47 protein-coding genes and 5 pseudogenes (2 of these 52 running past the window's edge) are annotated in these 57,671 nt (G+C 61.5%); 23 read left to right on the top strand and 29 right to left on the bottom strand.

The features are described 5' to 3' along the window. Positions 1-1,138: the 3' portion of a hypothetical protein gene (locus R5O87_RS23940; protein WP_410554678.1), read on the top strand. The gene continues 20 nt to the left of window position 1, outside the view; only the last 1,138 of its 1,158 coding nucleotides appear in the window; its start codon lies beyond the left edge, outside the window; it ends in the stop codon at positions 1,136-1,138. Between the two features lie 77 nt (positions 1,139-1,215). Here the strand turns inward: R5O87_RS23940 and R5O87_RS23935 are convergent, their stop codons facing one another. Continuing rightward, on the bottom strand, positions 1,216-1,554 hold the full coding sequence (locus tag R5O87_RS23935) for a YegP family protein (protein WP_410554677.1): 339 nt from the start codon (positions 1,552-1,554) through the stop codon (positions 1,216-1,218). 314 nt (positions 1,555-1,868) lie between these two features. Between R5O87_RS23935 and R5O87_RS23930 the strand changes: the two genes are divergently transcribed. Beyond that, positions 1,869-2,069 (top strand): AsnC family protein, encoded by a 201-nt coding sequence (locus R5O87_RS23930; protein ID WP_410554676.1) that lies wholly within the window; start codon positions 1,869-1,871, stop codon positions 2,067-2,069. A gap of 113 nt (positions 2,070-2,182) precedes the next feature. Here the strand turns inward: R5O87_RS23930 and R5O87_RS23925 are convergent, their stop codons facing one another. After that, the gene (locus R5O87_RS23925; RefSeq protein WP_410554675.1) at positions 2,183-2,485 is read right to left on the bottom strand and encodes a DUF4193 domain-containing protein; all 303 of its coding nucleotides are present in this window, start codon (positions 2,483-2,485) and stop codon (positions 2,183-2,185) included. 209 nt (positions 2,486-2,694) lie between these two features. Between R5O87_RS23925 and R5O87_RS23920 the strand changes: the two genes are divergently transcribed. The 4 genes from R5O87_RS23920 (at position 2,695) to R5O87_RS23905 (ending at position 6,601) form a co-directional block, all read left to right on the top strand. Further along, positions 2,695-3,261, top strand: a complete 567-nt coding sequence (locus R5O87_RS23920; RefSeq protein ID WP_410554674.1) for a recombinase family protein — start codon at positions 2,695-2,697, stop codon at positions 3,259-3,261. A 682-nt stretch (positions 3,262-3,943) separates the two neighbouring features. After that, the gene (locus R5O87_RS23915; RefSeq protein WP_410554673.1) at positions 3,944-5,002 is read left to right on the top strand and encodes a nucleoid-associated protein; all 1,059 of its coding nucleotides are present in this window, start codon (positions 3,944-3,946) and stop codon (positions 5,000-5,002) included. A 13-nt stretch (positions 5,003-5,015) separates the two neighbouring features. Continuing rightward, the gene (locus R5O87_RS23910) at positions 5,016-6,035 is read left to right on the top strand and encodes a GTP pyrophosphokinase (protein WP_410554672.1); all 1,020 of its coding nucleotides are present in this window, start codon (positions 5,016-5,018) and stop codon (positions 6,033-6,035) included. A 335-nt stretch (positions 6,036-6,370) separates the two neighbouring features. Then, positions 6,371-6,601 carry a hypothetical protein gene (locus tag R5O87_RS23905; RefSeq protein ID WP_410554671.1) on the top strand — a complete coding sequence of 77 codons (231 nt, stop codon included), beginning with the start codon at positions 6,371-6,373 and terminating at the stop codon, positions 6,599-6,601. Positions 6,602-6,605: 4 nt separating this feature from the next. Here the strand turns inward: R5O87_RS23905 and R5O87_RS23900 are convergent, their stop codons facing one another. The 7 genes and pseudogenes from R5O87_RS23900 to R5O87_RS23870 all read right to left on the bottom strand — a co-directional run bounded on the left by R5O87_RS23900 (position 6,606) and on the right by R5O87_RS23870 (position 14,633). Beyond that, on the bottom strand, positions 6,606-6,941 hold the full coding sequence (locus R5O87_RS23900) for an IS1096 element passenger TnpR family protein (RefSeq protein ID WP_410554670.1): 336 nt from the start codon (positions 6,939-6,941) through the stop codon (positions 6,606-6,608). Positions 6,942-6,989: 48 nt separating this feature from the next. Further along, positions 6,990-7,850: pseudogene (locus tag R5O87_RS23895) on the bottom strand (COX15/CtaA family protein). A gap of 484 nt (positions 7,851-8,334) precedes the next feature. Further along, positions 8,335-9,783, bottom strand: coding sequence for an MFS transporter (locus R5O87_RS23890; protein WP_410554668.1), 1,449 nt, complete (start codon positions 9,781-9,783; stop codon positions 8,335-8,337). Between the two features lie 94 nt (positions 9,784-9,877). Then, positions 9,878-10,171 (bottom strand): annotated as a pseudogene (locus R5O87_RS23885) (hypothetical protein); the annotation flags it as partial. Positions 10,172-10,819: 648 nt separating this feature from the next. Further along, positions 10,820-11,038, bottom strand: a pseudogene (locus tag R5O87_RS23880) (IS256 family transposase); the annotation flags it as partial. A 263-nt stretch (positions 11,039-11,301) separates the two neighbouring features. Continuing rightward, positions 11,302-12,561, bottom strand: a complete 1,260-nt coding sequence (locus R5O87_RS23875; protein ID WP_410554666.1) for an MFS transporter — start codon at positions 12,559-12,561, stop codon at positions 11,302-11,304. Positions 12,562-12,668: 107 nt separating this feature from the next. Further along, the gene (locus R5O87_RS23870; RefSeq protein ID WP_410554761.1) at positions 12,669-14,633 is read right to left on the bottom strand and encodes a glycoside hydrolase family 3 protein; all 1,965 of its coding nucleotides are present in this window, start codon (positions 14,631-14,633) and stop codon (positions 12,669-12,671) included. A gap of 365 nt (positions 14,634-14,998) precedes the next feature. Between R5O87_RS23870 and R5O87_RS23865 the strand changes: the two genes are divergently transcribed. Beyond that, on the top strand, positions 14,999-16,009 hold the full coding sequence (locus R5O87_RS23865; protein WP_410554665.1) for a LacI family DNA-binding transcriptional regulator: 1,011 nt from the start codon (positions 14,999-15,001) through the stop codon (positions 16,007-16,009). An 806-nt stretch (positions 16,010-16,815) separates the two neighbouring features. Here R5O87_RS23865 and R5O87_RS23860 read toward each other — a convergent pair. The 3 genes from R5O87_RS23860 to R5O87_RS23850 all read right to left on the bottom strand — a co-directional run bounded on the left by R5O87_RS23860 (position 16,816) and on the right by R5O87_RS23850 (position 21,124). After that, a complete protein-coding gene (locus R5O87_RS23860; RefSeq protein WP_410554664.1) occupies positions 16,816-18,555 on the bottom strand; it encodes a tetratricopeptide repeat protein in 1,740 nt (579 codons plus the stop codon). A 300-nt stretch (positions 18,556-18,855) separates the two neighbouring features. Next, positions 18,856-19,884: an AraC-like ligand-binding domain-containing protein gene (locus tag R5O87_RS23855; protein WP_410554663.1), complete on the bottom strand. Its 1,029-nt coding sequence runs from the start codon at positions 19,882-19,884 to the stop codon at positions 18,856-18,858. Between the two features lie 169 nt (positions 19,885-20,053). Beyond that, positions 20,054-21,124 (bottom strand): YeiH family protein, encoded by a 1,071-nt coding sequence (locus R5O87_RS23850; protein WP_410554662.1) that lies wholly within the window; start codon positions 21,122-21,124, stop codon positions 20,054-20,056. A gap of 160 nt (positions 21,125-21,284) precedes the next feature. On the opposite strand from R5O87_RS23850, the pseudogene R5O87_RS23845 reads away from it, so the two are divergent. From R5O87_RS23845 to R5O87_RS23835, 3 genes and pseudogenes are all read left to right on the top strand, one after another. Beyond that, positions 21,285-21,470: pseudogene (locus R5O87_RS23845) on the top strand (helix-turn-helix domain-containing protein); the annotation flags it as partial. Positions 21,471-21,518: 48 nt separating this feature from the next. Then, positions 21,519-22,184, top strand: a complete 666-nt coding sequence (locus R5O87_RS23840) for a LysR substrate-binding domain-containing protein (protein ID WP_410554760.1) — start codon at positions 21,519-21,521, stop codon at positions 22,182-22,184. 487 nt (positions 22,185-22,671) lie between these two features. Continuing rightward, complete coding sequence (locus R5O87_RS23835) at positions 22,672-22,839, top strand: hypothetical protein (RefSeq protein WP_410554661.1); 168 nt, start codon at positions 22,672-22,674, stop codon at positions 22,837-22,839. A gap of 53 nt (positions 22,840-22,892) precedes the next feature. Here the strand turns inward: R5O87_RS23835 and R5O87_RS23830 are convergent, their stop codons facing one another. The 3 genes from R5O87_RS23830 to R5O87_RS23820 form a co-directional block, all read right to left on the bottom strand. After that, complete coding sequence (locus R5O87_RS23830; RefSeq protein WP_410554660.1) at positions 22,893-23,186, bottom strand: MOSC N-terminal beta barrel domain-containing protein; 294 nt, start codon at positions 23,184-23,186, stop codon at positions 22,893-22,895. 29 nt (positions 23,187-23,215) lie between these two features. Next, complete coding sequence (locus tag R5O87_RS23825) at positions 23,216-23,998, bottom strand: serine hydrolase domain-containing protein (protein ID WP_410554659.1); 783 nt, start codon at positions 23,996-23,998, stop codon at positions 23,216-23,218. A gap of 90 nt (positions 23,999-24,088) precedes the next feature. Continuing rightward, a complete protein-coding gene (locus R5O87_RS23820) occupies positions 24,089-25,375 on the bottom strand; it encodes an MFS transporter (RefSeq protein ID WP_410554658.1) in 1,287 nt (428 codons plus the stop codon). 244 nt (positions 25,376-25,619) lie between these two features. On the opposite strand from R5O87_RS23820, the gene R5O87_RS23815 reads away from it, so the two are divergent. The 7 genes and pseudogenes from R5O87_RS23815 (at position 25,620) to tyrS (ending at position 33,269) form a co-directional block, all read left to right on the top strand. After that, complete coding sequence (locus R5O87_RS23815; protein WP_410554657.1) at positions 25,620-28,103, top strand: glycoside hydrolase family 3 C-terminal domain-containing protein; 2,484 nt, start codon at positions 25,620-25,622, stop codon at positions 28,101-28,103. A 3-nt stretch (positions 28,104-28,106) separates the two neighbouring features. Beyond that, complete coding sequence (locus R5O87_RS23810; protein ID WP_410554656.1) at positions 28,107-28,748, top strand: TetR/AcrR family transcriptional regulator; 642 nt, start codon at positions 28,107-28,109, stop codon at positions 28,746-28,748. A gap of 96 nt (positions 28,749-28,844) precedes the next feature. Beyond that, positions 28,845-29,288, top strand: a complete 444-nt coding sequence (locus R5O87_RS23805; RefSeq protein WP_410554655.1) for a pyridoxamine 5'-phosphate oxidase family protein — start codon at positions 28,845-28,847, stop codon at positions 29,286-29,288. Next, a complete protein-coding gene (locus R5O87_RS23800; protein ID WP_410554654.1) occupies positions 29,281-29,646 on the top strand; it encodes a YidH family protein in 366 nt (121 codons plus the stop codon). The genes R5O87_RS23805 and R5O87_RS23800 overlap by 8 nt, the downstream gene beginning before the upstream one ends. Continuing rightward, complete coding sequence (locus R5O87_RS23795; RefSeq protein ID WP_410554653.1) at positions 29,643-29,981, top strand: DUF202 domain-containing protein; 339 nt, start codon at positions 29,643-29,645, stop codon at positions 29,979-29,981. Before R5O87_RS23800 ends, R5O87_RS23795 begins: the two co-directional genes overlap by 4 nt. An 802-nt stretch (positions 29,982-30,783) precedes the next feature. Beyond that, positions 30,784-30,939: pseudogene (locus R5O87_RS23790) on the top strand (recombinase family protein); the annotation flags it as partial. Positions 30,940-31,949: 1,010 nt separating this feature from the next. Further along, the gene (gene tyrS / locus R5O87_RS23785; protein WP_410554652.1) at positions 31,950-33,269 is read left to right on the top strand and encodes a tyrosine--tRNA ligase; all 1,320 of its coding nucleotides are present in this window, start codon (positions 31,950-31,952) and stop codon (positions 33,267-33,269) included. Between the two features lie 419 nt (positions 33,270-33,688). On the opposite strand, the gene R5O87_RS23780 is transcribed toward tyrS, so the two are convergent. The 3 genes from R5O87_RS23780 to R5O87_RS23770 all read right to left on the bottom strand — a co-directional run bounded on the left by R5O87_RS23780 (position 33,689) and on the right by R5O87_RS23770 (position 38,393). Continuing rightward, positions 33,689-35,146: an aldehyde dehydrogenase family protein gene (locus tag R5O87_RS23780; protein WP_410554651.1), complete on the bottom strand. Its 1,458-nt coding sequence runs from the start codon at positions 35,144-35,146 to the stop codon at positions 33,689-33,691. 265 nt (positions 35,147-35,411) lie between these two features. After that, positions 35,412-36,887 (bottom strand): aldehyde dehydrogenase family protein, encoded by a 1,476-nt coding sequence (locus R5O87_RS23775; RefSeq protein WP_410554650.1) that lies wholly within the window; start codon positions 36,885-36,887, stop codon positions 35,412-35,414. Between the two features lie 9 nt (positions 36,888-36,896). Continuing rightward, on the bottom strand, positions 36,897-38,393 hold the full coding sequence (locus R5O87_RS23770) for an APC family permease (protein WP_410554649.1): 1,497 nt from the start codon (positions 38,391-38,393) through the stop codon (positions 36,897-36,899). Between the two features lie 279 nt (positions 38,394-38,672). Between R5O87_RS23770 and R5O87_RS23765 the strand changes: the two genes are divergently transcribed. Continuing rightward, positions 38,673-39,707: a LysR family transcriptional regulator gene (locus R5O87_RS23765; protein ID WP_410554647.1), complete on the top strand. Its 1,035-nt coding sequence runs from the start codon at positions 38,673-38,675 to the stop codon at positions 39,705-39,707. 243 nt (positions 39,708-39,950) lie between these two features. Here R5O87_RS23765 and R5O87_RS23760 read toward each other — a convergent pair whose 3' ends face one another. Further along, the gene (locus tag R5O87_RS23760; RefSeq protein WP_410554645.1) at positions 39,951-41,186 is read right to left on the bottom strand and encodes an MFS transporter; all 1,236 of its coding nucleotides are present in this window, start codon (positions 41,184-41,186) and stop codon (positions 39,951-39,953) included. Positions 41,187-41,392: 206 nt separating this feature from the next. Continuing rightward, entirely contained in the window at positions 41,393-43,042 is a 1,650-nt protein-coding gene (locus R5O87_RS23755; protein WP_410554644.1) for an amidohydrolase, read from the bottom strand. Between the two features lie 641 nt (positions 43,043-43,683). Here R5O87_RS23755 and R5O87_RS23750 point away from each other — a divergent pair. From R5O87_RS23750 to R5O87_RS23735, 4 genes are all read left to right on the top strand, one after another. After that, on the top strand, positions 43,684-45,027 hold the full coding sequence (locus R5O87_RS23750; RefSeq protein WP_410554643.1) for an aspartate aminotransferase family protein: 1,344 nt from the start codon (positions 43,684-43,686) through the stop codon (positions 45,025-45,027). Between the two features lie 330 nt (positions 45,028-45,357). Next, the gene (locus R5O87_RS23745; protein ID WP_410554642.1) at positions 45,358-46,134 is read left to right on the top strand and encodes an SDR family oxidoreductase; all 777 of its coding nucleotides are present in this window, start codon (positions 45,358-45,360) and stop codon (positions 46,132-46,134) included. Position 46,135: 1 nt separating this feature from the next. After that, positions 46,136-47,191, top strand: a complete 1,056-nt coding sequence (locus R5O87_RS23740) for an L-idonate 5-dehydrogenase (RefSeq protein ID WP_410554641.1) — start codon at positions 46,136-46,138, stop codon at positions 47,189-47,191. 237 nt (positions 47,192-47,428) lie between these two features. Further along, entirely contained in the window at positions 47,429-47,935 is a 507-nt protein-coding gene (locus R5O87_RS23735) for a hypothetical protein (protein ID WP_410554640.1), read from the top strand. A gap of 40 nt (positions 47,936-47,975) precedes the next feature. Here R5O87_RS23735 and R5O87_RS23730 read toward each other — a convergent pair whose 3' ends face one another. From R5O87_RS23730 to R5O87_RS23690, 9 genes are all read right to left on the bottom strand, one after another. After that, positions 47,976-48,575, bottom strand: a complete 600-nt coding sequence (locus R5O87_RS23730; protein ID WP_410554639.1) for a TetR/AcrR family transcriptional regulator — start codon at positions 48,573-48,575, stop codon at positions 47,976-47,978. Positions 48,576-48,604: 29 nt separating this feature from the next. Continuing rightward, positions 48,605-49,219, bottom strand: a complete 615-nt coding sequence (locus R5O87_RS23725) for a TetR/AcrR family transcriptional regulator (RefSeq protein WP_410554638.1) — start codon at positions 49,217-49,219, stop codon at positions 48,605-48,607. A 6-nt stretch (positions 49,220-49,225) separates the two neighbouring features. Next, positions 49,226-50,395 carry a pyridoxal phosphate-dependent aminotransferase gene (locus R5O87_RS23720; RefSeq protein WP_410554637.1) on the bottom strand — a complete coding sequence of 390 codons (1,170 nt, stop codon included), beginning with the start codon at positions 50,393-50,395 and terminating at the stop codon, positions 49,226-49,228. A 50-nt stretch (positions 50,396-50,445) separates the two neighbouring features. Further along, entirely contained in the window at positions 50,446-51,264 is an 819-nt protein-coding gene (locus R5O87_RS23715) for an SDR family oxidoreductase (protein ID WP_410554636.1), read from the bottom strand. 127 nt (positions 51,265-51,391) lie between these two features. Continuing rightward, on the bottom strand, positions 51,392-52,432 hold the full coding sequence (locus R5O87_RS23710) for a 5-oxoprolinase subunit C family protein (RefSeq protein WP_410554635.1): 1,041 nt from the start codon (positions 52,430-52,432) through the stop codon (positions 51,392-51,394). Continuing rightward, positions 52,416-53,192, bottom strand: a complete 777-nt coding sequence (locus tag R5O87_RS23705) for a carboxyltransferase domain-containing protein (protein ID WP_410554634.1) — start codon at positions 53,190-53,192, stop codon at positions 52,416-52,418. Before R5O87_RS23705 ends, R5O87_RS23710 begins: the two co-directional genes overlap by 17 nt. 40 nt (positions 53,193-53,232) lie before the next feature. Beyond that, positions 53,233-54,039, bottom strand: a complete 807-nt coding sequence (locus R5O87_RS23700; RefSeq protein WP_410554633.1) for a LamB/YcsF family protein — start codon at positions 54,037-54,039, stop codon at positions 53,233-53,235. Between the two features lie 95 nt (positions 54,040-54,134). Beyond that, positions 54,135-55,484, bottom strand: a complete 1,350-nt coding sequence (locus R5O87_RS23695; RefSeq protein WP_410554632.1) for an MFS transporter — start codon at positions 55,482-55,484, stop codon at positions 54,135-54,137. A gap of 48 nt (positions 55,485-55,532) precedes the next feature. Further along, positions 55,533-56,165 carry an RraA family protein gene (locus tag R5O87_RS23690; protein WP_410554631.1) on the bottom strand — a complete coding sequence of 211 codons (633 nt, stop codon included), beginning with the start codon at positions 56,163-56,165 and terminating at the stop codon, positions 55,533-55,535. A 273-nt stretch (positions 56,166-56,438) separates the two neighbouring features. Here R5O87_RS23690 and R5O87_RS23685 point away from each other — a divergent pair, with 273 nt between their 5' ends. Continuing rightward, positions 56,439-57,671 carry the 5' portion of an ABC transporter substrate-binding protein gene (locus R5O87_RS23685; protein ID WP_410554630.1) on the top strand. Its footprint extends 345 nt past the window's final position, so the window shows 1,233 of its 1,578 coding nt (coding positions 1-1,233); it begins with the start codon at positions 56,439-56,441; the stop codon falls past the right edge of the window.

Raw genomic sequence — 57,671 nt, 5'->3', positions numbered from 1 at the left:
TTTCCGTCTGCGCCGGCTGATCGGCCTCCTCACCGAAACCGGCAGGCCCGAGAGCATCTACACCTACATGCGCCGCGGCACCAAGGCCCGGGAACTACTCGAAGCAATCGGGGACCGAAGACTCCCGCTCACTCACGAGGCCTTCGATGCCCTTCCCCGGTCCACTGCCGCCGAACACCTGCGCGCCCTGCTGGTCCACCACCGCATGATGCCAGGGCGCGGCAATGAAAATCTCACCCGCTTCGAACATTGGCTGGCCACAAGGATCAGCAACCTCCCCGACGACGGCACGAGCCAGGCGATCGAACGCTACGCGGCATGGCACCACCTCAAACGCATCCGGGACAAAGCAACAGACCCGGTCGTGAATCTCGAGACCGTTACCCACGCAGCGAAACAGGACATCACCGAAGCAGGCAAGCTCCTCATCTGGCTCCGTGACTCTCACGGCATCGCAGCGGGCGAACTAAGACAAGCCCACATCGACGAATATCTCAGTACCGGGCCCAGCACCCGCAAGCACATCCGTAATTTTGTCCGGTGGCTCAACCGCGACAGCACACGACAAGGGCACCTCGACGCGCCGTTCCGTCCCGCTCAATCCACGCCAATGATCACTCACGCGGAACGTATTGAACTCGTGCGCAGCTGTCTGGAACACGGCGACGTCATAAGGTCCACACGCCTCGCTGGGCTGATCTTGCTGCTCTGGGCACATCCACTGAACAAGATCGTCATGCTCCGCCACGAACACATCAGCATCACTCCCGAGGGCATGCTTCTCAAGCTTGGGACCACGCCGGCCACTATCCCCGCAGCAATAACCGAGATGTTCTGGAGCCAGCGTGAGGGGTCTGAGAACCAGAACACGACGAACTCAAATACCTCGTGGCTTTTCCCCGGCACCCGCGCGGGCCAGCACCTTCATCCGGAGACCCTTTCCGAGCGGCTCAAAGTCCTTGGAATCGACGCACAACGGGCCCGAAACGCCACACTCCGCGACCTCACCCAGGAAGTCGACGCCCGAACACTCATTGATCTACTCGACTACAGCCCCGCGGTCATCACACAGCACGCAGCCCGCGCAGCCACGCGAATGTCTGACTACATCGTCTTCAAGAAGAATCAGCGTCCCTAACGCCCGCGCATGGCAAGAAAACGGATAACGTACTTCGCCATCAAGGGCCGGAAGGGGTTGAAAAGTCTCCCTGATCTTTACGAGAGGTTGTGGAGTGCGCCTGCCCGGCGCGGGCCGGAGACGGTCCTGCGGACTGCCCGGGCGCGCCCGTGGAAGTCGACGTTTGCAACCCTCTGCGGCTCCGCGGCTTGAACCGGAGGATCTTCGGAGATCTGCGGCTTTGTAGCGCTGGTACCTGCACACGCGTCGGCGATCAGTCCCATGCCGGCGTACTCGCGGACGGCCGCGATCCCTGCCACGGCGTCGGTCTTGGTGGCGAAAGGTCTGGATACGGCCATCTCCGTGCCGTCCGGTGCTGTCAGGCGGAACCTGAAGGCTGATTCTGCGTCGATAAACAGTTCGAAGATTCCTGCCATTGCGATCCTTTCGGTCCGCGGGATCCTTGACGCTGCGTCATTGCCGCCCGTGCGCCTGGCATCGTTGCCTGCGCTTTTCGTTGGTTGCCCGCTCCAATTGTCTTCAATCCAGCACGTGTTTCCCGAGTCTTCCGCAGGGGCGGTTGCCGGCGCAAGGCTTTGCCCTGCACCTGGCGGAAGTGATGCCGCACTCTCCGTCCGGCCCGGGCACGCCCCGAAGGCCTGCCTGCCGTCCTCAGCAGCCCTCGGCTCGTCAACAAACGTTGACTATCCCCCCGTTGTCAACTAATGTTGACAGTGTGGAGGTGGAACGGATGAAAACACTGGTTGCGTCCATGGACGGTAAAGGTCCGGCTGAGGCCTTGCAGGCGGTCGCGCAGCTGCAGAAGGAAGTCGGGCGCACCGCAGCGTCCCTGGTCCGGAAGGCCCGGCAGGCCGGACTTTCCTGGGAAGCCATTGCCCTGTGCCTGGGCGTGAGCAAACAAGCCGTTCACCGCAAATACGGAAAGCGGTAGATCCTGCTTCCGGCTTGAGTTCCGCCCGCCCACGCTGCGGGCGGCCGCTCCCCTGCCTCAGCTGCAAGAACTTCACGGGTCACTTGTTCTGGCTGTACTTCGCCGCTTGATGGTCAGCGTTCACACTCGATGCAGTAGGACTGTCCGTTGGTCTCGCGGGCGAGCTGGGACCTGTGCCGGACCAGGAAACAGGACGAGCAGGTGAACTCGTCCTTGCCCTGGGGGACAACCTGGACGATGAGTTCCTCGGAGACGATTTCTCCACCGGGAGTCAGCCCTTCGTCGAGGGCGTCGGCTTCGTCCAGCTCGGTGATGACGCTGCGGGCGTCAGGAGCGCTGGCGGACTTCAGTGCCTCCAGGGAGCGGTCCTGGGATTCCTTGACGTCGGAACGGACTTCGTCATAATCGGTAGCCACGGTAGGCAGTTCTCATTTCGGTCGTTGGCCGGGTCTTTCCCGACCAGAGAGCAACGTACACCAGGGCGGGGTTGTTCCCCCTGCCGGAGGTGAGTGCCTTGGCAGACCCGGTCCTCCCGCTTCGTGGACAGGCCTCTGTTTCGGGTGTCTTGACCTCGGCAGTGGTGGGGTCGACACTCGTTCTCACACAGCGAGGATTGGAGGCCACTGTGAATGGTCAGCGCATTGGCTACGTGCGGGTAAGCACCGTGGATCAAAACGAGATGCGCCAGCTCGAGGGTCAGATCCTGGACCGGGCTTTCACGGACAAGGCCTCAGGCCGGGACACCGCAAGGCCGCAGCTGACAGAGCTGCTGCGGTTTGTCCGTGACGGGGATACCGTTGTCGTGCACAGTATGGACCGTCTCGCCCGCAACCTCGATGACCTTCGAGCCCTGGTCCAAGGGCTCACTAGACGCGGGGTGCGGGTGGAGTTTCTCAAAGAGCAGCTTGTCTTCACCGGCGAGGACTCCCCCATGGCCAACCTCATGCTCTCCGTCATGGGTGCCTTCGCCGAATTCGAACGTTCCCTGATCAGGGAACGCCAGCGCGAGGGTATCGCCCTGGCCAAACAACGCGGCGCTTACAAAGGACGGAAGAAGACCCTGACGCCGGAGCGGGCAACAGAACTGGTCCAACGCGCCGGCAGCGGCATCCCGAAGGTCGTCCTTGCCCGCGATTACGGAATCAGCAGGGAGACGGTCTACCAGTACCTCCGACACGCGGCGTTGAAGTAATCCTTCTCCGCTCCCCCGCGTTCCCAGACAACCCCAAGGTTCACCTTGCAAGGTTGATCATGGAACTTCGGCCAACCGCTATTTGGCCGGAGTTTCGCCACTTTAAGGGCCCTCGATCGGCCACGGCATCGCCTGCCCGGTGTCAGTGACGAGGTCAGAGTGCGAACGGCGGGACGGAGGGGCCGTTAAACCGTCCCCGCCGAAAAGTGAGCTCCAGCGTTCCCCACTCCCCCAGCCTTACAGAACGTCGGTTATCGGCGCTAAACTAACGGAAGTAGAAGTAGCTGCGAGAACTCCCGTCTTGCGACGTATTCAACGTGTCCTCAGGTCAGATCAGGCTTTTGATTCGCAGCCAGGCATCTTGAAGCTGCGCCGATTTGGCGCGCTGACCGACTTGCGCCGTTTACTCCGCGACGTGGAAGCCGTCGTCGTGCACAGCACGGACAGGTTCGCCCGAACCCTCGATGCCCGTCGGCAACGGGATACCGAAGGTCGTCCTCGGCTGCGATTGCGGCATCAGCAGGGCAGTCGTCTACCAGTACTTCTGCCAAGCCAAACTACGGTGAATCAAGTCTGAAATCGCGCTGTAAGATCTCCTCAAGGAGACGCCACTTATGGCCGCCGACGCTAAAAATCGTATGGGTGACTTGTAGTCGCCGATCAAAATAATTCGGGGGAGATTTTGCCGGACTACAGCACGCTCGAGCTGAGCTCAATTTACATGCATCAAATTGCGCTAGCCCAGAACGGTGAGAAGAGCTTCGAAGCTTTCGTCACGGATGTTCCGGTAGAACTCGATAGCAAGGACACCGGATACCTGACGGATAGGTTTTGCGACGCGCTGGATAAGCGCGCTCTAGGAATCGTTCCCAATCCAGACGTGGATAGCCCGACACCCTCAGTGCTGCGACAGCATTTTTCGGCTCCTGATCTGAAGAGTACGAGCCAGCAGCTTGCCGTAAGGCTCTCAGCTTCACAAAGACTCACTGCAAAAACAGGATTGCTGGTAGTTGCAGACGCGACCTTGGACGACATGGCCTGCGTATTGGTGGCCAAAGTTGAGCACCAGGAAGCGATGCAGGCTGAACTCCAAATACTAGAGAATGGGGATCGTGCGTTGGCCATTAAACGCATCCCTGACTTGGTATTCGGCGAACAAAATCGCATCTACAAGGTGTCGGTCCTCTTTTCGCCTCTTACTGATGCCGACCCGGTCGAGGGCGTCTTGGCCGACATTCAAAACGGCGGTGGCTTCGCAAATTACTATCTAGGAGAGTTCCTGGGAATGAAGCTCGCAGACGAGCCCGAAGTTATGACGGAGCGCTATCTCAATCAGATGACCTCCGCGATTCAGCAGAGCACGTTGGATGCCGATGAAAAGGTCCAAGCGCAGGCGGCTTTGGCTATTGCGATCAAAAGTAATTCGCAAACAATCGACGCCAAGGACTTCATTGCTGACTTCATCCCCCACAGCCACCAGATGGATGTACTGAGGGCCGCAGAGAACCGCGGCGTACCCATGGTGGCCTTCACCAAAGATAGTCGCCGAATTAAACCTAAACTAGACAACCTTAAGATTAACTTAGGCAACGAAATCTCACTTGTGGCACCACCGCACCTAGTGGGAGGAGACGGCCAAGTTAAGGTCGCAAAGCGGATGAACTCCGGGAGTGAAGAACTCTACGACGTCACCATAGAAGGCGTACCTCTTGGCACGGTGACCAACACACGATCGCGTTAGTGGGGAGGTCGTCATGCCTTCTTGGTCCGCCCAGCGGACCCACGACGAGTACGTTGTTCACCGTGAAGACTACCGGCGGGTTCTGCGTGAGATCACCACGCATGTTTCCGCCACATTGCGTTCCGCTGGTATTAAGCCGCATAAGGTAGAGGTTCGTGACAAAGAACCTCTAAGTCTTTTCGCGAAACAAGGAAAACCTGCTAAAGATTCACATCTGCCGACACGGTATGAAAACCCGTGGGAAGAATGCTCGGATCTTTTAGGTGTTCGAATCATTGTTCAGTTGGCATCCGAGAAGTGGCCCGTAGCCGATGCTTTCGAATCATCAGACGAGTTCCAAGTCTTAGGCATCGATGACAAGGAAGCCAGCCGAGAGGTGAAGGCCCTGACTTACGCTGGCCTACATTTAGACCTGCTTTGCAAATGGGCAGAGACTCCGCTTAGCAAGCGGATTAGATGCGAAGTTCAGATTCGCACTCTTGCAGAGCACACTTGGGCGGAGACTGAGCATGAATTCATATACAAAGGCCCAGAAGAGATTCCGAAGAAGACGCAGAGGCAGTTTGCCCGCGTCTTGGCTCTTGTCGAGCTGCTGGATCTAGAACTGGATAGAGGCGTCAGATCCGTGTCGGAACTTCCTTCTTTTGCCATTCTCAGACTATCGAAGTCCCTAGCTGAGGACGCCAGGGATCTCGGATGGACGCACGGGAGTCGGTCTTTGTCACTTGAGAATCTCGACGAAATTCGCCAAAGGACAGATCGATCCCCCGACGAACTGACGGAGCTGGCGCGGAACTTTGCGGCCGGCAGCCGGCAGAAGCTGGACGATCTTCAGACAGCGATCGGCCCCGCATCGCAGCGCTTTGACGTTAATGTGCATGCCCTGGCTGCGCAACCGGAATGCATTTTGGTCGCTGCCTTGATCGTCGAGAACCCATTTCAGGTGGCGAGGCAGTTCGAGTTCAGCGACCTGTATGACCAAATTCAGTCGATTGCTAGGGCTATGAAGCTGGGGCGATATTTCTCCCAATGACGCGGATTTGGTCGCAGATCGCTGACTCGGGGGAATCTACCGACGACATTCTGTCGTAGCGGCCGTGCTCCAAAGCGGCTTCCTACTCGTTTTTGAGCACGGGCTGGCTTACCCTCGAGGACCTGTCACACGAATACGTATGAAATCCGCCCGTACCTGATCTGCCGACCTACGACCTCCGCGAAGCCGTCAACATCAGCGCCATGGCGATGCCCTTCGAGGAAAATGAGTTCGACCGCGCCGGCATTACCAAGCGCTATGCTGAGCTCTCCCATACCCCAATGGTGGCCGAGAGCCCAGTCCACTTCGAATGCAAATACCTCTCAACCCACCGAATGACAGGCAATTCGAACGTCGGAACCATCGACATCGTCTTCGCCCAGGTCGAGCGCATCCACATCGATGACCACATCCTCACCGTCGACGGCCGACTCGACATCCAGAAGATCCGACCCCTGGCGCGGATGGGCTACCACGACTACACCTCGATCACTGAAACCTTCGAGATGAAGATCCCCCAGGCGTCAGACGACGAAGCTTATGGACTTGCCGGGCAGCCCGCCTAGCACCTCAAACCCCGCAGCCCCTGCTCACCCCCTTGAGCAGGGGTTGCGGCAGGAGTTCCAGAACCATGGTTTCCGCCACAAAACACCAAGCCCTACGGCCGCCGCGACGGGCACCGTCAACCAGCCGGGCCGGCGCAGGGCCTTCGCTCACGGGGCTTGACGCAACCAGCTCAAGCCTGTGCAGCCAACTGTCGCCGAAATCGTATTCATAGAAGGCTGCGCCCCCGCCAAGTGCTAGCAGTTCGCCCAGGAGTACTGCGGGTTCGAGCGCTGCGACGTTCAGGTCATCCTCGGCAAAGACCTGCGTGGTCCCGTCCTGGGCCGCGCTCTTGGGCCTCACGCAGGGCCTGCGCCGGCGCCATTGGCACCGGGGTCCTGTGGCCCGGGGTCAGGAGGCCACGGGGCTCGAGCGGCTCAGGTCTGCGGCGTTCACCGCTGCTGCCATCAGCAGGGCAGCCGTGAGCATGTGCAGGGCGACCAGCAGCACGGGGGCCGAGGTGGAACTGCGTAATGCCGATGCCGGCCTGGAGCACGATCAGCCAGAGTAGGACGGCCACAGAGCTATGGACGGGCCCGGTGATCCGCCGGGCCCTAATGAGTGCGAAGGCGAAGATCGTGCCGAAGGCCACGAGGTAAGCCGGAACGGGGTGGATATGGGAAAACAGATCCCCGTCCAGGCCATTGCGCGGAGCCTGCGCGTCTCCGGCATGGGGTCCTGCGCCGGTGAGCACGACGCCGAGGACAACAGCGGCGCCCGCGGCAGTGGCGACCGCTGCATCACCCGGCGCAGGGTTCGGGGCACTGCAGGCAGCGCGAGCGTGGCGAAGCTCCCGGTCCGGCCCCAGGCGCGATTGACCAAAAGCATGGCGAAAATGACGAGGGTCATGGAGACCAGGAAGTGCAGGCCCACAACCCAGGGGTTTAGCCGGGTCAGCACCGTGACTCCCCCGATGATGGCCTGTGTCGGCACGCTTGCCAGCAGCCCCAGGGCCAAGCGGAACAGGTCACGGCGCTCTTTGGGCACGTTCCAGAGCATTACGAGCATGCCCAGCGCCACTGCCGCCAGTGCGAAAGTCAGCATACGGTTGCCGAACTCAACGAGGCCGTGAATCCCCATTTCCTGAGTGGCGGCCAAGGACTCCGCTGTGCATCGGGGCCAGGTCGGACAGCCCAAGCCGGAAGACGTGAGGCGCACTGCGCCGCCGGTGACGATCAGTAGGATCTGTCCTGCCAGGGAGGCTAAGGCCATTCGCCGGACGCGGACATCGACTTCGGTGGGGAGCCGGTCGGTGAAGTGGCGGACGGCGGCTTCGATCAAGGGTCAGCTCCAGGGATTGGACGAGGAAGTCCGCGATCAGCGGAGCGATTCTCACAGGCGCGGTTCGAGGGCAAGGCGGTCGGTGTCATAGAGGTTGAGATCGCCCCAGCATCTCATCGAAGCAGGCTCGGGTCGGATCGGTAACGGACTCGCGGTAAAGGTGCGGACCCGTGGACCTCCAGGCATCTATAGACGGAAGAAGCGGCGGAAACCATCACGAGGTCACAACGTCGAAATTACTGCGTCAAATTGGGCTGTGCCGATAATCAGGAGACACTGGCGCTTCCTAACGCCAGCGTCTCCTGAAGGGGCCAGGCGACCCTTCATCAGTCGAGCTTGTGCGCCCGGTCGCCGCCGCAGAGATTTTCTACGCTCCTCGACAGTCATGGTGGTATTTGTTTGAGGTGATTTGATTTCAGGTTGTCACTTCGTCCGCTTCAGCCTTCGTGCCAAGCTTTTGGACTTCGGCCGTCGGCTGCCCATCGAGGGTCGATATTGCCAGTACCGCCGCCGCGATGAGAATGCCGGCTGCGACCAGCAGTGCGGAACCGTATCCCGCGGTTAGGGCGGCCCCGGTGCTGGTGCCTGCGTACCCCGGCGTGGCAGAAACGGTGGCCGCAATAGCGGCCAGCACGGCCAAGCCGAGTGCGACGCCAATCTGCTGGGCCGAGTTGAGCAGTGCCGAGGCGATTCCGGCCTTGTCTTGGTCAACGTGGTAAACGGCGGCCTGTGTCAGCGCGATGACGCCCAGGCCAAATCCTAGGGCGAGCACGAACATCGCTGGCGCCAGGTGCAGCCAGTAGCTGGTGTCCACGGTGATGGCGGACAACCAGAGTGCCGCAAGGGCGCTCAGGAGCGCCCCGGTTGCAGCGACAAGGCGCGGCGCGATCTTCAGCAGAAGTTTCGGGGCGCCGCCGGCGCCCAGTATGAGTCCGGCGGCGAACGGCAACCATGCAGCGCCGGTTTGGAGCGGGCTGTATTGCTGAACCTGCTGGAGGTAGAGGGTGATGACGTAGAAGGTGCCCATCGGGCCGATGGCCAGCAGCAGCATTGAGGCGTAGGCGCCGGCACGGTTGCGGCCCCTGAAGAGGCTTAGGGGCACCAGGGGGGTTTTGCTGCGCGCCTGGGTGAGCGTGAATACCAGGAGCAGGACGGCGGAAGCGCCGAAGAGGACCAATGCGACAGGGTCAGTGAATCTGGCCTCACCGAAACGTGTGATCGCGTACACGAGCGCGACCATTCCGCCGGTGCCCAGAACCGCGCCAAGAATGCCGAGCTGCCCCTGATTGCCGCCCGTGGCCGGGAGGGCACGGCTGCCCAGGAGAACCAACAGACCGATGGGGATGTTGATGAAGAACACCGACCGCCAGCCCGAAGTGTCCGTGAGAACCCCACCAAGAAGCAGCCCTACGACGATGCCGAGGGCGGACATCGCCCCATAGAGGGACAGGGCCGTGTCGCGCATCTTACGGTCAGGGAACGTCGTCGAAATCAGCGCCAAGGCGTTGGGAGCTGCCATGGCTGCGCCCAAACCCTGGGCGGCCCTGGCGATTATTAGCATTTCTGTGCTCTGCCCGAGTCCCCCGGCCAAGGAGGCCAGTACGAAGACTGCGACGCCGAGCTGCACGGTCCGACGCCGACCCCATAAGTCACCGATACGCCCGCCCAGCAGGAGGAGAGCGCCGAAGGCCAGGATGTAGGCATTGACAACCCACGGCAGGTGAAGGGCTTCCACACCCAGCTCCCGCTGGATGCTGGGTAGCGCGATATTCACGATCGAGTCATCCAGCACCAGCATCAGCTGCGTGGTTGCGATTACCAGCAGGGGTATCAAACCGCCGCGCTGTCCAGTCGTGGGGGCCAACAGTGTCTCCTTCATCATCCCCAGAGGGGAAGTTGCCCGAGTTGCCGGACCCGCCGCTGGCGAGTCCGCTGATACCCCGACGGGGTATCGCTGCTCATAAATTTATACCCCCCAGGGGTATGCATGTCAACTGTGGCACAGCGTCAGCAAGTGGTCGTGAGATGCGAAGGGCCGGGGATCCGGCAGGCCCGGCACAGGCCCACTGTGCCCCGTTGAGCCCCTCCAAGTCCCCGGCCAGAGGCTCTTTCCCGCGGAGAAGATGGCTGAGAATGCGCGTGGTGTACTCGCGAACGGCGTGGACGGCAGTGACGTCCTTGCCCGTATTCTCTTGCGGCACCTCAAGTCTCAGCGCCTCCGCCTCGAGCGCCAACCATGCTTTCAGCGCATCGGGCGTCGTGAAGTTCCGTCTCCGCCAATTGCGGACCTAAGGCTGCGAAAGGCTGGCATTACTGTTTCGGGCGAGCTCAACCAGCGCCGGCATCATCCGCGCCGACGAGGCCTGTCTGGTGGTGCAGTGTTACTGAAGGCTGGTCGTGCCGGGTGCACTTATGGTCGAAAAATGGCTCAGCTTTGATTCGCACCCGCAGAGGTATCCCTGTCGAAAGTACGTAGAGGGGAGGCCGCTTGGCTGGCGGAGTCCCTGCCTGCCCTTCACGGGCGAGTCGGCACTCCCGGTCGTACGGACGTCGAGCGTGCAGGGCGCCGTTCCTGCTCTCGCTATCTGTGATGCGCGTTGAGCAGCGAGCATGCCGGCCTGCAGTGACCCTTCCAGTCTGTACGCTGCCGTCGTTGAACCACCGGCTGAGCCCCAAAGCACTCGTGCTTCATGAAGCTCATGGTGATCCGACGAGTCATCTTTTGGCCCCAGTTCTAGTCCTAGCCCTCCCGGTTGCAGCTCGGCGCTCCAATCCTTCACGATCGTTTCCATTGGGCTGGCCGCTTTCGGGCCAAGGAACCGCAGCGGATAAAGGGCTAACGACACCCGAAGCAGCCGCCAAGTTCGGCGACAATGTGGGGAGTCTGGAGCCGTACGAATCGTGCCGTTGCGCATGTTGGCTACGATCGGCCTCTGGCCATGCTCGCGCCCGAGGTGATCGGTCAACTCGGCTTCCAGCGCCGTCTCGAGCACGTTCCTCGTGATCTGGTTCAGGCCGCCCGGGCCCACCAAGGTCACACCCTGTTCCTTGGCCTGCGCGAGCAACCGCTCCGCAAGCTCCTTCTAATCGATGATCTCTCCCGTCACGGGATCGATCACTGCCCCTGTTATCTCGGTCGTGGACTCTGACACGGCCGTCTCCCTTCGGATCGGGCCGGACCCCCACACCGTTATTCGTACAGTCGCGTAATTCCGGCGAACCACGGCTCTGGCTTCCCTGGAGCACTAATGTTCTTGCCCGGGACCCCGCGTTTCGCGTGTGTGCCAGTGATCGCCCCGATTCACTGGCACACGGGGATCGTTGCGTGCACGTCCTTCGCAGCTCAGATGGCATTCCTGCTGTTCGGTCGTCCGGCTGGTAGTTAGCGTACGCGCTTCACCTTGAGCACCGCGAGTGCGCCTATGATCGTGCATGCACCAGCCACGAGGAACAGTACCGAGTAATTCCCGCCGCCTATGGCGAGGATCGCCGGCGCGATTGCTGGGGCGATTGATTGCGGCAGCGCGCTGGCGATGTTGAACACACCGAGGTCCTTGGCAGCATTGTCGCGGTTGGGCAGCACGTCAGTGACGAGCGCGAGGTCAACTGCGAAGTAGATACCGATGCCGGCACCGGTAATGGCCATCGCGATGAGGAACACATTCATCTCAGATGAGAGCGCGACCACGAATAGTCCGATGCCGTAGACGAGCGCCGATGTAAGCACGAAGATCTTCCGTCGTCCGGTCGAATCCGAGAGCTTGCCTCCGACGAGGCTAAACAGGATCCAGCAGATCGACGAGACCAGGGTGGCGATGAAGATGCTGTCGGGGAGGTGCGCCTCGGAGATCCCGATCTTGTTGAGCAGGTAGAAGGCCTGGTAGGTGAGCAGGAACGACTGCCCCATGACGAACAGGAAGCGACTGATCCAGGCCCAGGCGAAGTCCGGGGCCTTCCGTGGGTCGGTGTAGAAGGTTGAGGCGAACTCCTTGAATGACCATGCCTGCTTGTCGTCGCCCGAGAGCCGGCGGTCCCTGAGGACAAGCATAAAGACGACCACGAACACGGCAGTGATCGTCATGGGAAACAGGAACATGGCCAACTGTCCCAGCGGGGCGACGAGCTGAACGACATAGGCGCCGACTAAGAGCGCGATCGGAGCGCAGATGCCGAGTACCCCGGAAACGATCCCTCGCTGCCTCTCGGGAATCTGGTCTGCCATGATGGCGACGACCGCCGCGAGGAGAGCGTTGAACGAGAGTTGGGTGATGGCCCAACCGACCACGACCGTCCAGACCGCGGGAGCTATCGCGACGATGGTGAGGCCCGCGATTGCGCCGACGAGGCCGACGATCATCCAAGGCCGGCGCATGCCCAGCTTGGCGGTGGTGCGGTCACTCAGTCGCCCGAAGAATGGGTTCCCGAACAGCGCGAGCAGTGCACCGATACCGGTAACCAGTCCGAGCGCTGTCGGAGCCGCGGCTGCGCCGACAAGGCCGTTGATCTTCAACGGCAGTGTCACCAGGATGGGTGCCAGGAGCGCAAGCCAGACTCCCATGTAGGCAAGGACATAGAGCGTTATGAAGCCTCCGCCAACGCGATTGACAATCGCTGTGGCCGAGGTGTTGGGCGCATCGGACATAATCCGATTCCTTTCTGATGAGTGCTGGAGCCTTCGTGCCCAGCAGGTTGCTCCGGAGGAACCACGAGCGCGTGGGACACGGAGGGTGTGAAGGTGAGTGTTTGGCCCTACAGGGAGGACAGCCGCGAGAGCAGGTGCTCGCGCTTCGAATTAGCGACGTTGGCGGCAACCATGGTCACGACGGAGATCACATCCATGCCGAGGGATACATTCAGCATGGGATGGGAGACGAGTTCGGGGAGCTCCTCGGTGAGGATCGCCTTGGCTTCGGGGTCCTTGAGCAGCAGCCCAATGCTGGTCCGGTGCAGTCGGTAGCGGCCGCCATTGCGACGGGCGAGCTTAGTTGACGACTTCGCTTCATCAGTAGGGTGCGGACGCGGCTGCCAGCCTTCGTATCGCAGGCCGAAGCCAAACTCGAACGCCGGGCTTTCGCTGTCGGACGGGACATCGGGTCTGCTCGCTTCGAGGGCGGCCATGGAGGAGGGCAGCTCCAGCGGCAGCTTTCCCAGCGGTTCGGCCTCGCCAAAGATGACGCGGGCGAAAGCCTCGTCGCTAGCTCCGAACTCGGCGATCAAAGAATCGGCGTGCGGGAGCAGCGGCGTGAGAATCGCACCGCGGTCAAGGTAGACGCCTACGACGGTGGGCACGACATCGGAGATGTCCTTTACGTTCTGGATGTCCTCGTCCGGGAAGTCCAGGGACCCGGCGTGGAAAAACGACTCGAGGTCTCCGGGGTGTCCGCGCTGTTCAAAGGGCGCAGCGATACGGACGATTGCGACGTCCGCCTCGTTGACAGTCGCAACGACGTTGGCCCGTCCTGCCAGTGCGAGCGGGTCCATCCCTTCGACATACACCTTGATGCCGCGGTCCAGCGGGAGACGGGCGAGCATCGGGCAGTTCACCAGCAGAGTGTGAGCGGCTGCCTGTGCTTCGAGCCCGGCTTGGCGGACGTCAGCGGCTCCGACGATGAGTTCGGCGCGTTCCGCATCGACCAGTGGGGCATCGAATAAGCCCAGCGCGAACTTCTCCCGCAGCAGGCGACGTGCCGACTCGTCGATACGGGCGTCACTGACCAGACCGGCATGGACCAGATTGATGAGCGTGTCGGGGATAGCCTCGCCCCCAAACTGGTCGATGCCCGCCTCAAGGGCCTTGACCATCCGCTCTTCGAAGCTCAGGTGCTCCACGCCCCACGGGGTCGCCCCGATGATGCCCCAGTCGCTGCACACCACCCCGTCAAAATCAAGGTCTTTGCGCAGCAGGTCGGTGATGATCTCCTTGTTGAAGCTGAACCCGACCTCCTCATACTTGGTGCCCATCGGCACACCGTAGTACGGCATCATCTGGGAGATTCCCGCCGCCAGGACGTCCCTAAACGGCTGCAAGTGCATCTCCCACAAGCCACCCGGGTAGACCTGCTCCTTGCCGTACGCGAAATGGGCATCCTCACCATCGAGCTGGGGGCCGCCGCCAGGGAAATGCTTGCCCATTGCAGCGACCGATGCCGGGCCGAGCCCGTCCTTGCCTTGAAGTCCGCGGACGTATGCCACCGCGAGCCGGGAGGTGATTTCCACGCTCTCCCCGAAGGTGCCCCCGGCGCGGGCCCAGCGCGGATCGGTTGCGAGATCAATCTGGGGGTGCAGGGCAAGCGAGATGCCAACTGCGCGGTATTCGCGGCGGACGATGTCAGCGAAGTGCTCCGTAAGCTCCGGATCGTCCAGGGCGCCGAAACCGAGGGGCTCAGGCCACTGCGAGAACGGCCCGGCGCCGAGGCCGGTGCCAGGGTTGTTCCCGAACGCATGGCGCGGGTCACTGGATATCGTCACCGGGATGCCGAAAGGCTGCTTCTTCACCTCCTCCTGCACCGCGTTCGCCCACTGCGCCAGATCACGAGCCTTCGGAGCCTGCAGGGTGTTGAAGTGGTTGATCCTTCGCTCGAACAGCGTGCGGGTCGAGGGATAACCGATAGGGCCGGGGGCATCGAAGTCCCCGACCCCCGCAAGCGGCTGGAACATGAGCCCCACCCGGTCTTCCAGGGGCAGGCGGCGGAGGAGATCCTCAGCCCTCTGCATCGGGCTCAAAGTCGGATCTTGGTACGGGTAAAGCTCTTCGTGGGACACGAAGGGACCTGCTCTCAAGGAAATAGGCGGCAGTCATAGCTCACTTCGCTTCCACGCGAGGCGAGCCGCGCAACCGACGAGGGGCGAACGTCTGCAACATCAATGGAGGGCGCCAGCGGCATCGCCAAGCCCCCCTTGAAGCGCTACACAGGCCGCAGACCTCGTGAGTCCACACCCCGTAGCGCCAGCATCAACCGGAAGAAGACCGGGAATCACATCACTGAACAGTGTCATTGACACCTGTCAGTGACACCATTCAGTGTTAGGCTGATCACGTCAGTTGTCAAGATCTGAGGAAGCGGGAGGTCAGTGAAGCCGTGTCGGCCAACATCCACAAACGCGTGACCAGCCAAGATGTCGCCCGAGAAGCCGGCGTGGCACGTTCAACGGTCAGCTATGTGCTCAACCGCACTCCCCACCAGTCCATCCCAGACAGCACGCGCAAGAGAGTATTTGAGGCAGCCGAGCGCCTGGAATACACGCCGTCCTCTGCCGCGCGCACGCTCAGGCGCGGCCGATCAGATGTTGTGCTGTGTCTTCTTCCCCCTTGGCCCCTTGGATCGGCTGCGGGTGCCCTGCTTGCCGAGCTGACCACCTCTTTTAGCGAGCGAGGTCTCAGTCTGGTGACCCACATCGAAGGCGATGGCATCCAGGACCCCGGCAAGGTGTGGCAGGAGATCGCGCCTGCTGCTGTCCTGACCTATCATCCTGTCCCACCGAATACCGAACGGGCCATGCGGTCAGCGGGCGTCAGGTCCGTAGTAGTCCTCTTCTCCCCGGAAGACGGCCCGACTGGCGGTCTCATCCGGCCTGACGAGAGGATTGGCCGCATGCAGGCCCAGCACTTGATCGCTGCGGGCCATGGACGGATCGGCTACGCTTACCCCGATCGGCGGGCGCTCGTGGACTTCGCAGGACCACGGCTCAAAGGCGTGGAGACGATGTGCTCCGAAGCTGGACTCCTGCCGCCCGAGGTATGTACCGTGCCGCTCGAAGCGCAATCGGCTGCCGCAGCCATCAAACACTGGCAGTACCTCCCCGAGCCGGTCACCGCCGTCTGCGCCTACAACGATGAAGTGGCACAGGCACTGATCGCTGGTGCCCGACTCTCTCGTGTCGACGTTCCGAGGGAGTTGGCCATCATCGGTGCGGACGACATTCCAACAGCCGCCTTGACCACCCCGCCACTCACAACCATTCGGATCGACCACGTAACTGAGGCGCGACGAATCGTCGAGACTGTAACTGCCATTCTGGCAGGCAAAAAACCACCTGCGGCCTGGGATACTGCCGAGCTCTTCACTACAATCATCCGCCAGTCGGCCTGAGGGCACGATTCGCGAACGCGGAAAGCTTTGTCTCTGCCTCGCCGGCCCTCCCTGAGGACCGGAAACCGGAACTTTCTCACCCTGAACACCAGTCCGCAAGCCGGAAGCAAGCAGGAACGCATCATGATGATGACACCCACACCCCCGTCCAAACTTTCGGCTTCGCCGTTCCAAGAAGGACTGAACGTCCAGTACGTCCTGAACGCCGCGGGGAATCCGCCGCCAACAAGAGAACCTCACCACCGTCCCACACAGGAAGCCGTGGCGAAGGGTGGTCACTGAGCCGGTAACAACTTATGGACTAGGGAAGGCAGCATTGAAAGCGCGAAGCTGAATCCCCGCCGCGCTTCAATTCCTTTGTCCCTGGCTACGACTATTGCTGGTGCACAAAAGGTTATGCCGTCTGGCTGGCTTCCATGGAGAGGCGACAAGCCATATCGCTGCCTGTCATTCTGACCTGCGTCCACGATCGCTGGGAGGGTCTTCCGGGCAACCAGGGCGCAAAGGCGTTGGCTCCGGGACGAAAGCTGTCCATTACGACATAGACACTCGCCGTAAGGACGTTTTCACCCCAGCGCTGGCCGCAAGTTTCACTCCACGCCCTCAGCCCAGCGGACGGGCCCCTGCCGAAAGATGACCAACACCCACGAAAAACAGGCCTTTCGACGATGGGGCCTGGGTCGGTCCTACCCGTCATGCCATGGCGATGCCTTCCAAACTACAACCTCCAGAAGCATCCGTGCGGCTGGCGCCAATGACACGGGAATGGGGTCCCTAGGTTGTGCTCGTGTCACGTTGCGGCAGGCCTAACAACACGACTGTTGCGCGTCGGTTTGGATGTCTTGTGGCCCGTCGGTGCTGCAGCAACCCGGTTCTCCTTGTTGGCTTGCTGGGGACAGTCGGCAGAAACAGGAAACGCTGACATCGATATCAGCAGCGGCCAAGGCGATGTCACGTTGAAGGACGATTTTCTTGGCCTCGTCATCTTTGCCAAGCACGGTGAGGCATTCATATAAGCCTTGTAGGCTCCAGACGTTGTTCGGCCGCACCCGGCGTCGTGCCAGCGTTCCGGCGAGTCCAAGGTCGTCCCGGTAGACGGTTTCTGCCTCTTCATAGCGACCCTGTTCCAGCAGGAGGGCGCCGTAGGCGTGGCGCGCGGGCATGAGCCATGCGGGGGGATCCGCATAGGGCAGGGCGTCCTCGAGTTCGATGGCCCGGCGCAGGCTGGTGAAGGCGTGGTTGAAATTGCCTTTTCTGTATTCGAGCTCCCCATCGAGTACTGCGGCGGCAACTTTGAGGAGGTCGATCTCTTTTACCGGAACGGTATTCAAGCGACTTTCCGGAACAGACACTGAAACCTCGAGGAACCGGTCGCGTGCCTTCTCGGCTTCGGGGATGCGACCCAGGACGGCGTTGGCTATGCTTTGTGCATAGAGGATCATGGCGGTGGTGGAACAGAACAGTTCTTGGTCCCCGGGTAGTTCGAGCTCAAGAATTTCCTGCCAGCGTCCGAAGCGGATTAACACGTGTGGGAGGATTGTTCTGAAGTGTTCGCCGATATCCGCCAGCGGCGGAGTCGTGACCTGAAGCAATTCTGGTGTGATGATCTCCTCCAACCGCTGCGCCGCACTGAGAGCTACCTCGTACCGTCCTGAGATCATTCCTGCGTATGCCAGGTTGTGAAGGTTGTGGGCACGGTACATCCTGTACCAGAGGACGCGGCTTTCACGCCCGAAGAACTTCTCGTCGGCGGCCACTGCGTCCTGGCTCGTGTCTATAACCCGGCGCCAGTCTCCACATGCAGCATCGATATGGGTGACCATATGGGACATGTGTGATCCGTCGGGAACGAGCGTCCGCAACCTGTCTGCTGCGGGAATCGCGATTTCGGGGTAGGGCGACATCTCCATGAGGTGGATGTAAAGGTGTGCTAGAGCGGGATGGCCGTCCCCGCCAGGCTGCGCCATGGCTGCCTCAAGGACGCCGCGTGCTTCATCGGTGCCCGGACTTGTCGGTTCTCCTGAATCCAAGTCCCACAGGCCTCGCGGTCGAACGCACAGGAGCGCGTCAGCGAACAGCGCGGCAACATCCAGGTCGTGGGGGTGTGCGTGGTAGACCGGGCGCATGGCGTCTGCATAGGCGAGGTCGAGTTTGCGGTACTCCGCCGGATCACTGGGGACGCCATCGACCGGGAACCGCGCCGTGAGTGCCTCGATCAGCGCACGTTCAACGGGAGTGGCGTCAGCAGCGGCATTGTGGGCGCTTCGTATTACCGAACGTATATATGGAATGGATTCTTCCAGGTCGACACGGTCAAACAACCGCCAGGCCTTGTTATAGTTGGGTCCCTTGGCGAAGGCGATGCCCCAGTAAGCCAGTGCGCATCCCGGGTCAGAGTCAAGGGCCTTTTCAAAGCATCGGATCGCCTCCTCATGATTGAAAGAGTAGGCCCACAACAGCCCTCGGTCGAACCATAGCTGCGCCTCAGGCGAGGACGTGGTGACTGCGCGGTTATACAGGCCAAGGTCATAGTTGTAATCGGACAACTCAATTCCAATCGATCTAAATTCTTTGCCTGTGAGGCACGAATAACGGCAGCGCTGTATGAAAGTGTTCAACAGCACCCGAAAACTACTGGGCTGGCCCGAATTTGAACTCTGTGTGTCTCGGACAATGGCGGGGCCAGACGAATCCGGACATCCACATCCCTGCCGTTGCGAGCAGAGGAAACACTGGGACCCAAGTTAGGAGGCGAACGTGGTTTAGATGATGATCTTTATCTAAAAGGACTTATCTACCTAGAGTGCTGGGGGGACCGGCGCCATGGTTGACCATCCGTGCCTCGGTTACTGACCGGGCGTGCCTTGACGATTCCGGTATTCGACTGGCGTCATTCCGGTCGCTGCGCGGAATGCACGGTAGAAACCTGACTCGCTCTCAAAGCCGCACGCTGCCGCAATGGCGGAGATGGGCCGGTCCTCCCCCGACTGCAGCAGAAATCGTGCGCGCTCCAGCCGCATTTGTCTCAGCCTGCCGCCTATTCCGATGGGGCCCGTTAACCGATACAGCGTTCGGCGCGAGACATTGCAGGCTTTGGCGATGATGACAGCGTCCAGACGGGAGTCCGCGAGATTCTTGCGAAGAAAATCAAACACTTTTTCCTGTGCCATGGCATCTACGGCCACCGCAGGCGGGGCCGTGCGGCTTGCATAGGATGTCGCGGCGGACAGAAGCCCCAAGGCGTGGCTTTCCAGGACGGACGCCGCGCCAGGGTCCACCATGGCCGTTTCGGAGAATGACAGCAGGAACGATGCGACCGCCGCCCCGGGTGTGCCTCTGCCGAGAGAACGGGCGGTAAAAGCGCGCGAATCGTGGAACACCACGTCTTGTTTAGGCACCCGGACCACCACCTGATGCATTGGCTGCTCAAAGGACAAAGCGTAGGGCCTGGCACTGTCATAGAAGACCATCTCACCTGGGGAGAGCACCGTAGCCCTGCCGTCCTGTTCTACTTTCCCTTCCCCTTGCACTTGAATGCTTGCCAGCAGAAACTCCCCGCTGCCGTGGGCGATCAGACTCCGCGTTCGCCGGACCCGCTGGCCGTCGGCCACTACAGTAGACAACTCCAGTCCCCCGATAGTGGCCTGCCGGAGGTTTCCCCGGAAACCATCTTTCGCGACCGGCTCGGCTGTTAGTGGCACGAACGATTTGCTGATGATTTCCCGCCATAAGGAGAACGCATCACGCTCTGAAACAGAGCTTGTACTCAGACGCGTGTCCGGAGACTGCCCCTGCCGATGGGGCAGATAAGTGGCGCGGCCACCTCCTGGGCGTGCTCCACGATGGAGCGCTGCGAAATCTGTTGAACGGTTCATTGACGCCTTTCCAGAGATATGCTTTCTGGCCGGAGGAACCTGACAGCTGGGCACATCGGATCCCACCCGGTGGCACAATTTATGACCGCAACTGACAGGTGTCAGTAGCGTTTTTTAGTCTCGGCCTGGCGGTTGTTCGTTGTCAAGGTCGACTCGTCCGGGCAGGGCCTCACAGCCACGCCATTAAGTGGACTGCGCCCAAACCAAGTACGGCGATCAGGACCCAGGCACACAGGGCCATCACGAAGGCTGACGCTCCGCTATGCAACAGGTCCCGGACGCGGACTGCTGATCCCAAGCCAAAGAGTGCCGCGCCCAAGGCTACGTCCTGGAGGGTGCCTCCGATTTCAAGGACGGCCGGCGTGGTCCAGCCGAGCGTGCGCACCGCAATCATCGCCAGGAAACCCAGCACGAATAACGGCACGATCGGCGGAAAGGAAGCCGACGACGCCTCTGCCGCGCCCGGCCCCCCTGCTCTAGCAAGCGCAACGCCGCGGATGTGGCGGCGCCGTTCCAGAAGCCCTGCCACACCCACAATGGGGGCCAGCAGTACTACTCGGGTTAGTTTGATGACGACCGCACCGCTAAGGGCCACCGCTCCGGCGGTCTGTGCGGTTGCCACGACCTGCCCGACGTCATGAACGGAGGCGCCAACCCATTGGCCAAACATCAGTGAATTCAGACCCAAGGGGTGCTTCAGCAGCGGGAGGATTCCGATGGCGAGTGTGCCGCACAGAGTCACCAAAGCTACCGGCAACACAGTTTCCTGATGCTTGGACCCCTTCACAGCAGCCATGGCACCGATGGCAGAGGCGCCGCAGATCGAAAACCCGGTAGCAATCAGCAGAGGGGCGTCCCCCGGCAGCCTGAACAGTCTTCCCAAAGCATAGATGCCCGCGAAGGAGAGCAGAACGACAGCGATCACCAGCCCTGCGGCTTGCCAGCCCAGGGCCGCGATATCCCCCAGGCTAAGCTTCAGTCCCAGCAGGACAACTCCAGCCCGCATAAGATTTTTACCGGCGAAACGCAGGCCCGGCTGCCAGCGGCCGTTGCACCATTCAGCCGTCATAGGGACATTCGCCACCAGAATACCCAACGCAACAGCGGCAGTCATCGCCGGCAGCGAGGGCAACGCCGCATGGACGCCGAAAGCAACCGCGACGGCAGCCGCACTGGCGAGCAAGCCGGGAAAAAGTTCCCGCAACCGGTTCACGCGCGGCCCCCGCACGTACCTTCGCATCGTATGGGAGTGCGGAAACCGGGGGCGCGAGCCGGTCCATAGGTCCTAATTCTGGTCATGTTTCAACCATCGCCTGACATCTGCCGCTCGGGTACCCCCCGATCTGGCCTCAACTCATGCGCAGTTGACATGAGCTGTACGGTGCCCATATCGTCCATGCATGAGCAGTCGTCCAGATCTTTCGGCATTGGAAATCCTCGTCCTGGTCGCGGAGACGGGGTCACTAGGTGCTGCGGCACGCCGTCTGGGTATTGCCCAACCCAATGCAAGCCGCGCAGTTGCCCGGCTCGAACGCCAGCTAGGTCTTTCCCTTGTCGTCCGCACCCCCGGAGGCTCACGGGTAACAACTGAGGGCGAGGTTGTCACTGCATGGGCGCGTGAGGCTCTCGGTGCAATGGACCGCATGATCCTCGGTGCCCGGTCACTCGCTGCGGAGCGCGCGGCGCAGCTGACCATTGCAGCAAGCCTGACCATAGCGGAGTATCTCGCCCCACGCTGGCTGGCCCGGTTCCGCCGTGCACACCCCGATTTGCACGTCAGCCTCGCCGTTGGTAACTCCGGGGAGGTCCTTGAGCAGGTTATGGCTGGCCGCGTTCCCGTTGGCTTTGTGGAAACTCCGGCGCCGCCACGAACAGTCGCATCAACTACGGTCGCACACGATGCCTTGGTTGTTGTCGTGGGGTCAACGCACCCCTGGGCGCGCCGACGCACGCCACTGCAGGCCACCGACCTGGTCGCCTCGGAACTGGTGCTGCGGGAAGTAGGTTCAGGGACCCGCGACACCCTGGCACGGGCACTTGAGCGCGCGGGGACGCCACTTGGCAACGCACGGATGGAGCTTGCCAGCACCGTAGCGGTGAAGGCAGCGGCCCTCGAAGGTTCAGCAGTGGCGGTGCTAAGTGAGCTTGCGGTCTCAGCTGAGATTGCTACAGGCCAGCTCATCGCCATGCCTGTTGAGGGACTCGACCTGACACGGTCCCTCCGGGCCATATGGCTGCCCGAACGACGTCCGGACGGAGCAGCCGCTGAACTCGTACGGATAGCAAAGGCAGCCAGGTAGAACTCATTATCGCGCACCAGCTATAAAGTGGACTGTTTTAGCCATGGGTTATCGTCAAACAGCGCGCGGCAGGGTTAGGCCGGCATGACGCTTTCAGTGCCCACCGTGTCGCTTGCGGCAGTCGCGATCGACATGGAACCGCCCACGTGGACCATGCCTTCTCCGATTGGTGCGACATAGACCCCTGCACAGGCCCATTGGCCTGGCAGTTTCCGCAGTTCCAATGTGTTGTTTTTCGCGATTGAGCGGAGCGTGCGGCGATCAACTGGCAGTCCTTGATGGGCCAGGGTCGACATGACGCAACGCGGTGTAGGGAGGAGCACGCGCGTCCCCACGCCATCGATCCATGTCGTCCTGTCTTCCCATTCCTGCTCGACGAAGCCCGCTCCTACCGAGTCGATGACTATGTTGGGCGGTAGCGTCGGTGGTCGAACCTAACACCTGGGGATAGAGTCTCGAGTTTTCGGAGGCTAGAGGTCGTGATGAGATGGATTGGAGCCAGGTCAAGGAAGGAATCCTCGCCATTCACTTTGGGAACTGCACCGGCAAGTTCAAACACGACGAGGTCTTCGCCGCCCTCGACCCGGACTGTTCGCTGGCGCGTCCACTCGTTGGCCTCCTGTCCTTTTACCACTCGCCATCTGACATCGGATGAGGCATTTGGCGGCGCTTTCGTGATAAGTCGTACATCTCGGCCGACTGCACGACTCAGTTGCCCGTCGATGTCCTCCGCGTCGCTCTGGTGGATCGTTCCGTCGGGAAAAGTGAACCGGCTGCTGGCAGAGGCTGGCCCGATACGGGCTCGCTGGAATAACGCGCACTGAACCGGAGAAGCGATCCCCATAGTCTGGGGTTTTTTGCACTGGCGATCTTGCCGCTGCTCACGTCTAAAAGCGCAAAGCGGCGGTCGCCGATGAGACCGTTGCGTTGGACGCGTGCAGTGTCCAACGCCTCGCCACCCATTGACTTAACTGGATAGCGGTAGAGGTGCGTGATCTGCATGGTGCCACCTGCAACGCGTCGGATCCGGCCTACCACGGCAACCCGTCGTAGACTCCGGCCTCGAAGTCCCGGAAGAGACGCATCAGCGCGCTGTCAGCAAAGGGGATCACTTGTGCCACCAGAAGCCCAGCGACGTTTTTAGTGGGGTCGATCCAGAAGTAGGAATTACCCAGTCCTGCCCAGGCGAGACTGCCGGCGCTCCGTCCCGTGGGTGCTGCAGTGATATTGATCATGAAAGCCAGGCTCCAACGCTTCGGGGTTCCGGGCAGGAACTCCGCCTTGTTCGTGTAGGCGGGTACTCCCTGCTCCAAGGGTGTTACTGGCAGGTCTCCTGTCTGATTGCGGATCATTTCCGCCACTGTCTCGGGTCGGAGGATCTGCTGGCCGTCAGGGGTGCGTCCTTGGCGGAGAATCATCTGTTGGAACCGGATATAGTCGGTGCCGGTGCCGTAGAGGCCGCCGCCGCCCATAAAAAAATCGGGCTGTTGCGGTACTTCAAACGGCATCTCGACCAAGGACCCGTCGGGCGTCCTAGCGTGCATCCCCATCAGTTTGTTCCGTTGTGAATCGGTGAGGATGAACCCGGTGTCGTGCATGCCCAGCGGATCCAGGAGTTGTTCTCGAAGGTACTCGTCAAGCGACGAGTGCGTTATCCGCTCAATCAGTTGTCCTACCCAGTCGGTGTTGATGCCGTAGACCCAGCGTTCGCCGGGGTCGGACACCAAGGGAGTCATGAGGGTGGATTTTTTGCACTCGACGACGTTAGGGATTGAATGCAGCTCGTGTAAACGCGCGATGTCACTGTTGAACATGTCATGGGATTTGGTCCCGGCTGGTTGCTGTCCGGAGTTTTCCTGACGTCGGTAGCGTGGGCAGCGCGCGGATGGGTCAAAACGGTTAAGTCACCGCACTTTTTTCACGGGAATGATCGTTAGCGCGCCCAGTAGGGCGGTTCCTGCCGCTACCGCGAGCAGGAGGTCGTAGTGGCCTCCCCCTATGGTCACCAGGGCTGCTGAGACTGCTGGAGCGAGTGTCTGCGGTCCTGTCATGGCGATGTTGAAGACGCCGAGATCCTTCGCTGTGTCTTCAGGGTTCGGTAGGACGTCGATGACGAGGGCGAGGTCAACGGCGATGTAGATACCGAAGCCGACGCCGATGACGAGTTCTGCCCAGTAGAAGGCGCTCGTGGAGTTGGCCAAGGTCAGCATCCACGTGCCGATTCCGAAGATTATTGCCGAGGTCCAGATGAAAACTTTCCGCCGTCCCAGCCGGTCGGATATCCACCCGGCAATTTGGCCGGCTGTAACCAGAGCGAGCGTGTAAATGAGGACGCCGGTCGCCAGCGCTCCGGCCGCATCTTGTTTGGAGAGACCGAGGTCCTGCTGCAGATAAAGAAGTCGGAACGTGACGAACATGAACATTGCCAGGACCACGAGGAAGCGGGAGACCCAGGCGAATGCGAAGTCGGGGTTTTTGCGGGGGTTGACCCAAAAAGTTTTCAGCGCGGTTCGTGTGCCGCCTTCTGAGGCGGGCCTGCGCTGGATCGGCTGGTCCGGCAGCATGAAGGCAAAGACGAGCACCAGCACCAGCGAGAGAAGACCGGGGATCAGAAAGAGCAGAAGCATATTTTGCCCGAAAAAGCTTGCCGAGTACGCTGCGCCGAGGGAGGCTGCCTGGGAAGCAATGCCGATCATGCCGCTGACCTTGCCGCGCTGCCACTGGGGTACCTGGTCTGCCAGGGTTGCGGTATGTGCGGCGACCGCCGCGTTGCCAAGGGCCTGCGCGAAGAACCAGCCGATGCCCAAGATCACAGTGTTCGGGGCCGTCGCAATGATTGCCAGACACGCCAGGAGTCCCAGCGCGCCGGCAACCAGCCAGGGTCGCCGCCGTCCGAAGCGACCAATGGTGCGGTCACTGAGGCGGCCAAAAACCGGATCGAAGAGGAGCGCTGCAAATGCCCCCATTGAAATCACGGTGCCAAGCGTCGCGGGAACGTCTGATGCGGAAACTAGGGACTGAATCTTGAGTGTCATGCCAGCGACGATGGGAACGGAGAGGGCGATCATCAGCCCCAGCCGGGCGAGCACCATCGTGGCGATGACGCGTGCTTTTGCCTTGTGGACGGGGGCTGGGGCAGCGGACCAAGCCTTAGGCGCTTCAGGTGCTGCAGCAGAATCAGACACAACCATGGGTCTCATTGCTTTCTTGAAAAGGGAGGGAATCGAGCCGTGCCGGCCCGTGTGATAGGAACCACAATAGCTCAAGCCGACCGAGTGCACGGTCGGGTTATCAAATCGTTACATCACCGCTCTTCATAGCTCAATTATTGACCGACCGAGTACACGGTCGGTCGTGGTATGCTGTGAGCCAACGCACAAGGACGGGTACATCTCCCGTCTGCTGAACAGCTACTTATGACGAAGGAGTCTTGCGATGACCGTTCATGCAGCTGAGTTTCCCCACATGGTGCCTGCCGGGCGAGTCGAAGGGACGGACGACGAGGTTCTCGTTCTCATCGAGGACGCGATCCGTTCCTTGGATTTGGCGTCCAAAATCCGGCACCTGTCGGGAGCGAAGATGTTTGGTCTGTGGCCGGAATCCTCCATCGGGCTCGATGAGATCGTCATGTCTGACGGTCCCACTGGTGTGCGTGGAGAAGAAGTTGTCGGCGGCCGGGAGAGCTGCCTGCTGCCGAATGCCACACTCCTTGCACAGACCTGGAGCTCTGCCGTACTCGACGAGGTCGGCGCTCTCCTGGCCGATGAAGCTATGGACCAACGCACCCACATAGTTCTGGGCCCAACGATCAATCTTCACCGCACTCCCCTGGGCGGACGGCTTTTTGAGTGCTTCAGCGAGGACCCGTACCTGACGGGAGTTCTCGCGGCGGCGTATGTCAGGTCGCTGCAGAGCAGGGGAATCGGCGCGTCCCCGAAGCATTTCCTCGCCAATGAATCCGAAACGCAGCGCACCACCGTTGACTGCGTCGTCAACGAACGGACCCTCCGCGAGCTTTACCTGCTGCCGTTCGAAATCGTGGAGCAAGACGCCCGTCCGTGGACCATCATGGCCTCCTATAACAGCGTCAATGGCGTCACCGCCACTGAGCACGACGAGCTCATCAATGGCATCCTCAAGCAAGATTGGGGCTTCGACGGGCTTGTCATGTCCGACTGGTTCGCTACAAAGCGAGCATCAGAGAGCGCCAACGCAGGCCTGGACCTGGTGATGCCTGGACCTGACACGGCCTGGAGCTCGACTCTCGAAAAAGCCGTCCGTTTCGGCGATGTCTCTGAAAAAACCATTGACGACCATGTCCGCCGACTCCTGCTTCTTGCCGCGCGGGTCGGCGCCTTCGGGAGGCACCGCACCTGGCCCACAGACATTCCGCACCCGGGCAGCACCGTGCGCCGCGAACAGCTTCGCAGGATCGCCGCCCAAGGCATGACCGTGCTCAAGAACAACGACGCCACGCTCCCGATCACCACAGAAAAAGGGACCGTCGCCATCATCGGGCGCCACGCCACTGACACCGTCGCCCAAGGCGGCGGCTCGGCCCGCGTTCGGCCGCCCCACATTGTGAGCATCGCCGACGGTCTCGCCTCCGCGCTCGGGCCCGGCACCACCATCGTCGACGGGGTCGAAACCCGGACGAGGATGATCGCCGCGCCAGCGTCGATTGTGCGCGACCCCGAAACAGGCACGCCCGGCATGAGGGTCCGCGCCCTGGACGCGCAGGGCGAACTCATCGAGTCCCGACACGTTGACGTCGCCGAACTCGAGGTCGCAGAGGACGGGTGGCTCGCCAATGCCGCCCGAATCGAACTTTCCGCCGACGTCGCCATGCCGTCACCGGAAAGGATGCGGGTGGGGGTCATCGGCCCCGGCCAATGGACCGTGACAGCACCCGGTCACCACGAGGCATTCACCGTAACCCCGCACGATGGTCCCGGCGGAGGCCTTCACCGCCCCAAGAGCCATGTGTCTGTGGTGACGTTGGAATGCGGTGCCAGGATCACCGCCACCACCGGACCCCACTTCGAAATGAGGATCATTGGCCTCGTCGTCACACCGGCCGCCCGTACCGCCGCCGCAGCCATCCGGGAGGCTGTGACAGCAGCAGCATCGGCCGACACCGCCATCGTCGTCGTCGGCAACACCCAGGAACAGGAAACCGAAGGCCAGGACAAGAAGACACTGGCATTGCCTGGCGACCAGGACGCCCTCGTCGCCGCCGTCGCCGCCGTCGCGAAAAGAACCGTCGTCGTTGTAAACGCCGCCACGCCCGTCCTCATGCCTTGGCTCAGTAATGTCGACGCCGTAGTCTTCGTCGGACTTCCCGGACAGGAAGCGGGAGATGCAGTCGCTGCGGCGCTAACAGGCGAGATCGAGCCATCCGGGCGACTCGTAACCACCTTCCCCGCCCGCGACGGAGAAGGGCCCGCCTGGGAAACCACGCCCACCGACGGCCGCCTCGAGTACGTGGAAGGGCCGCGTGTAGGCTACCGCGGCTGGCACCAGCACGGGACACAGCCCCTGTTCTGGTTCGGCCACGGCCTCGGCTACACCACCTGGGACTACACCTCCGCGCACATCACCCACCAGGACAGGACAGGCGTTAAAACCGTCACCGTGGCCCTGACCAACACCGGCCGGCGGGCCAGCATGGAGACTATACAGGTCTACCGCGCTCCCGCCGACGAGAACCAACCTGCACGACTTATTGGGTGGGCGCAGGTTTCCCTCAATCCGGGGCAAAGCACTACTGTTCAGGTTGAGTGCGATCTCCGAACCCAGCGGACTTGGGACGTGGAAGAACACGGATGGCTGCCACTCTCCGGTGGATCAATCGTGATTGCACGTGGCCTCGGCGATCCCCGAATCACGGTTCCGCTCGAAAATGGACAGGAGTCCTAAGACATGTCTTACCCACCCGGCTACCGCATAGAACGCGAGCGGAACCGCACCGAAAAAGCTGGAGACGTCGCAAGGGCCAAGGCCATCCAGGCAGCTATCGAACTGTTCTCCACCAGCGGCTATAACAAGTCCTCAATCGCCGAAGTAGCTCTCCGGACCGGACTGTCCCAGTCAGGTCTTCTCCACCACTTTCCCAACAAAACCGCCCTGCTGACTGCCGTGCTCGAACAGCGCGAAAAGGAAGACAGCGAATTCCTCTTCGGTGAAGGGGCCGCGCCTTTGGGATGGGCCGCATTCGACTCACTCCTAGCCCTCGTCGCCCGTAACTCCACGCGACCCGAATGGATCGGGCTGTTCGTCCGCATCTCGGCAGAAGCAACCGAAGCTAACCACCCGGCAAACCAGTGGATCCTCGATCACTACCGCAGCACCCGCGAATGGCTCACCCAAGCAATCGAAGATGGCAAGAGAACAGGCGAAATCCTTCCGGATGCCCCCGCCGACGCGATCGTCCGCAACACCATCGCCGTGCTTGACGGGCTTCAGCAGCAATGGGTGGCCGAACCTAACAGCATGTCAATGGTCGCAGAGCTCCGGGTGTACCTCGACCAGCTTCGTTCTGCCTGGGCAAGCCCCCAGCAGTAGCCGCCCGACTACAGGGCCAGTCCCCCGGCACGCGCACCAGCCAAGAGCGCCGGGCAGTCTTACGTACCCATTTCTCTCCTCGAAAGGCTCGCCCTGATGCCCGCACTCCCCCAGCACCTGTATGACTTCATCTCCCAACCCAACCCTGCAGTCATGTCCACCGTCACCTACGACGGGCGCCCCGTCAGCGTTCAAATCGTCTATCTCGCTGAAGACGCGGAGCACATCCTGCTAAGCATCGCTTCGGGTAATTCCCGCGGCGGCAGGCTCCAACACCTGCGCGAGGACCCCCGTATGTCCCTGACAGTCCTCAAGAATGATGACTGGACCGAAGCCGTCACCGTTCTGGGAACCGCTGTTGACTTCTTCGACGACAAGGACCTCGAGATCATCGACGGCATGACAACGCACTACTTCGGCGGCCCCTACGCGATCCGCAACCCGCGCACGGCAGTGCGGATTCGAATCGATGAATGGACGGAGCACGCCAACACGATGTTCGGCGCAAATAAAGCTGGCGAAGACGAAACCAATGGCTGAGCTCAAGCGCTTCCCCACAACGGTTTTTAGCCAGGGAGACGAACCGGATGCCCGCTTCAGCCTCGCCAACGAACGCACCTTCCTGGCATGGATCCGCACCGCCCTGGCACTCATCGCCGGCGGCGTCGCCCTCGAAGCACTCGGCCTCGGCATCCATCCCGGGTACCGGCTCGCCGCGTCAACCCTGCTCATCCTCGCCGGCATCATATCCGCGCTCCAGGCCTGGGCCGGATGGGCGAGAACAGAACGCGCGCTCCGCAGGAGTTCACCCCTTCCCCCGGCACCCCTCTCGCTCCCCCTGACAATTCTGCTATCCTCGGTCGCTACCCTGATTCTGATCGGAATCCTGCTGAAATGACCGTTCTCTTCGATCAAGGCCTCCAGCCAGAGCGCACAGGTTTGGCCTGGCAACGGACCTGTCTCGCATTGCTCGCAGGCTCCCTCGCCGCGATGAAGATCCTGCCGCCCATCTTCGGGCCACTGTCACTGCTGCTTGGTGTCGGCGGGGTTCTCGAGGCAACCCTCTTACTGCTCGTCGTCCGGCGCCGATACCTCCGGCACCATCAAACCCTTACAACCAGAGACGGGTCACCTGCCGGCGCTGCGGACGGTCGCCTTCCGGCCGCCCTTGGCGCCTCGACCGTAGCTGCAGGGATCATCTCGCTGACTCTGGTTCTGACAATCCAGCACTAAGGACAACATGCACGCCATCCCCGCTCGCCTCGTCGTGGGCGGGCAGGATGTGGTCCCTTGGCTGACCAGGGACCCTAACCCCCATGTCTACCTTGAGGATATGGAGTTCAATTCCGAGCTTTCTGTCCTGCGCCACTACGTCGAGAACAGACTCGCCGCATTCGCCCTTGCCGTAGCACCAATGACCCAGCCACGCTCACATCCCTGATGCAATCTGTCCGCATGGCATTCACGGACCCCGGACGGACAGCGCACCATCGGAGGCAAATGACATGATCAAACGCTTATCCCCTTGGAACCAGCCAGCCCTCTTGACCACAACCAACCTCACCGTCCAAGACCGCGATGTATCAACTATGGCCAACGGCTACCAGAAGCACCGAGACGGTGTCTTTCGGAATGTTCCGGGGAAACTTCAACAGAGGGCATCAAGTCTGGAGATGGGCCGAACACACAGTCCAGCCTTTGGTTGCCAAAGATTGAACGAAGCATCGACAGAGCCGGTCAGTAGGCCGAGCGGCCATGGAGCCACATACATTCTCATAACTAATGTCCCGCTCCAACCGTGGGGCTCCGCACAGTTGATTAGCGAGCTCTTTGACGAGACGCGTCTCCTGTTTCTTCCCTTCTGGCATTTGAGAAGGGAGCAACTCGTCCCCTCAAAGCCTCGGTCACTTTTCCCCGGTAAGGCTTTAGTCTCCTTGAAGTACACCTGAATCTGACAGCGCCGCAGTGAGGTCTTGACTTGTTTGTAGTACGAGCCTGGAACTCAACCTCACAGGCACTCGGGTTGGAGGTTACGGTGGGCGGACAGCGGATCGGGTACGTACGGATAAGCACGCTGGAGCAGAACGAGAAGCGCCAGCTCGACGGCCTCGTTCTTGACCTTGTCTTCACGGATAAAGCCTCGGGCAGGGACACCTCCAGGCCACACCTCGCCGAGCTGCTTCGCTTCGCAGACTTATGGATTTTTGTACAACTTGCTCATCAGTCAGAGGGTTGGCTGCCGAATGGCGTAAGACGGATGGGCTTCATCAAACCTTCTTGCCGGCCGAAAACGCAGACTACATTCGGGACTGGCAATGTTGTCCCCGACGAGAACAGGTTTTCCTCGTCCAGAATGACACACCTGAACTATCCGGTCGAGTTGATACCGTGACCGAAGACGGTCTAGTCCTTTGGCTCCACCTCGACAGTGGCGGGGGCGGCGACTATTTACACGGACCGACTCAGTACTGGTTTGTCGTGGCTCCGGACCGGCTGTTGCTTCGCACCTCGAGACGTCCTTGGGTCGGGCTGATTTTGGCTGCCAGTCCCGGCGTGAGCTCTTATCGCATACGGCGATTGGGCGATCGCGGAACGGTCATTGCGGGCTGATAGCAACACATTGAGGATGAAAGTACCCCCAATTTGAAAGGTGCAGAGCAGCAGGCTTGTCATCGCGGACGTCGCCTGTTTACACACCTACCGCCCACGACTCCGAGAGAACCTATTATGAAAAGAATCAGCATCGTCGTAAGCAAGAGAACCCGCAATCACGGCGCAAGCTCAGCAATCCAGAAAACCGGTGCTCATTGCCCCGTATCAGGTTACTGGCAGGATCCTCAGGGCCGCATTCGCTATATCTCGGAGGGCGCCGTATTCCCCGCTGCTTCGGGAGACCCCAGCACATGGGCCCTTACCCATCAGAGCCCCGGCATGAGCTAAGAAGCGCCCTGCGCCGTTTAACCTGCCCCTTTGTCGGATTGCCGTCCCGATTTAGCGGCCGACCTGCAACCGAATCCATTGGTGCCATGGAGGCGTGCGTGAGGTGTATGCACGGGTGAACAGCATCAGCCCGTTTACCGCTCGACACGCATCTGTCAGCTCCGGGACCTGAGTCCCCACCTCCCATTCATCGGGAGATGCAAGGGTGCCATAAATGATCGTCAGTGCTTCCGATTCAGCTTTCAATGAAAGGGTCCATCATTGGCCAACTTTGGATACCAAGACAACGACCCCACGTTTGCCAACATCTGGCAGGAACTGAAGTGGCGTGGCCTGGTCCACGTCTCCACTGACGAGGCAGAGCTGGAAAAGCTCCTCGCCGGTGCACCGATCACGTACTATTGCGGCTTTGATCCCACCGCGCCGAGCCTGCACCTGGGCAACCTGGTCCAGCTACTCGTCATGCGGCGGCTTCAGCTTGCAGGACACAGGCCATTGGGACTGGTGGGCGGCTCGACCGGCATGATTGGCGACCCGCGTCCGAACGCGGAACGCACCTTGAACACCAAGGACACGGTAGCTGAGTGGGTGGGTTCCCTTCAGGCACAGGTGAGCCGGTTCCTCAGTTTCGAGGGCAGTAACGCCGCCCGGATGGTGAACAACCTTGACTGGACGGCGCCACTGACCGCCATCGACTTCTTGCGGGTCGTGGGCAAGCACTTCCGGGTTGGCACCATGCTGCGAAAGGAAACAGTGGCATCCCGGCTAAATTCGGACGAAGGCATCAGCTACACCGAGTTCAGCTATCAAATCCTTCAGGGCATGGACTACCTGCAGCTATACCGCGATTTTGGTTGCATGCTGCAAACCGGTGGGTCCGACCAGTGGGGCAACCTGACGAGCGGAACCGACCTGATCCGCAAGGTGGAAGGCAAGAGCGTCCACGCCCTCGGAACGCCCCTGATCACCAACACCGACGGCACCAAGTTCGGCAAGAGCGAAGGCAATGCCGTGTGGCTCGACAGCAGAATGTGCAGCCCGTACGCCTTCTACCAGTTCTGGCTCAACACCGCAGACACCGACGTCGTGAACCGTCTCAAGGTCTTCACCTTCCTCACCCAGGCCGAGATTGAGGATATCGCCACCGCTGTTGCCGAGCGCCCCTTCGCCCGTGAGGGCCAGCGGAAGCTTGCCTACGAGGTGACATCCCTGGTCCATGGGGTGGAAGCCACGGAAAGAGTCATCGCCGCTTCAGCTGCGCTCTTTGGCAATGGTGACTTAGCTGCCCTCGACAAGCCGACCCTTCAGGCGGCTACAGCCGAACTACCCTCCGCCACCGTCCAGATGAACGAGCTGGGAATTGTGGACCTTATGGTTGCCTCCGGTCTAGCGGATTCCAAGTCGGCGGCCCGCCGGACCGTGAGCGAAGGTGGGGTTTACGTCAACAACGAAAAGGTACTCGACCCCGAAGCAACGATTCCCGAGGATGAACTCCTGCATGGGCAGTACATATTGCTCCGTCGTGGGAAGAAGAACCTGGCCACGGTCGAAGTCCTGGATTTCGTCCGCCGAGCGGACTGAGCAGCTCAGGAATGTGACCTCAGACTCCGGGAAACGGTAACCGGCCAGCACTGGCTGGCCTGCCCTCTCCCCTGGGCCCGGAGTCCGCCCCTCGCCTTGTGGAAGCAGAGCAGCGGCCCCCGCAGGTGAACGAACGGTCGCGGTGCCCTCCCATGCCCCATGTATCGGTAGCAGCATCGTCCGCTAGCTTATCGAAAGGCATTATCGGATACCGTCGCCCTGACTCGATGGTGAAAATAGGCCGGAACGGTCCATGTTACTTGGGAACTTGACGAGCGGGGGCACCTGCACTGCTGCCGCGGAAACCGTCTCTTGGCCTCCACGGCAGCATTTGGTGTAAACAGGCAACAACCCAACAATCGGCCTGTCCGTGCATTGAAAGGGCGCAGCACCCGACCTTGATGAGGCCGATCAGACGATTAAAAGGGGTAGGGTGCGATCTCCGGACGGACCGTGAGCCACTGGATCTCCGTAAAGGCTTCGAGGTTCGCGGCGGCTCCGCCGAAGCGTGATCCGGTACCGGATGAGCCGACGCCTCCGAAAGGGGCATTCGCCTCATCGGAAACGGTCTGCTCATTGATGTGGATCTTGCCGGAGTTGATCCGGTCGGCGATCTTCATCGCTCGTCCCACCTCGCCGAGGATGCCTACTGAGAGCCCGTAGTCGTTCGCGTTTACCATGTCCACTACTTCATCCTCCGTCGAGTACGATACGACAGGGGCTACCGGGCCGAAAATCTCCTTGGCGAATGCAGGGTTCTCCAACTCCAGGTCCACGATGACTGTGGGGCGGTAGAACAGGCCCTCAAAAGTGCCTCCCACGGCCACCGTCGCCCCTCTTTTGACGGACTCTTCCACGATGCCGTGAATGCTGGCCAGCTGCCGTTCGTCAATGATGGGTCCCAGGGCCACGGCACCGGACGTAGGATCGCCCACCGCTATGCCCTGTGCTTTTGCAGTCAGCCGTTCAACATATGCCTCGTACAGCGACTCATGCACGAAGTGACGCCCGGTTGCCATGCAGATCTGACCCTGATGCATAAATGAGCCGAAGGCGCCGGCTGATGCCGCAGCGTCAAGGTCTGCTCCGGGAAGCACAACGAGAGCGTTGTTTCCGCCAAGTTCCAGATGAGCGCGCTTCAGGAGACGGGCCGCCGCTTCGCCGACTTTCCGGCCGGCAGCTGTCGACCCGGTAAACGACACAATCCGCACTTCAGGTGCTTCGACGACAGCGGCGCCGATGTCTCCGCCGCCCGGTAGCAGCTGAAGGAGTCCTGTCGGCAGTCCAGCCTCTTCGAAGATGCGCATCAAAGTAACACCACCGCTTACCGCGGTACGGGGATCCGGCTTAAGCAGCACCGCGTTGCCAAGGGCCAGAGCGGGCCCGACCGACCGGATCGACAGGATCAGCGGAAAGTTATATGGCGCGATTACGCTCACGACGCCTGCGGGCCGGCGCCGCGCGAATGACCACCGGTCCTCATTGGACGTCAGAACCTCTCCGTGTGGGTGCGAAGGCAAGGCCGCCGCTTCCCAGCATTCGTTGGCCGCGATGTGTGTTTCCAGGGCAGCTTTCGCCGGAATCCCGCCGCCTTCCCGCACAATCCACTCATGAATCTCGGCTGCATGGAGCTCCCATAGATCGCCCGCCCGGCGCAAGACAGCTGCGCGTTCTTCAGGTTTGGTTTTCGCCCAATCAACTTGCGCCGCTGCCGCAGACATGGCCGCCGCCGCCACGTCCGCGGCAGAGGCGACACCCACGCGGCCAAGAACATTTCCTGTTGCAGGCTCCAGCACGTCCTGGACTCCCCCGCCGCCGGCAGTCCACCCGTTAACAAAGATCTTTCCGTCCCAGAGGGACGATTCCAGCAGGCTCACAAGTACTCCTAATTGTCTTGATTCTTGGATGCAATTCTCGGTGTAAGCGCCACTCGCGCTGCGGCTGCTCATCCGGGTGGTTTGAATAGCGCCCTCCGGGCCCCGCGAGAGGCTGGACCCGGAGGAGATTTTGACAGTGCATTAGTCAAAGCGCCCTATGGTTAGGCGGGCTGCTGCCAGTGCTGCAGACTGAGCCGAGCAGTTCCAAGCGGCCCTGTTTGCAGGTCCCTGCGGTCTTGGCGCAGACGCCCCATGAAGGCGGACACTAGAGGCGCTTGATACCGACGGTGTGATCAGTGGTGAACTCCCCTATGGCCCAGTCGCCGTTGAACCTTCCAAGACCCGAGTTACGTTCGCCTCCGAAAGCGATGTGTGCCTCATCCTGCACGGGCATCTCATTCACGTACGTCATTCCGGCCTTGATGCCGAGGCTGAACCGAACGCCCCGGTCCAGGTCCTGTGTAAAAACCGACGAGGAGAGCCCGAACTCGCTGTCGTTGGCCAACTCGAGGGCGTGGGTTTCATTATTGGCTTTAAGGATGCCGACCAGGGGGCCGAAAATTTCCTCCCGTGCGATTTCCATGTCGGCCGTGACGTCTGCGAAAACGTGAGGGGGGACGAGGCGGCCCTCAATGTCACCGTCGAGCAGTGTGCGCGCACCCTCCTTGCGGGCAGTGGCAATCTTGGCTTTGAGCCCCTCAAGCTGGCTGTTATTAACCACGGGTCCTACCAGTGTGCCGGGATCTTTAGGATCACCGTAGGGGACCGCGGTTGCTGCAGCAGCGAAGCGGGCCAGGAAGTCCTCGTAAACCGGCGCCTCGACAATGATCCGGTTGATGGCCATGCAGATCTGACCCTGATGGAGGAATTTGCCGGTAACGGCTGCCTCAACGGCGGCGTCGAGATCGGCGTCTGCCAGGACGACGAAGGGGCTGTTGCCGCCCAGTTCCAGGGCTACATGCTTAAGGTGCTTTCCTCCGGTGGCGATACGACCTACGTTCCGCCCAACGGGGGTGGAGCCGGTGAAGGAGATGAGGCCTGGGACTTCATGGGCGACGAAGTCGTCGCCGATCTCTGATCCTGCGCCCACGACGACGCTCAGGACTCCCGCGGGCAGGCCCGCTTCTTCGAAGACCCTTGCGAGAATCAGGCCGCCCGTCACCGGAGTATCGCTGGCGGGTTTGATCACCACGGCGTTGCCGAGGGCCAGAGCAGGGGCGACGCTGCGCTGAGAGAGGTGCAGCGGGAAGTTCCACGGACTGATGACACCCACCACGCCGATGGGCCGGCGGTAGACTCTTACTTCCTTGTCCGGTGTGTTCGATTCCATAATCCGGCCGTGAACCCTGGTCGGGAACGTGGCAGCTTCGCGTGTGATGGCAGCCGCGAGAGTCACTTCGACATTGGCTTTGATAGCGGTGGATCCGGACTCCTTAATGAGCCAGGACACGATTTCTTCGCGGCGTTCTTCCAGGATCTGGGCGGCTCGGGTCATCACCTGCTGGCGTGCGCCTGCCGTACGCGCTGCCCATTCCTTCTGCGCCGCCCCGGCGGTTCGGTACGCCTCGTCGAGGTCGGACAGGTTTGCCTGGCGGATCGTGGTAAGCACGGCATCGTCATAGGGGTTGGTGACGGTGAGGACCTTTTCGGAACGTCCTTCGCGCCACTGCCCGGCGATGTACTGCAGTGTGGTGCTCTGTCCCGCGAAGGGCGTGGTGATTTCTGGTGCTGTAATTGTCATGGCGTCGTCCTACTCAGAAGTGATGTCTTGGTTGTTGAGTTCTTGGTCTACTTGCCCGTTAGCTTCGGGAGCATCGTGCACGAGGCCGGCGTTCGTTACGGATCGGATCTCGGAGAAGGTGGCCCAGAGGACACCTGCCACTACAGCCAGAACCACCAGCCACGGAAGAAGTGTCGGCAGTCCCTCCTTTGCCCCGGTCAGGAGGTCCCAGTTGGTAACGGCGAGGAATGCTGCTCCTGCCAGGCCAAGTCCGCCGAGGACAGGCGCGATGACACCGCTCCACAGCCGGGGTTCGGCCCGGTTCCTCCGCAGGAAGAAGACCAGCACGGCGAAGGAGGTTGCACACTGCATAACCACTATGCCGAGCGTGCCGACGCCTATGAGCCACGCATACAACTCAGCGAACGGGTCGGCTCCGGCGAGCATGAACGAACCAAGAACGGTGATTGAAACGATCGTGACCGCCAGGCTCGCACGGTGAGGTGACTGCCAGCGGTGATGCGACTTTCCCAGCGAGCGTGGTAGGGCACCAGCACGGCCCAGGGCAAAGCTATACCGGGCAAGAGTGTTGTGAAACGCGACCAGCACCGCGAAAGAACTGGTCACTAGGAGAACATTCATCAGGACCGTGGCCCAGTGGCCCACGTATTCGGTGGTGACAGTAAAGACGAAGTTGCCCGGATCGTCCGCCGCGGCCGCTTGAACTGCGTCGCTGCCGTGTGCCAGGCTGATGGCCCAGGTAGAGATCGCGTAGAAGACAGCGATCAATGTTACGGCTGCATAGGTCGCACGCGGTACGGTCCGCCGGGGATCTTTGGCTTCTTCGCCATAGATCGCAGTTGCCTCGAAACCAACGAAGCAACTTGCCGCAAACAGCAAGGCTACGCCCAGGCCGCTTGAGAAGACGTTGCTGGGCTGGAAAGCGTCAACATTGACACCGGATGCCCCGCCTTGGGCGATCACGACTACATCGAAGATGGCGAGAATGAGCACCTCTCCGATCATGAGGACACCCAGGACTTTGGCGCTGAGGTTAATTTCCAGATAGCCCAGTATTGCCACCCCTGCCCAAGCGATCAGGGACCAGATCTTCCAATCCAGCTGCAGGCCGGTCAAATCGGCAACGATGGCACTCGTGAAGAAACCAAGGATCCCATAAAGGGCAATGAGCATGCAGGTGTACGACAGAAGGGCAAGGGCCGCGCCGACGAAGCCGGCGATGCGTCCGAAGCCTGACTCAAGGTAAGCCGCGAAGCCGGCCGTGCTGGTGACAAAACGGCTCATGGCGGCATATCCGACCGCGAAGAGGATCAGCACTATGCCAGCGATGATGTAAGCACCCGGCGCCCCCACGCCGAGAGATGCGAAGGCAACCGGGGACGCCCCCAACGTGGCGGCCAAGGGTGCGGCGGCAGCCACAACGAAGAAAACGATACCGGGCACACCGACAGCGTTGCGCTTCAGCGAGCCCGCCGTCTCTGCTGTGACCGTAGAGGTGTTAGACATGGAGTGACCTTTCAGGGGCAAGGGTCATGTATTGGATCCCGCGCGACGTACGCAGCGAAACGCCTATGCGTGTTGCTGCCGAACCGGCGCGTCAATGGGCCGGCAGCCCATTGCCGTCAGTCGGAATGACGCTGGTTAGTTGAGCGATGACGCTATACAGGGGTGCATGAGACGCTTGAGGGCCGTCCGAAGGAGGTCTGTAGCCTCATGGGACTGGATAGCCATCGTGTACGTGCCTTCCGCTTGCGCCTACTCTTAGTTAGGGGCGTAGAAACAAGCATGATGGTCGTCACAATGGACGGACAACGGACAAACAGCGATCGCCCGATCTCAAGTTACGATCAGGAGGTCCGCAGGGAGGTTAAAGTGGACATTCGGCAGCTTCAATATGTGGTCAGGCTGGCTGAAACACTTCACTTCGGCCGCGCTGCGGAGTCTTTGCATATCGCGCAGTCCGCGTTCAGCACGCAGATCGCGCGGCTTGAGCGCCAGATCGGCGCCCAACTGTTCGACCGGTCAGCAAATCGGGTAACGATTACCGCTGCCGGCGAAGTCTTCGTCCGTCGCGCACAGGACATCCTTGCCCAAATGGCCGAAGCAAGCCAGGAAGCCAAGACTCTCCATGCGATGGGGCAGAGTCAACTCAAGATAGGCTTGTTTTACGAGTCCGCTGGTGAGCTGACGCCGCTGATCATCAACGCTTTCCGCAAGGCCATGCCGGACGTTGAGCTGTCATTTCGCGAACTCACAATGACAGATCAGGTCGAGGCCCTCGCCAACGAAGACGTTGACGTGGCCTTCGTTCGATCCCCCGTCGCCGACTCGCGGGTGCAGGTCCTTGAGCTCTTTGCTGAACCGCGCTACGTCGGTCTCGGGCGCGAGCATGAGCTGGCCGATCGCGATGAGGTCCTAACAGAAGATCTGGTTGACCAGGCTTTCGTGGTCGCCTCCCCAATGGCTCCACCTCTATGGCGCGGATATTGGTCATTTGATGATCTCCGCGGTGGGCCCGGTCGAATTGCCGCATCAGTTAACAGCGTGCCCGAAAGCCTGAACGCTATCGCTTTCCAGGGAGCCGTAGACACCTTCCCCGGTTCAGCAGCCCGCTTGCATAGGCCACCCGGGGTCGTGTACCGGAAGATTACCGATGGCACGTATTCCCCTAGCGCTCTGGCCACTCGAACGGGCGAGCGACGCCTTCACGTAGAAGCCTTCCGTCAAGTAGGAAAGCGGCTGGCAATTACAACGTTCAGTGTGGTGCCTGGCGCCGTCCCGGTCGAGGAAGCCCCGCCCCGGACGCCCAGACCGGACTGAAACGATTGGGGCGCCCTGCCGCCGAAAATGCCGCAGCAGCCGCGGAATTCTCGGAGTCCGGCGGCTGCTGCTGCATTTCAGGCATTGCCTTGAACGCTGTCCGTGCCACGGACCGTCACTGTGGCCGTTTCCCACAGCCACACGTTCTTGACCCGACTTCAAACACTAACGCCCGAGGTCGAGGACGACCTTAAGCAGGGGGCATCGACCAACGTGTCTGGTGGGTTCGAAAACAAACCATTCCTAACGCGGGGATGCGGTCGGGGTAGTTTCCGAATGGCCAATTTCCTTAGCCGGAGAAAATTTACGTCCCGTGGGTTGGGAGAAAATAATGAGAACGAGCGAGATGATGACCGCCGGTACTCCAATGAATACCAGGGAGTCGAATCCTCCAGTCGCTTCGACTACACGACCTGCGATGAGCGGACCGAGGGCTAAGCCTCCGCCGATGGCCAAGTTTGCCAGGTTAGTTGCCCTGCCCTGTGGATCCAGATCCGCCAGCGTTGACATGAGAAAGGGCAGGGTCCACGGCCAGGCGAACTTCAGTATCAAAGCCGCAGCTCCAAAGCGCAGGGCATTGTCGACACCCAACAACAGCGCAATGGCCAGCACCATTGCCAGATATCCGCCCAGGAGGACAAATCGGCGGTTGATCGATCCGCCGACCATTGTGGCCGCAAAGGACCCAACGATTCCGATGACCGTGGCGATCGAAAGCACCAGACTGGTCGTTGCTGGTGCGATTCCCGCTGCTGCGGCGAAGCCGCCCATAAAGGTCCAGATAGAGATCAAGCCCACGTAGAAGAGCAGGCATGCTGCCAGGGCCGCAACTACCTTTATGATGTTCGGCTTCGTTGCAGGACCTGTTGTCGTACCCTCCGCCGGACGAGTCAGTGGATGACGGGGGAGAAACCGTACCAGGGGGAGTGATATTGCCATCAAGGCGGCCATGGATAGATATAGGGGTGCTATGCCAAACGATGTGAACAGTGGGGGAAGAACGGCCAATCCCGCAGCGCCTAGGGCGATCTGCCCGACCGTCCACCAGCCAAACACGCGGTTGCGATCGCGTGCCTGGGCTGCCAAAGACATCGTCAAGACCATGAGTGAGCCGCCGGCGAAAGCGGTGACACTGCGCACGGCTATCAAGGTTTCAAAGGTTGTGAGGAACATGGAGATCACGTTTCCGACCGTGTAGATAAGGCCGAAAATGAGGGCAGTTTTGCGCAGGTTTGCCTTCTTGATCCAGTAAAGAGCAGGAAGGGAGGCAAGGCTGGTGGCGCCCAGTTCCACGGCGAAGAGATCGCCGGTCTGTGATGGGCGCAGCCCTAGTTGAAGCTGCAACTGGGTAGCAACCGCAGGTGCCATCAAAAGCAGGAAGGCCGCGAGAGCAGAGAAAGCAACAATGAGTGCCGTCCGGCCTCTTGAGCCCGGGTCCTCACTTTTTGGCGGTGCAGGGGATGAATTAACTTGAGACATCGGCGTCTCCTTATCAATGGACGCTCCCTTTCGGGAGCAGGACGGAATGGATAGATACTTGAGGTCTCGCGCCTCGGCCAGAGGCAAAAGTCCACTAGCGGTTAGCTACGTAATGGGCCATAACTCAAATGGGTGACTGGTTGCCTACATACCGAGAGCAGTTCGATTGCCAGGGTGCGCGGGGAGTGTACGGCGCGTCGTCGGTATTACTTCGCGGCCAGCGGGGCGGCTGTTTTACGTTCATGCACCAACTGGCCGTCTACGTAGGTCCGGTCAACGTTCATGGAGCGAAGGCCATTTGTCTCGACGGTTAGAGGGTCGCGGTCCAGGACTACGAGGTTTGCGCGCTTGCCGACTTCCAGACTGCCTTCTTCAGAGGCACGCCCCGAGGCGTGGGCGGGGTTGATGGTGTAGGCGCGCAGGGCTTCCGCTGCGGTGACGGCCTCATCAGGGTCAACCAGGGCTCCACTGTGATGGCGGCGCGCGACGGCGCTCCACATGATTTCGGCGGGCGAGTAGGTGCCGCAGGGGTGGTCGGAAGCGAAGCTCACCCGTACGCCGGCGTCGATCATGGAACGCAGCGGAAGGACGCGGAGGTGCTGCTGGTTTTCGCCGCGCCAGCTGTCAAAGAAGAGCCCATCTTTGTAGGCGAGTCCGGGATTCGCCACCAGGTCGATTCCGAGGGAGGCTAACCGCGGTGCCTGTGCAGGTTCGGCGATGAAGGCGTGTTCGAGGCGCAGGACTGCATCGTCGCCCACTAGTTTGCGGACGCTTTCGTATGCGTCGCAAACCGCATCGACAGCGCAGTTACCCATCCCGTGGATTGCGAGGTTAATGCCCAGCTTGGTGGCCTGCACTGCAAGGTCATGAACCTCCCGTGGGTTGTAGAAGTTTGTTCCCACGTGTTTGCTGCATCCGTCGTGCATCTTATGGAGGCCGGGGCCGTCCGGGTAGGCACGGTCCATGAAGATCTTCATCGTTCCGCCGCGCAGCATGTGGCTGTCGCTTTGGTGGATCCGTTCGACGATGTCAGATCGCCGAAGGTCTTGTTGTGAGAAGAAGTGGTCTCCTCCGTGGAGTTGTTGAAGTGTGAGGGGAAGTTGCTTGGCAGCATCGGCACGGCGGTAAAGTTCTGCCGCGCGAGTAGTAACGCAGGCGTCGCCCACTCCCGTCAGACCAACGGCCAGATATTCTCGGGCTTTCGCCTCCAAGAGGTCAACAGCGCGGTCCCAGTCCCGTTCTGCATAGGCCTCCCACGAAGCGGAGTGCAACAGGTTGGAAGCGGTCTCAAACAAGGTCCCGCTAGGGACGCCACTTGCGTCCCGCTCGATGTTTCCTCCCCAAGGATCAGGAGTGCAGGCATCGATGCCGACCGCCTCAAGAGCGAGGCTGTTTGCATGGCCGGCGTGGCAGTTGGATTCGATCAGGAAGAACGGGTTGTGAGGAGCAACCTCGTCCAGTTCATACCGGGTGGGATTTCGCTGCTCCCTTATTTGGGAGGCATGGAAGCCGATGCCGCGGACCCACTGTCCGCCAGGCAGTTCCTTGCAGTGGGACTCAATGGCTGCCAAAACTTCGTCGAGAGTGGCGAGCCGCGGGGTGGAGCAGTCAACGGCGATGGGATCGAACGCTGCAACGCTCAAATGGTTGTGGGCATCGATGAAGCCAGGAACCACCGTCCTCCGACCCGCGTCGAAGATCTCGGCGCGACGTGAGCTTAGTGCTTGCAACTCGGCATCCGTGCCGAGAGCGACGATACGCCCTCCTCGAAGCAGGATTGCCGAGTGTACAGAGTCCCTATCATCGACGGTCCGGACAATTGCGTTCTGAATCAATAGTTCCTGCACGTTGCCCATACAAACCCTCGATCTATGTGTTGTGAAAAACTGGGGCGTCGCGTCGTGTCTGGTATCAGCGAGGGCCCGGCAGGACCTCATAGCCTGCGTTAGTTGGATGAGAAAAGCATGATGCCCGTCATATGCGCTGGACAACGCCTATTCCAAGATCGGCCGATCGCAGATCGGGATCGGGTTGCCGTGAGGATGCTCGATGCCTGCTGGTGCCGTGTCCCGTTTGCCGAACGATCGTTGGTTGACAAGTTCGAACCAGGCGAGCTGACCGCCTTGCAGACGCCCCTTTGAGGCAGGCGAACATAACTGGCAGGCCTGGCTGTGGCTTCACAGATAAGCTCCAAGTTTGGGATCCGCCGTCCAGAAACCCGCCTGATCTATTGCGGCAACGAAGGTTGCTCTCGTCGCGCGCCCCGACTAGAGCCAGGCGTTTACTCCGAAAATCCCTTCATGATCCAGATCGGGGACCACCTTGGGCAAATGCAATCGTAATTAGCGATAGGCCGATCGCGGACTGTGCATTGCACATAAAGGGCAGCGATTCGACGATGAATAGATCCGTCAATCTGAGTATAGGGCGGAGAATCCAGCGCTGATCAGCTCTCCGAAGAGCGTTATCCGGTCGGCAACCATGAGATGGAGTAGCAATGAGCAGGTTGTCCATTGACGTGAGCGTCCAGGCATTCACAGCGAAGTTCGCGGAGTCCGCAGCGTTGAGCCGAAAAGGTAAAAAGCTGATACCTGGCGGATACAGCAGGGTTTCTTTCAACTTCGGACCCCACGCCGTGTTCGCAGACAAGGGGGACGGCGCCTACTTTGAAACCGTTGATGGGCACCGAATGCTCGACCTCAACAACAACTTCACGGTCAACGTCCTGGGGCACAATCACCCTGCGATCACTTCTGCGCTGCTGGATGCAATTCCGTCTGGCGTTTCCTTTGGTAACCCGAGCACTGCAGAAGCTGAACTCGCGCAGATCCTCATCGACCGCATCCCCTCGGTCGAGAAGGTCCGATTCTCCTGCTCCGCCACTGAATCGTGCATGAGCGCCGTTCGTGTCGCCCGGGCCTACACAGGAAAAACAAAAATTGCCAAGTTTGAGGGCGGTTACCACGGTTTCAGCGATCTCCTCCACATCTCCTCCCACCCCACTCCCGCGGAAGGCGGTACGGATGCCGACCCGAGGGCCATGCCGGACAGCGGCGGTATCCCCGTCGAGGACGTGGAAAACGTTGTCATGCTTTCCCAAAACGACCGTGCAGGATGTGAACGAATCCTTCGAGCCAATGCGGACTCCATCGCCTGCCTCATCCTTGAACTCGAAAGCGGAGCTGGCGGCCTGGTCACATTGGACCAGGCGTTCGTTGAGGAACTCCGCTCCCTGACCAAAGAACTAGGGATCGTCCTGATCTTCGACGAAACCATCACCCTTCGCGCCGGTTACCACGGCCTGCAGGGCATCTACGGCGTGACACCGGACCTCACTGTTATGGGAAAGATCATCGGCGGCGGGCTCCCGCTCGGCGCACTGGGAGGGTCCGCGGAAGTCATGAACGTCCTGGAAACAGGGCAGGTGACAATTTCCGGCACCCATCACGGACACAGACTTGCCCTCATCGCAGGCGCTGCATGCATGAGGACAATGGACCAGGCAGCCTTCGACAAGCTCAACACCCAAGCTGGACGCATCATGTCGGAGATGAATGAATGGAGCGCCGCGCGGAACAGTTCTTTCAAGGTGTACGGAAAGGGCTTTTCCCATCTTGCCTACGCCTACATGAAATCTGCCGATCTTAGCGTGATGACTCACCGGGACTACTGGCGCAACATCGACGGAGAAAAGACCCAGATTTGCTCGCTTGAGCTAGCGAACCGCGGGTTCTTCCCCGTTCATCGCGGAGAGTTCTCCTTGTCACTCCCGATGACCGACGACGACATCTCATCCTTCATCGGGACCCTTCAGGAGATTGTCAAGGACCTCGAGGACTAGAGCGCGCTGGGCCGCCCATTAGGAAATCTTGACCGCGGGGCAAGGGTGGTCCAGCCCGGCAGGACGCCCGGCCGGGGGGTCCTGCCGACTCGCAGGCCCGGTCTCGCACCAACCGCGAACGGGAAGGGTCTCCCCTGCTTCGGCTAATCATGGTGAGATCGTCCCGGTCCGCACACCCATATGCCCTTTCGCGGAGCAGCGGGACCGAAATAATAAACCTATCGCAAATGAGAAATTATTCTTGACTCTCTGGTTCCACAATCGTAGGCTCGTAAACGTGGCGTACAGCACGCCCGAGCCCCGCAGTGAACGTCGAGAAGAGGCACTTCCATGGACCACCCCTCACCCTTCGATCTGACCGGGCGGACAGCCCTGATCACCGGATCAAGCAGGGGCATCGGGAAATCATTGGCGAACGGCCTTGCGAAGGCGGGTGCGGCCGTTGTACTTCATGGCCTTGACCCTGCCCGCCTGGAAGCTACCCGCAAGGAGCTGTCGGCAGACTTCGGCGGGGACAAGGTAGGCGCCGTTTCCTTCGACATCACCTCGGAAGAAGCTGTGGCCGCGGGCGTCGCCGAAGCGGAAGATGCATTCGGGCCTCTGGACATCCTCGTCAATAACGCCGGCATCCAGCACCGCGTACCGCTGCTGGAACTGGAGCTTGCGGACTGGAACAGGGTGCTCGCTACCGACCTCACGAGCGCATTCCTGGTGGGTCGGGAGGCCGCCCGCCGTATGCTGGACCGCAATCGGGGCAAGATTATCAACATCGGCTCCGTCCAGTCGGACCTTGCCCGGCCCACTATCGGGGCCTACACCGCCGCCAAGGGCGGGCTGCGGAACCTCACCCGCGCGATGACCGCTGAATGGGCATCCCACGGGCTGCAGATCAACGGCATCGCCCCGGGCTACATCCACACCGAGATGACCCAGGTCCTCGTTGACGATGAAGCCTTCAACTCCTGGATCCTCGGGCGGACCCCGGCAGGCCGCTGGGGAACCGTGGATGACCTCTCCGGCCCGGTGACCTGGCTGGCTTCGGACGCCTCCAACTATGTCAATGGACAAACAATTTTCATCGACGGCGGAATGACAACGGTGGTCTGACATGACAACAACAGCAACAAAAACCGTGACCGGCCCCGCCGTGGTGGTCCACGGCGTCGGCGACCTGCGGATCGAAACCATCGAGCACGCGCCACCCGAACCCCACGAGGCCGTGGTGGACATCGCCTATGGCGGCATCTGCGGTTCCGACCTGCACTACTGGCTGCACGGCGCCGCCGGTGAATCCATCCTTCGCGCTCCACTGGTGCTCGGCCACGAAGTAGTGGGCACTGTGGTGCAGGCAGCGGCGGACGGGACCGGACCCGCCGTCGGAACCAACGTGGCCGTTCACCCCGCTACCCCCGGGCCCGGTCCGGCAAAATACCCCGAGGACCGGCCCAACCTTTCGCCCGGATGCACGTACCTGGGCAGCGCGGCCCGCTTTCCCCATACGCAGGGCGCGTTCAGCCGCTATTCGGTGCTGCCTGCCAGGATGCTCCGCCCGTTGCCCGCTGGGCTGGACCTGCGCGCCGCCGCCCTGACCGAACCCGCCAGCGTCGCCTGGCACGCCGTCGCCCAGGCCGGGAACCTGCGCGGCAAGCGTGTCCTTGTGATTGGGAGCGGCCCCATCGGCAGCCTGATCGTGGCCGTGGCAAAGCGTGCGGGCGCCACGGAAATCATCGCCGTCGACATGCATGAAGCGCCGTTGAAGATCGCCAGGGCAGTGGGCGCCACTGACACCATTCTGGCCACGGACTCCGAGGCCATCGCCTCCGTTGAGGCCGACGTCGTCCTGGAATCCTCCGGCAACCACCGTGGCCTCGCTTCAGCGTTGCGCGGCGCCATGCGTGGCGGGAGGGTCGTCATGGTGGGCCTGCTTCCCACCGGCGACCAGCCCGTCCCCATCTCGCTGGCAATCACCCGGGAATTGGAACTGGTGGGCTCATTCCGCTTCAACGACGAGATCGACAGCGTCCTCGCCGCCCTGGCGGACGGATCACTGTACGTCGAGCCGGTAGTGACCCACGAATTTCCCTCCACCCAGGCGCTGGAGGCCTTCAATCTCGCCAAGGACCCTACACAGTCCGGCAAGGTGCTCATCTCCTTCCGCGACTAACAACCGCCCAGCAACCAGGAGCCACAATGATGTCAACCCTGCAAATAAACGCCCGGCGCTGCCGCCCGTCCCGGACCGTCACCGCCTACACTGGAACGCACTGTCCGGATAGTGGCAGGTGGAATCCGAACGGCGACCGGCAAAACGGCCGGTTATTCTTCGAAGGCAGCCTTATGCCGTCCTTCGCCGGAGCTCCCGTAGTTTGGGTGCTGGAGCCTGCGGCAGGAAGGCATTAGCGTGGCAGTCCAACCGCTTCAGGCAGGTGGACGTCGACGCTTTGCGGCCATCGACAAGGAAACGCTCCGAAGTCAGTTGGCATTGAATCGCCAACACATCGCTCAAGCCGATACCAACATCCGGACTGCCATGGGCCACCGGAACGAAACTGTTGCGCAGGCACTGGCCGACCGAGTGGCGGTGGCTGCAATCGCTGAAGCAGCGGGTGTTAAGAAGGTAGACGTCCGCCGTCGGCTCGGCTTGGGTTATGCAGACCTTGCCCCGTTAGGATGGCGGACCGCGTCCCATCTCAGCGCGATCCGCAGCGCCAGCCAGACTTTGGCAGCTGCCATCGATCGGAAATCGGAATTGGAGGCCCGTCGCCGGTCACTGACCGTGATGGCACTGAAGTCGAATCAGCTGGACTTGTTCGAAATCGCTTCGCTGGCCGCGATCCCCGTCGAGATAATCCGCAGCGAAATGCGCGGGATCACCCTTCGAAGCGTCCGGTTGACCCAACAGGGCTGAAAGACGCAACGACCCGCAGGTCGACTGCCACAACCAGGGTTCAGCCCGCTGCTTTACTTTTCCCTGATTTGTCTTGGTCCCAGCCGACGAGAGCTCCGCGGAGCGCGGCAACCAGCCGTTCGGTGGCCTGTTGTTTGGTCAGCCCGACCGTGTTGATGAGATCGAGAATTTCACGGGGATCAAAAAGAATGTTCCACAGGAACATCGCTTCATCTCCCAGAGGGCTAAGGCCCAGCTCAGCACAGGCCTCCCCCAGCGGCCGTTCCAGGGCCTCTGCCTGGACGGTGAGGTAGTAGGCGCCGCTGCGCAGACGGGCAAGGTACCCCTCCCCGGACCTGGTGTAGAGCATGGCACCGCCGTGCTTTACCACCAGATCCACCCATTTTCGGCTGACAGCTTCGAGGAGTTCAAGGCCACCGGTGCTCTGTTTCAGGCTGTAATCGCGCAGCTTCTGGCCCACGTTGAAGCGGTATTCCGCCAGAACGTCCTCGACGGAGGCGAAATGTCGGTAGGCAGTAGCTGTGGAGATCTCGGCGTGCTTGGCGATGTCCGTCATATTGATAGGTCCGCGGCGTGCTGCAAAGAGCGCGCCGGCGGCGTTGACGAGTTCCCTGCGGTTACGTTGGGTGTCGCTTCGCACTCCCCAGCCCCTTTCTGTTGCTACCCAGCTTATGGCCTGTGCCCGGCCTCCGGGCTGCACCAGCCTTTCAAAGCGGCAACCAACGTGGCGACCAAGCGCCGCGCAGTGTCCTCGGGGCCCAGCCCCAAGGTATCGATCAGATCGAAGATTTCGCGGGGATCGAAAAGGATGTTCCACAGGAACATGGCTTCGTCACCTGGATCATCAACACCGAGTTCCAGGCAGGTGTCCCGCAACGCCGGGCTGAGCGCGTCAGCCTGCACGGTCAGGTGCGTGGCGCCGGTGCGCAGCCGCGCGAGGTAGCCTTCGCCCGACCTCGTGTGGACCATCGCCCGACCGTGGGTGACCACGAGTTCCACCCATTTCGTGCTGACCACACGCAGCATTGCCAGCCCGCTAACCTGCTGCTGGCGGCTGTACTCCAGGAGCTCACTGCCGACGTCGAAGCGGAAGCGCGCAAGAACCTCGTCCACAGAGGCAAAGTGGCGGTATGCGGTGGCGGTGGAGACTTCCGCGGCCCGGGCGATGTCAGCCATAGTGGCCTGACGGCCCTCTGCGAAGAGCCTGCCGGCGGATCTGATGATGTGCTTCCGGTTGCGCAGCGTATCGCTGCGCAACCCGGAAGCTGTGCTGATGGTGGCCATGTGTTGCTACTTCAGGGCTGCCAGGCCGGCGGCCAGCCGTTCCACCCCGGTGGCGATAGCTTCGGCGCTGGCGGCGTAAGAAAGCCTTAGGTGGAATTCCCCGTTGCGGCCGAACTCGCTGCCGGGCCGTACTGCCACACCGTGGTTGCGCAGGTGCGCCACCATTTCTGCTGCGGGCAGGTCCGCGTCGTACTTGGGGAACAGGTAGAACGCTCCCTCCGGTGAGCTGACCGTCAACCCCGGAATGTCCTTGAGCCCGTTGTACATCAGTTCCCGGCGGCCCTTGTAGGAGGCGTGCATCCGCTCGATGTCGGGGCCGCAGGTTTCCAGTGCGGTGAGGGCGGCCAGCTGCACGGCGGTGTTCATGGAGCCGTTAAAGGTGTTGTGCACCCGGGCCGCGGCGGCCAAGACGTCGGAGGGGCCCCAGAGGTAGCCCACGCGCCAGCCAGTCATGGCGTAGCTCTTGGAGAAGGTCTGGCAGTAGATGGTGCGCCCGGCCAGGCCTTCGATTTCCAGGGCGGAGGTAAACGGCTCAGGGGTGTAGACCAGATCGCTGTAGGCCTCGTCAGAGAGCACCAGGATGTCCGTTCCGGCCACCATGCCGGCCAGGGCCTCCAGCTCCGCGCGGGAGTGGACGATGCCCGTGGGGTTGGAGGGGTTACAGAAGACGAACATCTTCGCACCCTCCAGCGCAGCGGCCAGCTTTTCCAGGTCCCAGTGCAGGTCCTCCGCCAAAGGCACGGGGACGATGGTGCCGCCGGCCATGCTGACCAGGTCCGCGTACAGCGAATAGGTGGGGTCCGGGATGACGACCCTGTCTCCGGGGTTGACCGTTCCGAGGATGGCCGCCGCCAGTCCTGCAGTGCCGCCCTGGGTGATCAGGATGTCGCCGGTACTGACGGGAGAACCCAGGAGCGTGCCGATCCGCGCGGCCAGCGCGTCCCGCAGCGCCGGTTCACCCAGCAGGGGTGAGTAGTGCGTGTGGCCGTCCTGCAACGCCTTCGCAGCTGCGTCCCGGACCTGCTGCGGGGTCTCGAAGTCGGGTTCGCCCATGGCCAGGGACACCAGGTCGCCGCTGGACTGGGGCTGCTGGACGCGAAGGGATGTCCGGAGTACCCGCTGGACTGCTTCCGACGGCGGGAAGGTGAGGACGCGGGGGGATGCAGGGATGGTCATGGTGTCCTTTCAGACAAGAAATCGAAGGGTGTGCCGCGGGGACCGTGGTCCTAGGCGGTTGCCTGGTCTGCGGCGGTTTCGGGGACGTGCTCTGCGGGGGCGCCGGTCCAGCGGCTGATTTCGATATCACCGGAGGTGTCCCGCTGCATGGTGGGGGCGATGACTAGTTCCTGGACGACGGTCCGCTGTGGCAGGGTTGCCACGAGGTGGATGGCGCGTGCCACGTCCTCGGGCTGAACCATGGCGTCCCGTTCCTCCTGGCGGGGCGGCCGGGCGCGGTTGTCCAGGATGGGCGTCGCCGTTTCGCCAGGCAGGATGGTGACCGCGCGAAGCCCGTCGTTCCGGAAAGTGGTGTGCAGGTAGGTCATGAAGTTCCGGACCGCGGCCTTCGCGGCACCGTAAGCGGCTCCGCCGAGCAGGTTGGGGTTCACCGCGGCGAGGGAGGACACCGTGATGATGGTCCCGGTGTTGCGACCGAGCATGTCCGGCAACACGGCCTGGCTGAGCAGGAACACGGCATTGAGGTTGACGTCCAGGACCTGGTTCCATTCCTCCTCGGCGATCCACCGTACGTTGAGGACTTTGCTGGCGCTGCCGGCGTTGTTGATAAGGATGTCCACCGGCCCAACGTTCTCCCGGGTCCACGCCACGAGCGTATTGACCTCGTCCTTGTTGGCGATGTCTGCGGTCCGGACGTGGGACCGTCCTCCGGCTGCCGTGATCTCTGCGGACAGTTCGTCAAGAATGTCTTGCCGGCGCCCCACGAGCACCAGGGCGGCCCCTTCGGCGGCGAGCAGCTTGGCGGTCTCGCGGCCCATGCCGGTTCCGGCGCCGGTGATGATGGCGACCTTGCCGTTCAGTAGCTTCATAGTGCCTCTCCTTCTTCCGGCGCGGTGCGGTGCGTGGCACCGCACCGCGCCGGGATAACCCGCTAAACAAGAACAAAATTCTATTTGAGAATAGTTTCTCATTTGAAACTCGCGGCGTCAACAGTATTTATGCTGCCCGGATGTCCGGCGGGCTGCTTCCCGGCGCTTCGTGTAAAGGGAGCCCAACGGCGGCGAACAGGCTCTGCACTCTGTCTTCCAGGGCCGTGAGTAGACGCTGCTGCTCCCTCCAACGTTCCACGGCGGCTTCGTTGCTGAGCCAGCGGAAGGTCATCTTCCGGCCGGGGCGGGCCTGGCCAAGCAGTGGCAGAGAGGCTTTGGCGGCGACTGCCACGATGGGATAGCCGGCGGTCAGGGTCCGTGAACGGCCCAGGATGATCAGTTCGTCGCCGTGGGGGATCTCGAAGGCGCCGATCGGAACGCCGTGCGAGATGATTTCGCCGAGCCCCTCCGGGTGGATAACAGGCCCGTTCAGACGGAGTCCGACGTGGTTGGATTTAGGGCCCACGGTGTAGACGCTGCCACTCAAGAGTTCCCTGATACCTGGCGTCCCTGCTGTTTCCGGCCCGCCCACCACATCGATGGTCCACACGTTGGCGCTGAAGTCCGGTACGGGTACCGGTAGCCGGAACAGCGGCTGGCCCAGATAAGGCTGGCTGAATCCCTGGTAGCGGCTGTCCAGCCCCACCTTGTGGCCGGCGGCGAGTTGCTGCGGGAAACCCATCCGTGACTCCGGCGCGACGCTGCCCATGAAGCGTGGCGCATCGAGCTCACCGCTGAATGCCAGGTAGTTGCGCATCCCGTCCCGCGCGTTGGTAATGAGCACGCGGGTTTTAGCCGGTACGCAGACCGGCTGCCACATACCTACTGGTACTCCCCCGACAATAACGTCCGCCGGGGTCCCGGTGACGGAAATGAAGACGTCCCGGGAGGCGGTGAAGGCGAACCGTCCGCCCATGATTTCCATCAGTGGCGCTCCCCGCCGGTTGCCTACCAGGATGTTCGCGGTGGCGGCAGAGAGCTGGTCGGCGGCACCGCCGCAGGGTACCCCGAGGTACTCCGAGTCCTCCCGGCCCAAGTCTTGGAAGGTGGATAACCAGCCGGACTCGCTGATGGTGATGGTTACGTCCTGCTCACGCGTCGGATCCATGCCGGCCGCCTTCCTGCTGGTGTGCGGGCCGGAGGAACTGGCCTTTCAGCTCTGTCCAGCGGCTTTCGGCAATGACCTCGAACCTGACGCGATCCCCTGGTTGGTATGACGTCGGAGGATTCTCGTGGATGTCACAAATGGTCAAGGGCGTGCGGCCGATGACCTTCCAGCCGCTTGGCCCGGGGAACGGCTGGATGATTGCGCTGGTCCCGGCCACCATCACCGAACCCGGAGCGACATCCGTCCTGGGCTCGGCGCACCGGCTGACCTGGCCAGGGAAATTAACGCCGGCCATCATGGGGGCCATGGCGGCCGCAAGCAGATTGATGGTCAGCACGGAGGAAGTCAGCGCTGCGAGTGTGGCGTCCTGGCTGAGTCCGAGTTCCTCGGCCACGACCGGGAGGTCCGGGGAGAACTCGGCGCTGACCACCATGGGGAGGATGAACTCCCTAGCCCCGGCGCCGCCGCCAGTGTCATCGAGTCCCAGGTTAGCCACGGCCAGACGAATTGTCTGGGCCAGTTGGCCGTGGCTGACGGACAGGCAGTCGAACTCCACCAGCAGCGATTCAGCTCCTGCCACGAGGTTCAGCATTCCGTAGGGACGGACGTTCAGGAGGATGTCCCGCAGCCTGCGCGCCCCGGTCCGCCGGGCCTCGGCGTCGTTGTCGGCGATCCTGAGCATGAGAGCTGAATCCCCGAAAGGTTCTGCTTCCAGGCCGGGCGGGCGGAGGGCGGCTGCTGACGGTGGTTGCGTGATCATCTGTCCTGCTCGACGGTGCTGACGGCGGTCAAGGGAGAGCTCAGACTGCGGCTGCTGCTTTTGCCTTTTCGGCAAGGACTTCCTGGAGCCCGGTAGCGGTGATACCGGCTTTGTCCAGGGCTGCGCGCAGGGCCGTGCCGTTTTGCAGGACCTGGGGATGGTCCCCGTGCAGCAGGACGACATCGGCGTCATGACCGAGTGGGACCACCTTGCCGGTCACAGCGCGCACGGTCCCCTCGGTGACCACCTGGACAACGCGGCGGCCGATCTCTTCGGGGTCGTGCAGCAGGGCGCCCTCCGTGCTGCGGGAGACAGGCATTCCGTCCTCACCGTAGCCCCGGTCGGCAAGGAACACGTAGCCCACTTCAAGCCCGCGCTTGCGGGATTCGTCGGCAAGCAGGCCGTTTTGGCAGATGACGATGTAGGAAGGGTCGTAGGCCTTTACCGCGTCGGTGATGGCGCGGGCGTGCTTGGCGTCGGTCTGGGCGATGCTGCCCATCCGGCCGTGCGGGGCTACGTGGCTGATCTTGCCGCCGTGGATCCGGGCAAAGGCGTCCAGGGCACCGATTTGATAGAGGACATCTGTGCGGATCTCTTCTTCGCTGGCTTCGATGAGGCGGCGGCCGAAGCCCACCAGGTCCGGGTAGCCGGGGTGGGCGCCCAGCTCGATGCCGCGCTCCACACAGGACTTCACGGTGGCATCCATGACGCGCGGATCGCCGGCGTGAAAGCCGCAGGCGATGTTGGAGGCGGTGACCAGACCCAGCAGGGCGTCGTCGTCGCCGATGGTGTAATTTCCGTAGCTTTCGCCGAGGTCTGCGACGACGGCGACTGAGTTGATGCCCAAGGTGACTCCCTATGGTTCGTGTGGTGCTTCTGGTGCTGTGGTGCAACGGTGGTCGTTTGCCGGCAAGGCGGCAGGCCGCCGCCATGCGGGTTGCTTTAGTGGGTGGCCAGCGGCTGGCCCTTGGTTTCCTTCAGGAAGAAGACGGACACCAAGGTGATGATGGCAGTGGCGATGGAGGCGTAGGCCGGGACCATGCTGTTGCCGGTGGCCTTGATGATTTCCGTCATGACCAGCGGGGCGCTGCCTCCGAAGATGATGGTGCTGATGCTGAAGCCGATGCTGTAAGCGCTGTAGCGGACGGTGGTGGGAAACATCTCCGTCAAGACGGTGTGGACGACGGCGGCGTGACCGGAGAACGCAATAGCCAGCACGACGGTTGCCACGCAGGCAAGCAGCATGTTGCCGGTGGTGATCATGGCGAACATGGGGTAGGAGACAACTGCCATCAGTACGGCGGACAGGATCATGACGGGTTTGCGGCCAACGCGGTCGGAGAGGCGGGCCATCAGCGGAATGGCGATGATGATCGCCACGAGGCTGAAAGCGGTAACGGTCAGTGCCTGCACCATGGAGAAGTTGTTGCCCGTGCCGAGCTGGGTCTTGAGGTAGGTAGGCATGTAGGCGAAGAGCAGGTAGTAGCGGGGGCCGTTCAGAGCGGGCAGGAAGATCGTCAGCGCGATGGCCTTCAGGTGACGCTTGGAGGTGAAGACGGAGCGCAGCGGGTTGCGTTCCACTTCGTTGCGCTCACGCAGCGCGGCGAAGTGCGGGGTGTCTTCCATCTTGGAACGGATGTAGTAGCCAACGTATCCCAGCGGGAGGGCGAAGAGGAACGGAACGCGCCAGGCCCAGGATTCCATGGTGGAATCACCGAGCGTGGTGATCAGGACCGCGGAGAAGGCACTGCCGAAGAGCAGGGCGCAGAAGGATCCCACGGCGATGAAGCTCATTGCGAAATTGCGGTGGCGGTTGTGCGCGTATTCGCCCACGAAGGCCATGGCTCCTGCCACCTCGCCGCCGGCGGAGAAGCCCTGCAGGATGCGGAACAGGATCAGCAGCGCCGGGGCGGCCCAGCCGATCACGGACGAGGAAGGGATGAGGCCGATGCACGCCGTGGCGCCCGAGATCATCAGCAGCAGGACGGCCAGCAGGTTCTTGCGGCCCAGTCTGTCGCCCAGATAGCCGCAGATGACGCTGCCGAAGGGACGGGCGAGGAAGCTGACGAGGAATCCGACGTTGGTCAACAGGAGCGATCCGGCGTCCTTGGACCCCATGATGTTGATGGCCAGGTATGTCGTCAGCAACCCGTAGATGCCATAGTCGTACCACTCCACGAAGGAGCCCATGGTGCCGGCGAAGGTTGCCTTTCGCACCACTTTGCCGTCGGCGGTGACGACCTTGATTTGTGCGGTGTTCAGTTCCACTGAGTCCGTCGATGCAGTAGTCATTGGATGTCTTTCAGTCTAGGGCTGGTTCAAGACGCCGGGTAGCTGCGGTCAGCTGTATTCCCGGGTAATTTCGGCCGTCATTTCGGCCTCGTGGGCGGCGACGGCGATGACGCGTTCCAGGATTTCGGCTGCTCGGGCCTGGGGGATGATGACGACGCCGTCATCATCAGCGGCGACGATGTCACCGGCGGCGCAGACAATGCCACCGATGGCGACGGGTTCGCCGATAACGCCGGGGCCGTTTTTGAATGGACCCGCAGGGGTGACGCCCCGGGCGAAGACGGGGAATTTGATCTCGGTGATCGTGTGCCGGTCGCGGACATAGCCATCGATCACGGCGCCGGTTGCCCCTGCGGCTTCGAACCGCTGGGACAGCTGCTCGCCCACGAGGGCCCTGTGCTCGTGGCCGAAGCCGTTGATTACCACCACGTCGCCGGGCTGGATGTAGTTCAGCGCCTCGATCACGGCGGCGTTGTCACCCGCCGCGCCGAGGACCGGGAGGGCGGAGCCGACGCAGTGGGCGCCGGACCAGATGGCACTAATCCCGCCATCGACGATGCCCAGTCGTTCCATGGCGTCGCCGATGTTGGCCACCGGAAAGGCCTCGAAGGCCTTGACCAGTTCCCGCGGCGGCCGCGTCCAGGTGGCTTTGCGGACCGTGAGTTCAAGGGTTGTTGCCATGCTTGTCACCTTTGCTGGTTCGGACGACGCCGGCCCCGGAGATCAGCTGGATCAAATGAGGCGGCAATCACATATGAGAAAAGTTTCGCGTTTGTTTGCCAATCCGTCAAGGGGCTGGACCGGGGGCTTTGTTGCCGACGTGTAAATTCCGGTCGCCGATGTAACGAGAGTGTGTCAGCTCACAAATTTTCGTTGACTTGCCCTGCGCAATAAGAGAAACTCTTCTCATTCGCGAAGTTTCTCGCAGATTAATGCTTGTATCGAGGAGACACCATGCATGGACGAGTTACCTCCCTTGCCGCGGCCGCGGCGGCAGCAGCGTTGCTGCTGACCGGCTGTACCACGGGCACCACAGCCTCCGGAGGAAACAGCGGCGCTGCCGGCCCGTCAACGGACACCATCCGCACAGCCCTAAACGCCGACCCCACCACCTTTAATGCGGCCAAGGCCAACGCCAAGGATGACTACGAAGTGGCGCGTTTCCTCTTCGACACCGTTGTCCGCCGCGACGCGGACGGTAAGTTCATCGGCGGACTCGCCACTGACTGGAAGTCCACTGCGACGGATGCTTCTCTGACCATCCGCAAGGACGCGACCTGTGCCGACGGCACGGCCATTACCCCCACCATCGTGGCCAAGTCCCTGAACTACTTCGCCGATCCGGCCACCAAGAACAACTTCGGCAAGCTGGTCTTCGGTCCAGGCCAGCCCACCATCACCGCTGACGATGGTGCCGGCACCGTTTCGATCAAGCTGGCGCAGCCGTGGTCCGAGCTCATCGGAGGCCTGACCCTCGCCCAGACCGGCATAATCTGCCCCGCCGGTTTCGCCGACCTCGACGGCCTGGCGAAGGGAACTGTACAGGGTGCCTTCTCCGGCCCCTACACGCTGACCAAGGCCGGCCACGGCGTCAGCTACGACATGACCCTGCGCCAGGATTACAAGGCATGGCCAAAGTGGTCCAAGGCGCCGCAAGGAACCCCCGCCAAGACCGTACGGTTCTTCCCGGGGGTCAACAAGACCACGGTAGCCAACCAGCTCCTTACGGGCGAGATGGATGTCTCTGACATCGCACCGGCCGACACGGGCCGCTTCGAGGGCAATAAGGACTACACGATCACCACGGTCCCGTTTGCCGGCATCTTCCTGCTCTTCAACCAGCGGCCCGGCAGCCCCTTCACTGATCCGGCGCTCCGGAAAGCGGTGGCCCAGCTGATGAACCAGCAGGCCTTCAACGCCGCGGCGTACGCCAACAAGGGCATCACGTACAACTCCATCGTCGCTCCCACTGTGGCCTGCGCCCTCCAGGACAACTCGCACATCACCAAGGAAGACGCTGCAGCGGCCAAGGCGGTTCTTGCCGGCAAGACGTTCAAAATGGTGGGCACCACCAGCATCGGCCCCAACGGCGCCGGCAGCACCTACGTCCAGGAAGCCCTCCGCGCCGCCGGTGCAACAGTTGACCTGAACCTCGTGGACAACGGAACGTGGGCGACCATGACCCAG

It is taken from the genome of Arthrobacter globiformis (assembly GCF_046536215.2).
In the GTDB taxonomy this organism is placed as follows: Bacteria; Actinomycetota; Actinomycetes; order Actinomycetales; family Micrococcaceae; genus Arthrobacter; species Arthrobacter globiformis_E.
This window is presented reverse-complemented; position numbering and strand designations above follow the sequence as displayed.

What these genes read in the sequence shown, in the direction of transcription:
- R5O87_RS23695 (WP_410554632.1), bottom strand. Translation starts at nt 55,484, where the DNA reads ATGACTACTGCATCGACGGACTCAGTGGAACTGAACACCGCACAAATC.
- R5O87_RS23755 (WP_410554644.1), bottom strand. Translation starts at nt 43,042, where the DNA reads ATGGGCAACGTGCAGGAACTATTGATTCAGAACGCAATTGTCCGGACC.
- R5O87_RS23815 (WP_410554657.1), top strand. Translation starts at nt 25,620, where the DNA reads ATGACCGTTCATGCAGCTGAGTTTCCCCACATGGTGCCTGCCGGGCGA.
- R5O87_RS23805 (WP_410554655.1), top strand. Translation starts at nt 28,845, where the DNA reads ATGCCCGCACTCCCCCAGCACCTGTATGACTTCATCTCCCAACCCAAC.
- R5O87_RS23795 (WP_410554653.1), top strand. Translation starts at nt 29,643, where the DNA reads ATGACCGTTCTCTTCGATCAAGGCCTCCAGCCAGAGCGCACAGGTTTG.
- R5O87_RS23690 (WP_410554631.1), bottom strand. Translation starts at nt 56,165, where the DNA reads ATGGCAACAACCCTTGAACTCACGGTCCGCAAAGCCACCTGGACGCGG.
- R5O87_RS23740 (WP_410554641.1), top strand. Translation starts at nt 46,136, where the DNA reads ATGACAACAACAGCAACAAAAACCGTGACCGGCCCCGCCGTGGTGGTC.
- R5O87_RS23910 (WP_410554672.1), top strand. Translation starts at nt 5,016, where the DNA reads ATGCCTTCTTGGTCCGCCCAGCGGACCCACGACGAGTACGTTGTTCAC.
- R5O87_RS23810 (WP_410554656.1), top strand. Translation starts at nt 28,107, where the DNA reads ATGTCTTACCCACCCGGCTACCGCATAGAACGCGAGCGGAACCGCACC.
- R5O87_RS23775 (WP_410554650.1), bottom strand. Translation starts at nt 36,887, where the DNA reads ATGACAATTACAGCACCAGAAATCACCACGCCCTTCGCGGGACAGAGC.
- R5O87_RS23720 (WP_410554637.1), bottom strand. Translation starts at nt 50,395, where the DNA reads ATGACCATCCCTGCATCCCCCCGCGTCCTCACCTTCCCGCCGTCGGAA.
- R5O87_RS23905 (WP_410554671.1), top strand. Translation starts at nt 6,371, where the DNA reads ATGACAGGCAATTCGAACGTCGGAACCATCGACATCGTCTTCGCCCAG.
- R5O87_RS23725 (WP_410554638.1), bottom strand. Translation starts at nt 49,219, where the DNA reads ATGGCCACCATCAGCACAGCTTCCGGGTTGCGCAGCGATACGCTGCGC.
- R5O87_RS23715 (WP_410554636.1), bottom strand. Translation starts at nt 51,264, where the DNA reads ATGAAGCTACTGAACGGCAAGGTCGCCATCATCACCGGCGCCGGAACC.
- R5O87_RS23820 (WP_410554658.1), bottom strand. Translation starts at nt 25,375, where the DNA reads ATGGTTGTGTCTGATTCTGCTGCAGCACCTGAAGCGCCTAAGGCTTGG.
- R5O87_RS23870 (WP_410554761.1), bottom strand. Translation starts at nt 14,633, where the DNA reads ATGCAGAGGGCTGAGGATCTCCTCCGCCGCCTGCCCCTGGAAGACCGG.
- R5O87_RS23705 (WP_410554634.1), bottom strand. Translation starts at nt 53,192, where the DNA reads ATGATCACGCAACCACCGTCAGCAGCCGCCCTCCGCCCGCCCGGCCTG.
- R5O87_RS23750 (WP_410554643.1), top strand. Translation starts at nt 43,684, where the DNA reads ATGAGCAGGTTGTCCATTGACGTGAGCGTCCAGGCATTCACAGCGAAG.
- R5O87_RS23855 (WP_410554663.1), bottom strand. Translation starts at nt 19,884, where the DNA reads ATGAACCGTTCAACAGATTTCGCAGCGCTCCATCGTGGAGCACGCCCA.
- R5O87_RS23840 (WP_410554760.1), top strand. Translation starts at nt 21,519, where the DNA reads ATGGACCGCATGATCCTCGGTGCCCGGTCACTCGCTGCGGAGCGCGCG.
- R5O87_RS23745 (WP_410554642.1), top strand. Translation starts at nt 45,358, where the DNA reads ATGGACCACCCCTCACCCTTCGATCTGACCGGGCGGACAGCCCTGATC.
- R5O87_RS23825 (WP_410554659.1), bottom strand. Translation starts at nt 23,998, where the DNA reads ATGTTCAACAGTGACATCGCGCGTTTACACGAGCTGCATTCAATCCCT.
- R5O87_RS23830 (WP_410554660.1), bottom strand. Translation starts at nt 23,186, where the DNA reads ATGCAGATCACGCACCTCTACCGCTATCCAGTTAAGTCAATGGGTGGC.
- R5O87_RS23770 (WP_410554649.1), bottom strand. Translation starts at nt 38,393, where the DNA reads ATGTCTAACACCTCTACGGTCACAGCAGAGACGGCGGGCTCGCTGAAG.
- R5O87_RS23800 (WP_410554654.1), top strand. Translation starts at nt 29,281, where the DNA reads ATGGCTGAGCTCAAGCGCTTCCCCACAACGGTTTTTAGCCAGGGAGAC.
- R5O87_RS23930 (WP_410554676.1), top strand. Translation starts at nt 1,869, where the DNA reads ATGAAAACACTGGTTGCGTCCATGGACGGTAAAGGTCCGGCTGAGGCC.
- R5O87_RS23935 (WP_410554677.1), bottom strand. Translation starts at nt 1,554, where the DNA reads ATGGCAGGAATCTTCGAACTGTTTATCGACGCAGAATCAGCCTTCAGG.
- R5O87_RS23850 (WP_410554662.1), bottom strand. Translation starts at nt 21,124, where the DNA reads ATGCGAAGGTACGTGCGGGGGCCGCGCGTGAACCGGTTGCGGGAACTT.
- R5O87_RS23765 (WP_410554647.1), top strand. Translation starts at nt 38,673, where the DNA reads ATGATGGTCGTCACAATGGACGGACAACGGACAAACAGCGATCGCCCG.
- R5O87_RS23875 (WP_410554666.1), bottom strand. Translation starts at nt 12,561, where the DNA reads ATGTCCGATGCGCCCAACACCTCGGCCACAGCGATTGTCAATCGCGTT.
- R5O87_RS23760 (WP_410554645.1), bottom strand. Translation starts at nt 41,186, where the DNA reads ATGTCTCAAGTTAATTCATCCCCTGCACCGCCAAAAAGTGAGGACCCG.
- R5O87_RS23710 (WP_410554635.1), bottom strand. Translation starts at nt 52,432, where the DNA reads ATGGATCCGACGCGTGAGCAGGACGTAACCATCACCATCAGCGAGTCC.
- R5O87_RS23835 (WP_410554661.1), top strand. Translation starts at nt 22,672, where the DNA reads ATGGATTGGAGCCAGGTCAAGGAAGGAATCCTCGCCATTCACTTTGGG.